At 67.6% G+C, this 55568-nt stretch carries 57 protein-coding genes (1 of these 57 running past the window's edge); 18 read left to right on the forward strand and 39 right to left on the reverse strand.

Annotated elements, in window-relative coordinates:
* Positions 1-173: 173 nt before the first annotated feature.
* Positions 174-839: a histidine phosphatase family protein gene (locus MT490_RS03105; RefSeq protein ID WP_297384165.1), complete on the reverse strand. Its 666-nt coding sequence runs from the start codon at positions 837-839 to the stop codon at positions 174-176.
* A 156-nt stretch (positions 840-995) separates the two neighbouring features.
* Here MT490_RS03105 and MT490_RS03110 point away from each other — a divergent pair, with 156 nt between their 5' ends.
* The 4 genes from MT490_RS03110 to MT490_RS03125 all read left to right on the forward strand — a co-directional run bounded on the left by MT490_RS03110 (position 996) and on the right by MT490_RS03125 (position 3884).
* The gene (locus tag MT490_RS03110; RefSeq protein WP_297384167.1) at positions 996-1574 is read left to right on the forward strand and encodes an outer membrane beta-barrel protein; all 579 of its coding nucleotides are present in this window, start codon (positions 996-998) and stop codon (positions 1572-1574) included.
* A gap of 151 nt (positions 1575-1725) precedes the next feature.
* Positions 1726-2379 (forward strand): outer membrane beta-barrel protein, encoded by a 654-nt coding sequence (locus MT490_RS03115; protein WP_297384169.1) that lies wholly within the window; start codon positions 1726-1728, stop codon positions 2377-2379.
* 131 nt (positions 2380-2510) lie between these two features.
* The gene (gene dnaN, locus MT490_RS03120) at positions 2511-3623 is read left to right on the forward strand and encodes a DNA polymerase III subunit beta (protein ID WP_297384171.1); all 1113 of its coding nucleotides are present in this window, start codon (positions 2511-2513) and stop codon (positions 3621-3623) included.
* A gap of 108 nt (positions 3624-3731) precedes the next feature.
* The gene (locus MT490_RS03125; protein WP_297384173.1) at positions 3732-3884 is read left to right on the forward strand and encodes a hypothetical protein; all 153 of its coding nucleotides are present in this window, start codon (positions 3732-3734) and stop codon (positions 3882-3884) included.
* 21 nt (positions 3885-3905) lie between these two features.
* Here MT490_RS03125 and MT490_RS03130 read toward each other — a convergent pair whose 3' ends face one another.
* Positions 3906-4250 carry a hypothetical protein gene (locus MT490_RS03130; RefSeq protein WP_297384174.1) on the reverse strand — a complete coding sequence of 115 codons (345 nt, stop codon included), beginning with the start codon at positions 4248-4250 and terminating at the stop codon, positions 3906-3908.
* Positions 4251-4347: 97 nt separating this feature from the next.
* Here MT490_RS03130 and MT490_RS03135 point away from each other — a divergent pair, with 97 nt between their 5' ends.
* A complete protein-coding gene (locus MT490_RS03135) occupies positions 4348-5109 on the forward strand; it encodes a Coq4 family protein (protein ID WP_297384176.1) in 762 nt (253 codons plus the stop codon).
* 4 nt (positions 5110-5113) lie between these two features.
* Here MT490_RS03135 and MT490_RS03140 read toward each other — a convergent pair whose 3' ends face one another.
* Both MT490_RS03140 and MT490_RS03145 read right to left on the reverse strand, forming a co-directional pair.
* A complete protein-coding gene (locus MT490_RS03140) occupies positions 5114-5830 on the reverse strand; it encodes a hypothetical protein (RefSeq protein WP_297384178.1) in 717 nt (238 codons plus the stop codon).
* On the reverse strand, positions 5830-6645 hold the full coding sequence (locus MT490_RS03145) for a hypothetical protein (RefSeq protein WP_297384179.1): 816 nt from the start codon (positions 6643-6645) through the stop codon (positions 5830-5832). The genes MT490_RS03140 and MT490_RS03145 overlap by 1 nt, the downstream gene beginning before the upstream one ends.
* Before the next feature lie 70 nt (positions 6646-6715).
* Here MT490_RS03145 and MT490_RS03150 point away from each other — a divergent pair, with 70 nt between their 5' ends.
* Positions 6716-7948, forward strand: coding sequence for a DNA replication/repair protein RecF (locus MT490_RS03150; protein WP_297384180.1), 1233 nt, complete (start codon positions 6716-6718; stop codon positions 7946-7948).
* A 226-nt stretch (positions 7949-8174) separates the two neighbouring features.
* Here the strand turns inward: MT490_RS03150 and MT490_RS03155 are convergent, their stop codons facing one another.
* Positions 8175-8342 (reverse strand): hypothetical protein, encoded by a 168-nt coding sequence (locus tag MT490_RS03155; protein WP_297384182.1) that lies wholly within the window; start codon positions 8340-8342, stop codon positions 8175-8177.
* Positions 8343-8380: 38 nt separating this feature from the next.
* Between MT490_RS03155 and MT490_RS03160 the strand changes: the two genes are divergently transcribed.
* The 3 genes from MT490_RS03160 (at position 8381) to gyrB (ending at position 12027) form a co-directional block, all read left to right on the forward strand.
* On the forward strand, positions 8381-8590 hold the full coding sequence (locus MT490_RS03160) for a hypothetical protein (RefSeq protein ID WP_297384183.1): 210 nt from the start codon (positions 8381-8383) through the stop codon (positions 8588-8590).
* A gap of 477 nt (positions 8591-9067) precedes the next feature.
* The gene (locus MT490_RS03165; protein ID WP_297384184.1) at positions 9068-9397 is read left to right on the forward strand and encodes a metalloregulator ArsR/SmtB family transcription factor; all 330 of its coding nucleotides are present in this window, start codon (positions 9068-9070) and stop codon (positions 9395-9397) included.
* A gap of 86 nt (positions 9398-9483) precedes the next feature.
* Complete coding sequence (gene gyrB, locus MT490_RS03170) at positions 9484-12027, forward strand: DNA topoisomerase (ATP-hydrolyzing) subunit B (protein WP_297384267.1); 2544 nt, start codon at positions 9484-9486, stop codon at positions 12025-12027.
* A 48-nt stretch (positions 12028-12075) separates the two neighbouring features.
* On the opposite strand, the gene MT490_RS03175 is transcribed toward gyrB, so the two are convergent.
* The 3 genes from MT490_RS03175 to MT490_RS03185 all read right to left on the reverse strand — a co-directional run bounded on the left by MT490_RS03175 (position 12076) and on the right by MT490_RS03185 (position 15378).
* Positions 12076-12723 carry an energy transducer TonB gene (locus MT490_RS03175; RefSeq protein WP_297384186.1) on the reverse strand — a complete coding sequence of 216 codons (648 nt, stop codon included), beginning with the start codon at positions 12721-12723 and terminating at the stop codon, positions 12076-12078.
* A gap of 3 nt (positions 12724-12726) precedes the next feature.
* On the reverse strand, positions 12727-14868 hold the full coding sequence (locus MT490_RS03180; RefSeq protein ID WP_297384187.1) for a TonB-dependent receptor: 2142 nt from the start codon (positions 14866-14868) through the stop codon (positions 12727-12729).
* A gap of 108 nt (positions 14869-14976) precedes the next feature.
* A complete protein-coding gene (locus MT490_RS03185) occupies positions 14977-15378 on the reverse strand; it encodes a hypothetical protein (RefSeq protein WP_297384189.1) in 402 nt (133 codons plus the stop codon).
* Positions 15379-15623: 245 nt separating this feature from the next.
* Between MT490_RS03185 and hemN the strand changes: the two genes are divergently transcribed.
* Positions 15624-16973, forward strand: coding sequence for an oxygen-independent coproporphyrinogen III oxidase (gene hemN, locus MT490_RS03190; RefSeq protein ID WP_297384192.1), 1350 nt, complete (start codon positions 15624-15626; stop codon positions 16971-16973).
* Between the two features lie 15 nt (positions 16974-16988).
* Here the strand turns inward: hemN and MT490_RS03195 are convergent, their stop codons facing one another.
* The gene (locus tag MT490_RS03195) at positions 16989-19202 is read right to left on the reverse strand and encodes an adenosylcobalamin-dependent ribonucleoside-diphosphate reductase (RefSeq protein WP_297384194.1); all 2214 of its coding nucleotides are present in this window, start codon (positions 19200-19202) and stop codon (positions 16989-16991) included.
* A 186-nt stretch (positions 19203-19388) separates the two neighbouring features.
* On the opposite strand from MT490_RS03195, the gene MT490_RS03200 reads away from it, so the two are divergent.
* A complete protein-coding gene (locus MT490_RS03200) occupies positions 19389-19847 on the forward strand; it encodes a pseudoazurin (protein ID WP_297384195.1) in 459 nt (152 codons plus the stop codon).
* Positions 19848-19985: 138 nt separating this feature from the next.
* Here MT490_RS03200 and nirK read toward each other — a convergent pair whose 3' ends face one another.
* Together nirK and MT490_RS03210 are read right to left on the reverse strand one after the other, a co-directional pair.
* Positions 19986-21044, reverse strand: a complete 1059-nt coding sequence (gene nirK, locus MT490_RS03205; protein WP_297384197.1) for a copper-containing nitrite reductase — start codon at positions 21042-21044, stop codon at positions 19986-19988.
* Positions 21045-21139: 95 nt separating this feature from the next.
* Entirely contained in the window at positions 21140-21877 is a 738-nt protein-coding gene (locus tag MT490_RS03210) for a helix-turn-helix domain-containing protein (RefSeq protein WP_297384199.1), read from the reverse strand.
* A 91-nt stretch (positions 21878-21968) separates the two neighbouring features.
* Here MT490_RS03210 and MT490_RS03215 point away from each other — a divergent pair, with 91 nt between their 5' ends.
* Entirely contained in the window at positions 21969-22466 is a 498-nt protein-coding gene (locus MT490_RS03215; RefSeq protein ID WP_297384200.1) for a hypothetical protein, read from the forward strand.
* A gap of 11 nt (positions 22467-22477) precedes the next feature.
* On the opposite strand, the gene MT490_RS03220 is transcribed toward MT490_RS03215, so the two are convergent.
* Positions 22478-22855, reverse strand: coding sequence for a response regulator (locus tag MT490_RS03220; RefSeq protein ID WP_297384201.1), 378 nt, complete (start codon positions 22853-22855; stop codon positions 22478-22480).
* 52 nt (positions 22856-22907) lie between these two features.
* Complete coding sequence (locus tag MT490_RS03225; protein ID WP_297384203.1) at positions 22908-23600, reverse strand: alternative oxidase; 693 nt, start codon at positions 23598-23600, stop codon at positions 22908-22910.
* A 196-nt stretch (positions 23601-23796) separates the two neighbouring features.
* On the opposite strand from MT490_RS03225, the gene MT490_RS03230 reads away from it, so the two are divergent.
* Both MT490_RS03230 and fixJ read left to right on the forward strand, forming a co-directional pair.
* Entirely contained in the window at positions 23797-25239 is a 1443-nt protein-coding gene (locus MT490_RS03230; protein WP_297384205.1) for a PAS domain-containing sensor histidine kinase, read from the forward strand.
* The gene (fixJ, locus tag MT490_RS03235) at positions 25229-25840 is read left to right on the forward strand and encodes a response regulator FixJ (RefSeq protein ID WP_297384207.1); all 612 of its coding nucleotides are present in this window, start codon (positions 25229-25231) and stop codon (positions 25838-25840) included. The genes MT490_RS03230 and fixJ overlap by 11 nt, the downstream gene beginning before the upstream one ends.
* Before the next feature lie 96 nt (positions 25841-25936).
* Here the strand turns inward: fixJ and MT490_RS03240 are convergent, their stop codons facing one another.
* From MT490_RS03240 to MT490_RS03310, 15 genes are all read right to left on the reverse strand, one after another.
* The gene (locus MT490_RS03240; protein WP_297384209.1) at positions 25937-27151 is read right to left on the reverse strand and encodes an NnrS family protein; all 1215 of its coding nucleotides are present in this window, start codon (positions 27149-27151) and stop codon (positions 25937-25939) included.
* Positions 27152-27213: 62 nt separating this feature from the next.
* Positions 27214-29493 carry a nitric-oxide reductase large subunit gene (locus tag MT490_RS03245; protein WP_297384210.1) on the reverse strand — a complete coding sequence of 760 codons (2280 nt, stop codon included), beginning with the start codon at positions 29491-29493 and terminating at the stop codon, positions 27214-27216.
* A 306-nt stretch (positions 29494-29799) separates the two neighbouring features.
* A complete protein-coding gene (gene ubiM / locus MT490_RS03250) occupies positions 29800-30969 on the reverse strand; it encodes a 5-demethoxyubiquinol-8 5-hydroxylase UbiM (protein ID WP_297384212.1) in 1170 nt (389 codons plus the stop codon).
* A 71-nt stretch (positions 30970-31040) separates the two neighbouring features.
* Positions 31041-32075 carry an alcohol dehydrogenase AdhP gene (gene adhP / locus MT490_RS03255; RefSeq protein WP_297384214.1) on the reverse strand — a complete coding sequence of 345 codons (1035 nt, stop codon included), beginning with the start codon at positions 32073-32075 and terminating at the stop codon, positions 31041-31043.
* Between the two features lie 53 nt (positions 32076-32128).
* A complete protein-coding gene (adh, locus tag MT490_RS03260) occupies positions 32129-33649 on the reverse strand; it encodes an aldehyde dehydrogenase (RefSeq protein WP_297384216.1) in 1521 nt (506 codons plus the stop codon).
* Between the two features lie 161 nt (positions 33650-33810).
* On the reverse strand, positions 33811-34773 hold the full coding sequence (locus MT490_RS03265) for a GAF domain-containing protein (protein WP_297384218.1): 963 nt from the start codon (positions 34771-34773) through the stop codon (positions 33811-33813).
* A 234-nt stretch (positions 34774-35007) separates the two neighbouring features.
* Entirely contained in the window at positions 35008-37116 is a 2109-nt protein-coding gene (locus MT490_RS03270; protein WP_297384220.1) for a TonB-dependent receptor plug domain-containing protein, read from the reverse strand.
* Positions 37113-37991, reverse strand: a complete 879-nt coding sequence (locus MT490_RS03275; RefSeq protein ID WP_297384222.1) for a hypothetical protein — start codon at positions 37989-37991, stop codon at positions 37113-37115. The genes MT490_RS03270 and MT490_RS03275 overlap by 4 nt, the downstream gene beginning before the upstream one ends.
* Positions 37992-38095: 104 nt before the next feature.
* A complete protein-coding gene (locus tag MT490_RS03280) occupies positions 38096-39799 on the reverse strand; it encodes a M56 family metallopeptidase (RefSeq protein ID WP_297384224.1) in 1704 nt (567 codons plus the stop codon).
* Positions 39800-39801: 2 nt separating this feature from the next.
* Positions 39802-40185 (reverse strand): BlaI/MecI/CopY family transcriptional regulator, encoded by a 384-nt coding sequence (locus tag MT490_RS03285; RefSeq protein WP_297384225.1) that lies wholly within the window; start codon positions 40183-40185, stop codon positions 39802-39804.
* Between the two features lie 113 nt (positions 40186-40298).
* Positions 40299-41030, reverse strand: a complete 732-nt coding sequence (locus MT490_RS03290) for an ABC transporter ATP-binding protein (protein ID WP_297384227.1) — start codon at positions 41028-41030, stop codon at positions 40299-40301.
* Positions 41020-41802 carry an ABC transporter permease gene (locus MT490_RS03295; protein WP_297384229.1) on the reverse strand — a complete coding sequence of 261 codons (783 nt, stop codon included), beginning with the start codon at positions 41800-41802 and terminating at the stop codon, positions 41020-41022. The genes MT490_RS03290 and MT490_RS03295 overlap by 11 nt, the downstream gene beginning before the upstream one ends.
* Before the next feature lie 201 nt (positions 41803-42003).
* Complete coding sequence (locus tag MT490_RS03300) at positions 42004-42405, reverse strand: hypothetical protein (protein WP_297384230.1); 402 nt, start codon at positions 42403-42405, stop codon at positions 42004-42006.
* A 23-nt stretch (positions 42406-42428) separates the two neighbouring features.
* On the reverse strand, positions 42429-43079 hold the full coding sequence (locus MT490_RS03305) for an SCO family protein (protein ID WP_297384232.1): 651 nt from the start codon (positions 43077-43079) through the stop codon (positions 42429-42431).
* Positions 43076-44149: an ABC transporter substrate-binding protein gene (locus MT490_RS03310; protein ID WP_297384234.1), complete on the reverse strand. Its 1074-nt coding sequence runs from the start codon at positions 44147-44149 to the stop codon at positions 43076-43078. The genes MT490_RS03305 and MT490_RS03310 overlap by 4 nt, the downstream gene beginning before the upstream one ends.
* A gap of 106 nt (positions 44150-44255) precedes the next feature.
* Between MT490_RS03310 and MT490_RS03315 the strand changes: the two genes are divergently transcribed.
* A complete protein-coding gene (locus tag MT490_RS03315) occupies positions 44256-44705 on the forward strand; it encodes a copper chaperone PCu(A)C (RefSeq protein ID WP_297384235.1) in 450 nt (149 codons plus the stop codon).
* 32 nt (positions 44706-44737) lie between these two features.
* Here the strand turns inward: MT490_RS03315 and MT490_RS03320 are convergent, their stop codons facing one another.
* The 7 genes from MT490_RS03320 to rpsD all read right to left on the reverse strand — a co-directional run bounded on the left by MT490_RS03320 (position 44738) and on the right by rpsD (position 50699).
* Positions 44738-46060: a transporter gene (locus MT490_RS03320; protein WP_297384237.1), complete on the reverse strand. Its 1323-nt coding sequence runs from the start codon at positions 46058-46060 to the stop codon at positions 44738-44740.
* Position 46061: 1 nt separating this feature from the next.
* Complete coding sequence (locus MT490_RS03325; protein ID WP_297384239.1) at positions 46062-46724, reverse strand: hypothetical protein; 663 nt, start codon at positions 46722-46724, stop codon at positions 46062-46064.
* Positions 46725-46734: 10 nt separating this feature from the next.
* Positions 46735-47415, reverse strand: coding sequence for a C39 family peptidase (locus MT490_RS03330; protein ID WP_297384240.1), 681 nt, complete (start codon positions 47413-47415; stop codon positions 46735-46737).
* Positions 47416-47425: 10 nt separating this feature from the next.
* Complete coding sequence (locus MT490_RS03335; RefSeq protein WP_297384242.1) at positions 47426-47773, reverse strand: hypothetical protein; 348 nt, start codon at positions 47771-47773, stop codon at positions 47426-47428.
* Between the two features lie 73 nt (positions 47774-47846).
* Positions 47847-48596, reverse strand: coding sequence for a hypothetical protein (locus MT490_RS03340; protein ID WP_297384243.1), 750 nt, complete (start codon positions 48594-48596; stop codon positions 47847-47849).
* Between the two features lie 191 nt (positions 48597-48787).
* Positions 48788-49816 carry a hypothetical protein gene (locus tag MT490_RS03345; RefSeq protein WP_297384245.1) on the reverse strand — a complete coding sequence of 343 codons (1029 nt, stop codon included), beginning with the start codon at positions 49814-49816 and terminating at the stop codon, positions 48788-48790.
* A gap of 268 nt (positions 49817-50084) precedes the next feature.
* Positions 50085-50699, reverse strand: coding sequence for a 30S ribosomal protein S4 (rpsD, locus tag MT490_RS03350; RefSeq protein ID WP_297384247.1), 615 nt, complete (start codon positions 50697-50699; stop codon positions 50085-50087).
* 209 nt (positions 50700-50908) lie between these two features.
* On the opposite strand from rpsD, the gene MT490_RS03355 reads away from it, so the two are divergent.
* Positions 50909-51211, forward strand: a complete 303-nt coding sequence (locus tag MT490_RS03355) for a chorismate mutase (protein WP_297384248.1) — start codon at positions 50909-50911, stop codon at positions 51209-51211.
* Between the two features lie 3 nt (positions 51212-51214).
* On the opposite strand, the gene MT490_RS03360 is transcribed toward MT490_RS03355, so the two are convergent.
* Genes MT490_RS03360 through rpiB form a run of 4 tightly spaced genes read right to left on the reverse strand, consistent with a single transcriptional unit; the run spans position 51215 to position 54152 of the window.
* Positions 51215-51934, reverse strand: a complete 720-nt coding sequence (locus tag MT490_RS03360; protein WP_297384250.1) for an RNA methyltransferase — start codon at positions 51932-51934, stop codon at positions 51215-51217.
* Entirely contained in the window at positions 51931-52392 is a 462-nt protein-coding gene (gene nrdR, locus MT490_RS03365; protein ID WP_297384252.1) for a transcriptional regulator NrdR, read from the reverse strand. Before nrdR ends, MT490_RS03360 begins: the two co-directional genes overlap by 4 nt.
* Positions 52393-53703: a serine hydroxymethyltransferase gene (glyA, locus tag MT490_RS03370; RefSeq protein WP_297384254.1), complete on the reverse strand. Its 1311-nt coding sequence runs from the start codon at positions 53701-53703 to the stop codon at positions 52393-52395.
* The gene (rpiB, locus tag MT490_RS03375) at positions 53700-54152 is read right to left on the reverse strand and encodes a ribose 5-phosphate isomerase B (RefSeq protein WP_297384256.1); all 453 of its coding nucleotides are present in this window, start codon (positions 54150-54152) and stop codon (positions 53700-53702) included. The genes glyA and rpiB overlap by 4 nt, the downstream gene beginning before the upstream one ends.
* A gap of 62 nt (positions 54153-54214) precedes the next feature.
* On the opposite strand from rpiB, the gene MT490_RS03380 reads away from it, so the two are divergent.
* Together MT490_RS03380 and MT490_RS03385 are read left to right on the forward strand one after the other, a co-directional pair.
* Positions 54215-54484, forward strand: a complete 270-nt coding sequence (locus tag MT490_RS03380; RefSeq protein ID WP_297384258.1) for a hypothetical protein — start codon at positions 54215-54217, stop codon at positions 54482-54484.
* 300 nt (positions 54485-54784) lie between these two features.
* A protein-coding gene (locus MT490_RS03385; RefSeq protein WP_297384260.1) for a DUF3419 family protein crosses the window boundary here: on the forward strand, positions 54785-55568 show its 5' portion. The gene runs 461 nt beyond the window's last position; 784 of the gene's 1245 nt are visible here — the first part of the coding sequence; it begins with the start codon at positions 54785-54787; the stop codon falls past the right edge of the window.

Genomic DNA, 55568 nt, shown 5'->3' on the forward strand with positions numbered 1-55568 from the left:
CCTTTGCCCCGGCCAGGTGGCGATGCTGGCGAAGGGCTGGGCGCTGCGATAGCGCTCCACCGGCCGCGCGATCGCGAAGCAACGCAGCGGCGAGGGATCGCGGAATGCGCCCCAATCGCCATAGGTCCCCAGCGCATCGCGCGGCAGCGTCGCGAGCAGCAGAGCCAGCGCGATCATGCCGGCGCCGCGCCGCGCCCGGTGCCGAGATGGACGACATGCTCGACTGCCTGCTCGATCAGCACGATCGATCCCTGCGGCAGATCGGGCGCCACCGGCGCGTCGAATTGCGGCATCACGTCGCCGCCGGTCATCACGCCGCGCAGGATGCGGCTCGACATGCCGTGCATGATCACCAGCCGGTCGCCGGGATCCGCGTCGGTATCGCGCAGCCAGCCCGACACCCGCTCGGCGATCGCATCATACCATTCGCCGCCCTCGGGAGGCCGCGTGTAGAGCCCGTGCTCGAGATCGAGAAAGGTGCCGACCTCTTCCTGCAGATCGGCATAATAGCGACCGCTCCACGCCCCCATGCCGATCTCGACCAGGCGATCGTCGGTCCGCGCCTGGTGCCAGTCGAGCTCGAGATGCTCGGCGATGACCGCCAGCGTCTGGAGCGCCCTGCCCGCGCTCGACGACCACAGGGTCAGCTTCGGCTTCGGGCCGAGGATCTGGCGCAGGGCCGCGCCCATCGCGTCGGCCTGGGCGAAGCCGGCGCGGGTGAGCGGGGTATGCGGATGATCGCCCTGCATCCGGCGCGCGATGTTGAACACGGTCTCGCCGTGGCGGGCGATGAAATCGCGGCCCTTCCTGTTGCTGACGGGGCGGTTGCTGGCTGGCATGCGTCTCTCCTCAGCGGCTCCGGGCGCCAAACGCAATGGCGGAATTGCGGCACGCCCCGATATTGCCTCGTTTCGTTCAGGCAACGAACAGGTGTCTTACCCCATCAGCACGCCGGCTCCGCGAAGGAGCCGCGTACCAGCAGATGGAGTATCGTAATGCGTAAGCTCATCCTCGCCGCGCTGTCGGCGTCCGCCCTGGCAACCCCTGCGCTGGCGCAGGATGCGAACTTCTCGGGGCCGCGCGCCGAGGCGATCGTCGGCTGGGACCATGTCAGCGACGATTCGATCAACAACGGATCGCGCGACGGCGTCGTCTATGGCGGCCAGCTCGGCTATGACTATCAGACCGGCAACACCGTGTTCGGCGTCGAAGGCGAAGTCACCGGCGCCAGCACCAAGGACACCGCGAACGGCGTGCTCGTCGCGGGCGACCGGCTGAAGGTCTCGGCGGGCCGCGACTTCTATGTCGGCGGTCGCGTGGGTTTCGTCGCGGGCAGCCGCGCGCTGATCTACGCCAAGGGCGGCTACACCAATGCGCGCTTCAACTCCGAATACACCTCCACCACGGGCACCATCGAGGACCATGACACGCTCGACGGCTGGCGGCTGGGCGCGGGCGCCGAGCTCAAGCTGACCGACAAGGCCTATCTCAAGAGCGAATATCGCTACAGCAACTATGGCGACGTCGGCGGGGCGCGCCACCAGGTGGTGGGCGGCGTCGGCATCCGCTTCTGACGGCCGCAGCCGGGCGTCTCAACAGACGCCCGGCTGTTGCTCAGATATCACGGTTTTTCCTGTTTATCTGGGGTTCATGCAACCTCGGACTCGCCTCCCCAGTTATGGCCCGGCTCGCTCGCAAGGCGGGCCTGTTACCCAAGGAGTAGTTATGCGTAAGCTTGTATTCGTCGCCGCCCTCGCCGCCTCGTCGGCGCTGGCCGCCCCCGCCTTCGCGCAGGACGCGGCCCCCGGCGGGTTCCGCGTCGGCGTGGTCGGCGGCCTCGACATCGTCCGTCCGGGCAGCAGCGAGGATTCGCGGATCCAAGGCGACGACCAGAGCATCGAAGGCGCCCTGTACGGCGTCGAGGCCGGCTACGACCTGCCCGTCGGCGGCGTCGTGCTCGGCGTCGAGGGCGAGCTCAGCGGCTCGACCGCCAAGGTCACGACCGACACCAGCGATCCCAACTTCTTCGGCTATGGCCGCGTCAAGGCTGGTCGCGACATCTATGTCGGCGCGCGCGTCGGCGTCCCCGTAGGCACCGGCACGCTGCTCTATGCCAAGGGCGGCTACACCAACGCCCGGCTGAACGTGACCGCCGACAACGGCACCACCACGACCGACGAGAATTTCCAGCTGGACGGCTGGCGTCTCGGCGCCGGCGTCGAGAAGTCGATCGGTTCCAACACCTATGCCAAGCTCGAATATCGCTACTCGAACTACACCAAGGCGGATTTCCAGTTCGCCAACGGCACGGTGACCGACACGTTCGACGTCGATACCGATCGGCACCAGATCGTCGCGGGCGTCGGCTTCCGCTTTTGAAGCCCGCAACGCCAATTTGGTGTGCATGAGAGGGTCGGGGCGCTTGCCCCGGCCCTTTTTGCCGTTAGACACTAATGTTCGAGCCAATCGTCAGCGCCCGGATTCGAGCGCGGCACCGGGGGTTTTGAGTGATGAAGGCGACGATCGAACGCGCAACTCTGTTGAGGGGCCTCAGCCACGTCCAGTCGGTGGTCGAGCGGCGCAACACGATCCCCATTCTCTCCAACGTGCTGATCGAGGCGCAGGCCGGCGGCGCGATGCGGCTGATGGCGACCGATCTCGACCTGCAGATCGACGAGACGATTCCCGCCGCGGTCGACCAGCCCGGCGCGATCACCGTCTCGGCGCACACCTTGTTCGACATCGTCCGGAAACTGCCCGAGGGCTCGCAGGTCGAGCTCGCCGCCGCCGAGGGCCGGATCACGGTCAATGCCGGCCGCGCCAAGTTCACGCTGGCGACCTTGCCGCGCGACGATTTCCCGATGATCGCCGAGGGCGAGCTGCCGACGACGTTCGAGCTCCCCGCCGAGACGCTCAAGCAGATCATCGACAAGACCCGCTTCGCGATCTCCACCGAAGAGACGCGCTACTATCTCAACGGCATCTTCCTGCACGTGACCGACGAGGCGACGCCGATGCTGCGCGCCGCCGCGACCGACGGCCACCGGCTCGCCCGCGTTACCGTCGCGCGCCCCGACGGTGCCGACGGCATGCCCGACGTGATCGTGCCGCGTAAGTGCGTCGCCGAGCTGCGCAAGCTGCTCGATGAGGTCGACGGATCGGTAGGCGTGTCGCTCTCGGGCTCGAAGATCCGCTTCGACCTGGGCCAGGCGATCCTGACCTCGAAGCTGATCGACGGCACCTTCCCCGATTACAGCCGCGTCATCCCGACCGCGAACGACAAGATCCTCAAGATCGATCCCCGGAGCTTCATGCAGGGCGTCGACCGCGTCTCGACGATCGCGACCGAGAAGACGCGCGCCGTGAAGATGTCACTCGATCGCGACAAGATCACTTTGTCGGTCACCAGCCCCGAGAACGGCGCCGCAGCCGAGGAAGTGCCGGGCGAATATGCCGCCATGCCCTTCGAGATCGGCTTCAACAGCCGCTATCTGATGGACATTCTCGGCCAGATCGAAGGCGACCTGGTCGAGGTCCACCTCGCCGACGCCGCCGCGCCGACATTGATCCGCGAGAACGACAGCTCGCCGGCGCTCTATGTGCTGATGCCGATGCGGGTGTGATTTCCTGCGCTCCGTCCGGGGCGCCGGTTATCCACGTAATTCCGCGAGTCGCATCAATACGTAGGATTTTGTTTCCACCTGCTGTGCTACAGCGTTGTCATGCACGGAATGGAAGCCCTGGTATCGTTCAACGACCGGCGCGCGCGCGAAGAGCGCGAGCGGGCGGAACGGGCGGGCAATGCGCGGGACCGTGCGCTCCACCTGGAAATGGCGTCGATCTTCGAGCGCCGCGCCGCGATCCGCAAGCGCCTGCTCCAATAGCCCGGTCTCGTCCGGTCCGGCTCACTCTGCCTTGATGGCGCTCACATCGGCACGCGCGCGATCGCGGACCGCCCGTACCCGGGCATCGGCCTGACGCTCGACGATCCGCGCCTCCTTGCGCAGCGCATCGGCGCGGGTCCTGAGCCGCTGCGCGTCGAAGTCGTTGGCGATCTCGGCCTGGGAGGCGATCGTGTCGGCCTCGGCGCGGATCGCCGCCGCCTGGTTGCCCGATGCCGAGCGGATCGCATCGGCCTCGGCGCGCGCGGCATCCTGGATATTGTCGATGCGCGCCTGCTCGGGAGTCCGGGGACCGCATCCCGCGAGCGCCAGGCCGAGAAATGCGGCGGGCACGATCCGGCTGCGCATCGGCTTCCTCCCTGTTCGACGATCAGGATGGACCGAATTGAACTTTCGGGCAATGGCTGCTATTAACACTCGTGTCAGTAATTTGAGCAGGCAGATCATGGCGACCCAGGCACCTGAGCCGTTCAATCCCGGCATCCCGATGAAGCGCGAATGGGGCACCGCGCTTTCGGCGCTGCGGCGTCTGCTGTCGAACGGCGACGACACCGAGCAGGTGTTCCGCATCATGCGCGCGCTGAACGGCGACGTCACGCAAAAGAATTACCGCAGGCTGCTCACCGTCCCCGGTGGCGGCAAGCTCGCCTATCGCCGGCTCGAGCTGGCCGAGCGCCTGTCCGACCGCGGCTGGATCGACGGTTTTGCCGAGGGCACCGTCGGCGCCGCCTATCGCAGCTTCCTCGACGCGACCGGCTATTCGGCCAGGGGGCTCGAAGAAGTCAGCATGAACGCCATCGGCGCCGAGGCCTTCACGATCGAGCATCCCTATGCCTGGATGGGCCGCCGCGAGCGCGACATCCACGATCTCTGGCACGTGCTCACCGGCTACAAGGCCGACGAGCATCTCGGCGAGGCGTGCCTCGTCGCCTTCTCTTTTGCGCAGACCGGTGGGCTCGGCTGGGCGTTCATCGCGAGCGGCGCGGCGCTCAAGAGCATCCGCATCACCGGCAAGCTCGATTTCATCCGCGCGGTGATCGAGGGATACCGCCACGGCAAGAAGGCCGGCTGGCTGCACGGCGAGGACTATGAGGCATTGCTCGCCGAGCCGATCGACGAAGCGCGGCGCCGGCTGAACATCGTCCCGCCCAAGGCCTATCGCGTCGCGCAGGCGAGCCTCGCCGAAGCGGGACTCACCGGGATCTGACGCCTTAGGGCTGCGGCGATGGCGGTGGCACGGCGACTCCCGTCTTCGCGTTCGGACCCGAAAGCGCGCGTTCGAAGGCCGCGGCGTCGACCACCGGACCGGGCAGCGCGAACCGCGCCGAATCGATCGGGGCCTTGCTCACCGAATTGAGCCGCAAGTCCACCATCATCGCCAGGCGGAGCGGCGCGCCCTTGGCGAACACTTGGCGGAGCAGCTCGGGGAGGTTCGATTCGGGGATCAGCCCGCCAAAGACCTGCAGCCCTCCGTCGAGCAAGCCGGCGAAGACCGCGGAGACCGGCGCGAGATCGGCGTCGGGGGCGATCACCGCCTCGATCCGGTTCCCGCCCGGCTTGTCGAGCGCGACCGTCCACAAGGTGCCGCGGCGCCCGGCGATCTCCTCCTCGCTCCCCTTGGTCAGCACCAGGTCGCGCCGCGCCTCGGTCGACTTGGCGAGCTCGCCGCGCAGCTTGGTCTCGACGAGGTCGAAGAACGCCTTCCGCTCGACGACGTGCGGCGTCGCCCCCTGGAAAATGACGACATACTCCGCGCCGCTCCGCCGCATCAGCATGAACTTGCCGGCGATCTCGGCGCGATAGTCGCCATTGTCGTCGACTTCGATCGTGAGCGCGTCGCGGTCGAGCTGATAGCGCGCGGTGACGTCGGCGGCCGCCGGCAGCGGCGCCAGCGAAAGCGCCACCGCGGCGAGCATCCGCCAGCGCATCACTTCGCCTGCGGGCGCGGCGACGGGGCTTGGGGCGCCTGAGGCGCCTGGGGAGCCGGGGTCTCCATCATCACTGGCGGCGGGCCGGACGGCGCCGCCTTGGCCGCGGCACGCGCACGATCGCGCTCGGCGACCAGCCGGGCCTTGAGCCCTGCTTTGTCGAGCACGGTCGGCAGCGCGAACACCTTGGCGTCGATCGGCGCCTTCTCGATCTTGTCGAGCTTGAGCGTATTGTCGAAGCGCAGCACCATGCCCTTGCCGAGCATCTCCTCGACGAGCTTGTCGATCTTGCCGCCGCCGCCCTGCAGCTGCTGCATCCCGGCGCCGAGCCGCGTCTGCATCGACAATGCCTTGCCGACATGGGCGAAAGCCGAATCGCTGCTGACCACCGCGTCGACGGTCTGGCCCGGAACGCCCTTTGCCGGATCCTTGGGAGTGATTCTCCAGATATCGCCCTTCATGCCGGCGATCGTGTCGGTGCCCGTCTTGGCGAGCTCGAACTCGCCCTGCTCCGGCGGCGCGGGGCGAGGCTTCATGCCGTCCTCGCGCGCCAGCTCGCCGATCACCGCGAGGAAATCGTCCATCTTCGCCGCGAACGGCCCCTTGGCGTCGGTCGTCACCACATAGTCGACGCCGCCCTTGTGGACGAGCGCCTGCTGGCCGCTGTCGAGCCGCGCGTCGCCATTGGCCGCGGCCTGGACGGTGATCACGCCGGGGCCGCCCGTCAGCGCGTAGCGGGCAGTGACATCCTCGGGCGCCTTCGAGCAGGCGGCAAGGGCGAGCGCCGCGACGGCGGCGATGCAGATACGGATCATGAGGTCTCCTTTGCGCCTACATCGGCGAAGCGCTGTCCGGCGGCAAGTGGCTGCGCTAGGGGTGCCCATAATGGCCGTCACGCGACTTGTCCTGACCGATTTCCGCAACCATCGCGACGCCGTGCTCACGCCCGGCGCGGGCTTCGTCGTGCTCACCGGCGAGAACGGCGCCGGCAAGACCAACATCCTCGAGGCCGTGTCGCTGCTCGCGCCGGGCCGCGGCCTCAGGCGCGCGCCGCTCGCGGAGATGGTGCGGCAGGGCGCCGCGGGCGGGTTCGGCGTCGCGGCGAATATCATAGCCCCTCCCCTTCAGGGGAGGGGTTGGGGTGGGGCCTGGCCGCAAGCGAACGGTCTCGATGAGACATCTCCCGCCCCCAACCCAGCGCTGGGTCGGTCAGGCTCCCAGCCCGACCTGAATAGCGCGGGCCGCTATTCGCCCAGCGCTCCTGAAGGGGAGGGGCTTGTTACTATCGGCACGGGCACCCAGCCCGACGCGCCCGAGCGGCGGCTGGTGCGGATCAACGGCGCCGCGGCGGCCGCGACCGCGCTCGCCGAATGGGTGACGGTGCTGTGGCTCACCCCGGCGATGGACCGGCTGTTCGTCGAGGGCCCCGGCGAGCGCCGCCGCTTCCTCGACCGGCTGACGCTGGCGCTGGCGCCCGGCCATGCGCACCATTCGACGCGCTACGAGGCCGCGATGCGCCAGCGCAACCGGCTGCTCGCCGACGAAGCCCCCGCCGATCCCGAATGGCTGACGGCGCTCGAGGCACGCATGGCCGAGCACGGCGCGGAGATCGACATGGCCCGCCGCGCGATGGTGGACGCGCTGGCCGAGCGGATCGCGCACCAGCCCGAAGGCGTGTTCGCCCGCGCCGGGCTCGCCATCGAAGGGTGGCAAGGCGATGCCCAGACGCTCGCCCGCGACCTGCGCGACGGCCGCCGGCGCGACGCCGCGGCGGGGCGCACTCTGGCCGGGCCGCACCGCGCGGACCTGCTCGTCACGCATCTCGGCAAGCAGCAGCCCGCGCATCTCTGCTCGACCGGCGAGCAGAAGGCGCTGCTGCTCGGCCTCGTGCTCGCGCATGCCGAACTGGTCGCGGATCGCGTCGGCCGCACGCCGATCCTGCTGCTCGACGAAGTCGCCGCGCATCTCGATCCCGGCCGCCGCTCGGCCTTGTTCGAGCGGCTGGCGGGCCGCGGCCAGGTCTGGATGACCGGCACCGAGCCCGCATTGTTCGAAGCGGTCCCCGGCGAGGCGACGCGCTACGCCGTCGCGCACGGGACGATCGAACATCTGGGCTGAGACGCCGGCAGCCAACCGGCCGCGACCCCCGCTTCTCTATTCTTTCGAAGCTATTGTCTTGCGAAGCTATTGAACCGCTCGTCGCCGTTCGATAGCCGGAGCCGCTCGATCGTAACGCGCGAGGAATGAGCATGAGAAGGGTCTGCAGGTCGTCGTCGTCATCGTGGTCGCGCTGCTCGCCATGAGCGTGAGCTATCATTTCATGCGCGGATGAAGCAGCGCCGGCTCAGGCTTCCGCACGCCTGAGCAAGTCGAACGCGTCGACCGGCGCAGCACCGGAAATGATCGGCACCGCAACCGTTCGACTATAAAGAACTACCTCCGATGTCCGCTCGCCCCTCGCCATCTCGTCGACGCGGGGCATCGCGCATTCGAATATGATTTCCTTGCTCATCGGACGAGCAGGGAGAGGGTATTCGCATGAAAAATTTCATGACCATTGCGCTTCTTGCGGCAGGTGCCGCCGTGTCGTCCGTCGCCTTGGCGGCGCCGTACGAAGTCTATGCGACCAAGGCCGAGTGCAAGGCGGCGGCGAAAGCCGCGAGCTGGGCCGGCGAGATCGTCGGCGACTGCCGCTTCGTCGACGGCGGCTGGACCTACGAGCCCGAAGCCTGCGACGACGGCCAATGCCTGCCTGATTGACTTTAAGCCCCTCCGGGAGGGGCTAGGAATTAGGTCGTATCGGCATTCAAATCCTCCCCCGCCAGGGGGAGGTGGCGCCGAAGGCGACGGAGGGGGAGGTAAGCAGCGTACTCTCCAATTGAGCGCAGTGCTTCCGCCCCCTCCGTCACGCTGCGCGTGCCACCTCCCCCTGGCGGGGGAGGATTGAAAGCACCGCTCGCCTGAATGTCGATCCCGTCCTAGGAACTAGACGCCCCGCTCATCCCCTCAAATCCCCTGGCAATGTAGGATTTGTTCTGCTTCCGTTCCCACATGAACGGTCCGCAGACTCCTCCCGCCTCGTCGCGCCCGGTCCGGGCTCCCACGCGCGCGCGTACGTATCCGTCAAGTTCGTCAACCGGCAGACCGCCCGAAATGCCCGAGAACGGCGGAAATCCGTCATTCCCGGATCCAACCAGAAGGTTGGATCCGGCGGCGCTCATTGCGTTCGCCAACCTGATGGTTGGCAAACGGCTCGACTCCACCTTCCACGCCCTCGCCGATCCGACGCGCCGGGCGATGCTCGCGCGGCTCGCTGAGGGCGAGAAATCGGTGAGCGAGCTGGCGCGGGGATTCGCGATGAGCGGCACCGGCGCCGCCAAGCACCTCGCCGTGCTCGAGGCGGCGGGGCTCGTCCGGCGGCGGCGCGAGGCGCGCCGCAGCCTCTGCGCGCTCGATGCCGATCCGCTGGCCGAGGCGGCATTGTGGCTGCGTCGCTGGCACCGGTTCGAGAGCCGCTCGGCCGCGCGTCTCCGTGCGATGCTCGACGCCGCGGAGCGCATCGCATGACGGCCACCCGCGCCGCGATCCCGCACCATGGGCACCCCGCCCCGCCGCGCGCCATTTTGCTTCCGTTTCGCAGGGAGCGACCCTATATGCTGGGCATGGCGACGAACGACGATAGCACCCCCGAAAACCTCCCCAACGCAAATGCCTATGGCGCTGAATCGATCAAGGTCCTCAAGGGCCTGGACGCAGTGCGCAAACGCCCCGGCATGTATATCGGCGACACCGACGACGGCTCGGGCCTCCACCACATGGTGTTCGAGGTCTCGGACAATGCGATCGACGAGGCGCTGGCCGGCCATTGCGACCGGATCATCATCCAGCTGAACGCCGACGGATCGGTCTCGGTCGAGGACAATGGCCGCGGCATCCCCACCGGCATCCATCCCGAGGAAGGCGTCTCGGCGGCCGAGGTCATCATGACCCAGCTCCACGCCGGGGGTAAGTTCGAGAACACGTCGGACGACAATGCCTACAAGGTCTCGGGCGGCCTGCACGGCGTGGGCGTGTCTGTGGTCAACGCGCTCTCCGAGTGGCTCGATCTCAACATCTGGCGCGACGGCGAGGAGCATTACATGCGCTTCGCGTTCGGCGACGCGGTGGCCCCGCTCAAGGTGATCGGCAAGGCCGTCGATGTGGAGGGGAACGCCAAGAAGGGGACGCGCGTCACTTTCCTCGCCAGCCCCGCGACCTTCAAGATCACTGAATATGATTTCGAGAAGCTCGAGCACCGCTATCGCGAGCTCGCCTTCCTCAATTCGGGCGTGCGCCTGTTCCTGCGCGACGCGCGGCACGAAGAGGTCAAGGAAGTCGAACTGTTCTACGAGGGCGGCATCGCGGCCTTCGTGAAGTGGCTCGATCGCAACAAGACTCCGCTGATGCCCGATCCGGTGGCGATCGCCGGCACGCGTGACGACGTGACGATCGACGTCGCGCTCGAGTGGAACGACTCTTACTATGAGAACGTCCTCTGCTTCACCAACAACATCCCCCAGCGTGACGGCGGCACCCACCTCGCGGCGTTCCGCGCGGCGCTCACCCGCACGATCAACAATTATGCCGACAAGTCGGGCGCGCTGAAGAAGGAGAAGGTCACCCTCACCGGCGACGACATGCGCGAGGGGCTCACTGCGATCGTCTCGGTCAAGCTGCCCGATCCCAAGTTCAGCTCGCAGACCAAGGACAAGCTCGTCTCGTCCGAGGTGCGCCAGCCGCTCGAGAGCCTGATGGCCGACAAGCTCGCCGAGTGGCTCGAGGAGAATCCCGCGGTCGCACGCCAGATCATCCAGAAGGTGATCGACGCCGCCGCCGCGCGCGAGGCCGCCAAGAAGGCGCGCGAGCTCACTCGCCGCAAGGGCGTGATGGACATCGCCAGCCTGCCCGGCAAGCTCGCCGACTGCCAGGAGCGCGATCCCGCCAAGTCCGAACTCTTCCTCGTCGAGGGCGATTCGGCCGGCGGATCGGCCAAGCAGGGCCGCGACCGCCACTTCCAGGCGATCCTCCCCTTGCGCGGCAAGATCCTCAACGTCGAGCGCGCGCGCTTCGACCGGATGCTGTCCAGCCGCGAGATCGGCACTTTGATCCAGGCGATGGGCACCGGCATCGGCCGCGACGATTTCAACCTCGAGAAATTGCGCTACCACAAGATCGTCATCATGACCGACGCCGACGTCGACGGCGCGCATATCCGCACGCTGCTGCTGACCTTCTTCTACCGCCAGATGCCCGAGATCATCGAGGCGGGGCACCTCTTCATCGCCCAGCCGCCGCTCTACAAGGCGAGCAAGGGCCGGTCGGAAGTCTATCTCAAGGACGATGCCGCGCTCGACCAGTATCTGGTCGACGCCGGGGTCGGCGGGAACATCCTCGAGACCGCGGGCGGCGCGCGCAACGGCGACGACCTGCGCGAGCTCGTCGAGCATGCGCGCCGCATGCGGACCCTCATGCGCTACGTGCCGCGCCGCTACGATCCGATGATCATCGAGGCGCTGGCGCTGGGCGGGGCGCTCGATCCCAATGCGACGCGCGAGCAGCATGCCGGGAGCCTCACGTCGGTGGTGACGCGGCTCGACGCGGCGGACGCCGATGCGCGCTGGTCGGCGCGCGTGACCGAGGACGGCGGCTATCATTTCGAGCGGGTGTGGCGCGGGGTGACCGATCACCACATCGTCGAGGCGGCCTTCCTCGTCTCGGCCGAGGCCCGGAAGCTCCACGCGCTCGCCTCGGAGCAGGCCGAGAGCTATCTGGTCCCCTCGAAGCTGGTGCCGTCCAAGGCGATCCCCGCGACCGAGGTCGAGGCGGTGCAGGCGCTGGAAGGCGAGGAGGCCGAGGAGCCGGTGACCGTGACCAAGGGCCAGGCCCTGGTCTCGCGCCCCAGCCAGTTGCTCGACGCGATCCTCGCCGCGGGCCGCAAGGGGCTCGCGATCCAGCGCTACAAGGGGCTGGGCGAGATGAACGCCGAGCAGCTCTGGGAGACGACACTCGATCCGCAGAACCGCTCGATGCTGTCGGTCCAGGTCGACCAGGCCGATGTCGCCGACGCGATCTTCACCCAGCTGATGGGCGACGTGGTCGAGCCGCGCCGCGAGTTCATCCAGGAGAATGCGCTGAGCGTCGCGAACCTGGACGTGTGATCGGCGGTCCGTCACTGATCGGCCGGGCGAGCAGGCGCGGATCGCTCATCAGCTGAAGCTGAAGGGGATGGTGAAGCGGCGCCGATCGTCCGCCAGCCCGTCGGGCGGAAGCGGAAGCGGCGCCGCGCGGCGGACCGTGCGTATCGCCAAGCGATCCAGCATCGGGTCGCCGCTGGGCACCGCGATCAAGGCGTCCTCGAGCGCACCGCTCCGGGTCACCGTGAAGGCGATCACGGTCGTCCCCTCCAGGCGGATGCCAGGTGGCCGGCGCGCAGCGATATGCGCCCAGAGTCGGGCGGCATATTCGCGCAGGATCGCATTGTCGGCCGTCGCCGGTGCTTGCTCGCGGAGCGGAGCTGCGGGCACCGCCACCATCGGGGACGAAGCCGCGGGCGACGCCGGGACCTCGGCGACGACTGCCTCCGGCGCACCGCCTTCCGGTGCCGGCAGCGGGCGGTCGCTCGGGCGCGGTTCGAACGCGCGTTTCGCCGGCGGGGCCGCCCGTGGCCGGTGGGGCGGCGCGGACTCCGCTTCGGGTTGCGGGAACGCGACGTCGAACGTCTTGAGCGCATCGGGACGGACCGGCACCCTGCCCGTTCCCGCTCCGAGCACCAGCAGCGCAGGCACCATCGCGCCGTAGACCGTGGTGGTCATCGCCAACCCCCAGAGCCGATCGGAGAGCGTGAGCAGCTTCATCGCTCAGAACCTCACGCTCATGCCGAGATTGACGCTGCGTCCGCGCCCCGGCACCCGCCGCACCTCGCCGCTTGCCCGATAATCTCCGAGCGATACTCCGCCGAGCGGCAGGTCGTAGGCGGCGTCGAGCAGGTTCTCGACATCGAGGCTGAGGCGAAGGTTGCTCCAGCCATAGCTGGTGCCGAGATTCACCAGGGCATAGCCATCGGTCCGCGGCTCGTTGCGCGTCGCGTCGACTCGAGTCTTGTCGGCCACCCAGGCCAGCGCGGCGTGGCTTTCCCAGCCCCCCAGCTTATGGTCGAACCTGAGCTTCGCGTGGAACGGCATCTGGTGATAGAGCGCGCCGCCATCGGCCAGATTGTCGCCCTGCGCCCAGCTCGCGGCGAGCGACAGCCTGGCGCTTCCGACGCGTGCATTCTCCCAGAGCGGCAGCGTCCCGGAGACGTCCAGGCCGTAGAAACGCGCCTCCCCATTGGCGAACTGGAGCTGCACGAAGCCCGTGGGCCTGCCCATGGCGTCGGTCAGGTCCTTGATCCGCACGACGTCGACATAGTCCGCCACATGCGTGAAGTACGGCGCAAGGCGAAGCGTCCAGGACCGCTCCCCGGCGCCGCTGAACGTCGCCGCCGCGCTCAGCGTATCGGCGCGTTCGGGTGCCAGATCGAGCTTCCCGACATAGCCGTTTCCGTCGCCGAACCAGCCGATCATGCGGCTCGACATCGAGCCTCGCCCCCAACTGTAGCGTTCGTAGATATTGGGCGAGCGCACCTTGCGCGCATAGCCGAACTCCAACGCAACACGCTCCGACGGCGCATAGCGGGCGATCGCGCTGCCGCTCCAATTGGAGTCGCGACGGCGACGCTCGGCGGCATTGAAGGCGGTGGCCGCCGCCGCGTCGGCCATGCTCATCATGCCGGTCGAATAGGGCTGCACCGTGCCTGTGTTCATCCAAAGCCGGTCTTGGCGGATGCCGATGACGGTCGAGAGCCGGCCGTCCCACGCCCGCTCCCATTCGAGATAGCTGCCCAGGCGATCGCGCGTGGCGGCGTTGATGTTCACATAGGTGTTCGGGCCCATCATCATGCTGCCCGCGACCGGCGGCCAATGATCGTCGAGCCATTGGTGATGGAATTCGCTGCCGATCCCGAGCGTGTCGCGCACCGACAGAGGAAAGCGCAGCTTCAGCGCATAGCCCGCTATGTGCGTCTCGGTCAGCATGGGCATCCCGCCATTGGCAGTGCCGCCCTTGTCTTCGAGGAAGTTCATCTCGTGATCAGTGTCGCGATAGTGCACCGAGAGGTCGGCATCGCCCCAGTCGAACACGCCCCTATAGCGGCCGCTTACGAACCAGGACCGATTGTCGGTCATGTCCATATACTGGTTGGGAAAGCCCTCGCGGGGCGCGCGCTGGAAGCCGGCCTTGAGCTCGAACTGCCCGATATCCGTCCTTGCGGCGAAGGCGACGGCGTGATCGGTCTTGGCATATTCCGAGGAGCGGACGACGCCATCGTCGCCGCCGCCTTCATAATTGGCCGATTGGGTATAGGAGCCGTTGTAGGTGAGGCTCAGCTTGTCGCTGGCTGCCGTCAGCGAGAGCGCGCCGCCGAAGCCGTCGCCATTGCTGCGATAGAAGGCGCTTGCCCGGCCGGTGAACAGCGTCGCACCCGAGGCAGCGAAGCGCGACGGCAGCGTCTCGACGCTGATCGCGCCGCCGATCGTGTCGCCGCCCAGGCTCACCGGCGTGACACCGGTAAGCGCGCTGATCGTGCGCACGGTCTGCGGGTCGGTGAACGAGAGCGGCGGCGCCATCTTGTTGGGGCAGACGTCGTCGATCCGCACGCCGTCGACGAGGATCGCGATGCGATCGGCCTCGAGCCCGCGGATCACGGGCAACGAGGCGACGCCGCCGGCGTCATAGGCGCTGACACCGGGCAGATCGCGGACGATCGCGGCGGTGTCGCTGGTACGAACGGCGTCGCGCGCGATCCGCTCGCGGTCGCGGCTCTCGCCGGCCTCGCCGCCGGTGTGCTCGGAGGTGACGTCGACGGTCGGGAGCGCCGTCGCTTGCTGCTGCTGCGCGATCGCTGGAACCGGGGAGAGCAGCGCCACCGTGGCGAGCAGGCGTGCGTGGATGTGTTTGTTCATGGCGTGTCTCGAACTGGGCGGCGCGCCGAGCGCCGCGGGGTCAGGACGCGCGCTCTCCCTGGGGCGCGCGAAGCACTCCCGAAGAGCGGCACGGTCGTGGGAAAGGTCTCAGGCGATGGCCCGCGGCGGCCCCTGGCTCGGCGGCGGCGGGGCCGACATGAGGGTCGGTGCGGCCTCGGACCGGACGGCCGCGGCAGCGACGTCCGTGTCCGCGAACGCAATCGGCAGCCACGGCGCCGGCGCTTGCGGCAGATGCGGTACAGCCAGGCCGGCAAAGACGCAGGACGAGGTGTCCGCGCTGCGCGGTGCCTTCTCACCGTGGCGATCCTGATCGCCCGGCAGGTCGGCAAGCAGCGGTCCGGTTCCGGGGCACGCGACGAAGGCAGCCCCCAAGCCCGAGCCGGCGGGTACCGGCATGATGCCGCCCGGGAGCAAGGCGCGCAGCAACAGCGCGAGACTTGCCAGCCAGAAGGCGGCAGCCAGCCTGTCGGTACGTCCAGCGGCCCGCATCGCTCGTCTCCATCGCGGACGGGATTGTCCGCAGCATCGATGTGGCATCGAAACGCCCGCCGGGCAGTGATCCACATCATTTCCGCGCGCGCCTCGCAATCTCGCGAAGAAGCGCGGGCACGCCGCCATTAGCCGCACGCCATCGCCGTCAAAAATCCGGAGCGTGCCCATCCGGTGCGTACCCGAGGCGCGGATGCGTCTCGCTTGGGTTAGGCGGCGAGTACGAGACATGGAGGAACCCGGACGTGACGCCCGAGATTGTCGCGCGTTATGCGGATCGACCGCTGCCGCGATACACCAGCTATCCCACTGCCCCGCATTTCACCCCGGGGATGACGCCCGCGCGCTATGCGCATTGGCTCGGCGAGCTGCCCGAAGACCAGCCGGTCTCGCTCTATCTGCACGTGCCCTTCTGCCGGTCGATGTGCTGGTATTGCGGCTGCCACACCACGATCACCGCGCGCGAAGCCCCCATCATGCGCTATCTCCAATCGCTCCACGCGGAGATCGACTGGGTCCGCCGCGCCGCCGGCAACCGGCTCGGCGCGCGGCACATCCATTTCGGCGGCGGCACGCCTAGCCTGATGGGACCGGAGCCGTTCCTCGCGCTGATGCGCGATCTCTCCGACGCCTTCCGGCTCGACGCGGAGAGCGAAGTCGCGATCGAGCTCGATCCGCGCACGCTCGAGCCGGCAATGATCGCCGCGCTGGCCGAGGGCGGCGTCACGCGCGCGAGCCTCGGCGTCCAGAGCTTCGATCCCGCCGTACAGCGCGCAATCAACCGCATCCAGAGCTTCGAGCAGACCGCGGCGGCGACGATGGGATTGCGCACGGCGGGTGTCGCGCGCGTCAATTTCGACCTGATCTACGGCCTTCCGCAGCAGAGCGTGCAATCCTGCCTCGACACCGTCGCGCAGGCGCTGACGCTGCTGCCGGATCGTTTCGCGGTGTTCGGCTATGCGCATGTGCCGGGATTCAAGATCCACCAGCGCAAGATCGACGAGGCGAGCTTGCCGGACGGCGGTGAACGCCATGCGCAGGCCGAGGCTATCGCAGAGATGCTCGAGGCGGCAGGCTATGTCCGGATCGGCCTCGATCATTATGCCCGCGCCGACGACGAACTCGCCCGCGCCTTCGCCGAAGGCCGGCTGCACCGCAATTTCCAGGGCTATACCACCGATGCGTGCGAGACGCTGATCGGCTTCGGCGCGTCCTCGATCGGGCGGCTGCCGCAGGGCTATGTCCAGAATGCAGTGCTGATCGGCGAATATCAGAAGCGTGTCGCGGCAGAGGGCTCCGCCGCTGCCAAGGCCTGCGCCTATCAGGGCGAGGATCGCCTCCGCGCCGCGATCATCGAGCGGCTCATGTGCGACTATCGCGCCGATCTCGGGCAGCTCTGCGCGCGCTATGGCGAGGATTCGGCGCGGCTGCTCGATGGCACCCGCCTCGGGCAGCTGATGGACGACGGCCTCGCACGCCTGCGTGGCGAAGTGATCGAAGTGCCCGAGGAAGCGCGGCCGCTCGTCCGCGTGGTGGCGGCCGCCTTCGACCAGTATCTGGGACAAGGACCTGCGCGACACTCGCGCGCGATCTGATCGCGGTGCCACGGCTCATCCGCATTTTGAGAAGCCGCAGTCTAGGCAGGTGTTGCACCCTTCGGATCGCGCCAGCGTGGCGGCTCCGCACTGGGGGCAGGTCTGCGGGATCGCCTTGGCGGTGCGCGCGACATCGGCATGGTGCGCGTTCGGCAGCTCGAGCCCGCCGACGTGCCGCTCGATGATCCCGCCGATCGCCGCGAGCAGCGAAGGCACGTAACGCCCCTGCATCCACGCGCCGCCGCGCGGATCGAACACCGCCTTGAGTTCATCTGCCACGAAGGCGACGTCGCTGGTGCGCCGGAACACCGCCGAGATCATCCGGGTGAGCCCGAGCGTCCAGGCATAATGCTCCATGTCCTTGGAGTTGACGAATATCTCGAAGGGGCGCCGGCCGGCGCCGTCGGGCATGTCGTTGATCGTGACGTAGACCGCGTGGGGGCTGTCGGGCCAGCGAAGCTTGTAGGTCGTGCCGTCTAGCGCTTCCGCCCGCGGCTCGAGCGGGGCCTCGACGATCGCCGGCTTCGCCTCGGGCGCGGCCACGCTCAGGATCGATCCGGTGACGGGATTGGGCCGATAGGTGGTGAGCCCCTTGCAGCCCAGATGATAGCCTTCGATGTAGATGTCGGCGAAGGCTTCGAAACCGATGTCCTCGGGGCAGTTGACCGTCTTGGAGATCGAGCTGTCGATCAGCGCCTGGGCGGCGGCCTGCATCGTCAAGTGATCCGAGGGCGTGAGCGTCTGCGCGCTGACGAAGAGCGATTCAGGCGGAGCGGCGTCGGCCATTTCCCGGCGCCAGACCTGCATCGCATAGTCCTCGACCGCCTGTTCGCGCGTCGAGCCGTCCGGCTGCCGGATACGGCGCGTGTAGGAATAGGCGAAGACCGGCTCGATGCCCGACGAGACGTTGCCCGCGAGCAGCGAAGTGGTTCCGGTCGGCGCGATCGACGTGAGGCATCCGTTGCGCAGCCCATGTTCGGCGATCAGCGCGCGAGTCGCTTCGTCGAGCGATGCGAGGTTCGGGCGCTCGAGCATGGTCTCGTCATAGACCGGGAAGGCGCCCTTCTCTTCGGCGAGCAGCGCCGAGGTGCGATAGGCCTCGCGCTTGATCGCCGCGAGCCAGCGACGCGTGAGCGCGACCGCTTCGCTGCTGCCATAGACCGCGCCGCAGAAGAGCAGCGCGTCGGCGAGCCCGGTGACTCCCAGGCCGATCCGCCGCTTCGCCTTGGCCTCGGTCTCCTGGTCGGACAGGGGATAGCGCGAAATGTCGATGACATTGTCGAGAAAGCGGACCGCGGTTCGCGTGAGCTCGCCGAGCGCTTGCTCGTCGAGCGCAGCCCCGTCCGCAAAGGGGCAGTCGACCAGGCGTGCGAGGTTGATCGAGCCGAGCAGGCACGCGCCATAGGGCGGCAGCATCTGCTCGCCGCAGGGATTGCTGGCGGCGATCGTCTCGCAATGCGCGAGATTGTTCGCCTGGTTGACGCGGTCGATGAAGATCACCCCCGGCTCGGCGGTGTCGTAGGTGGCGCGCATCAGCCGATCCCACAGCGCCCTGGCCGAGACGGCTCCATAAGTCGTGCCCGCGAAGACGAGCGGCCATTCGCCGTCTGCGGCGAGCGTCTTCATGAAGGCGTCGGGAACCAGCACCGAGATGTTGAAGTTCCTGAGCCGCGCGGAGTCGCGCTTCGCGTCGATGAAGGCCTCGATGTCGGGGTGGTCGATCCGAAGGCAGCCCATCATCGCGCCGCGGCGCTGGCCCGCCGACTCGACGGTGCGGCACATCGCGTCCCAGCAATCCATGAAGCTCAGCGGCCCCGATGCTTCGGCGCCGACGCCGCGCACTGCGCTGCCCGCCGGCCGGATCGTCGAGAAGTCCATGCCGACGCCGCCGCCCTGCTGCATGGTCACGGCCGCCTCGCGCAGATGCTCGAAGATTCCGTCCAGGCTGTCGGGGACCGTGCCCATGACGAAGCAATTGAAGAGCGTGACCGCGCGATCGGTGCCGGCGCCCGCCAGGATGCGTCCGGCGGGAATGAAGCGGAAGTCGGTCAGCGCTTCCTCGAAGCGTGCGCGCCACAAGGGCCGGACCTCCTCGCGCTCCACCCCGGCCACCGCCGCCGCCACGCGGGCCACGGTCTCGTCGATGCAGGCGTCGCCCTGGTCGGGAGCGGGCCGGAAGCGATATTTCGCGGTCCAGATTTCTTCGGCGAGCGTGTTCGCGAACTCCATTCCCTGCTCCTTCGACAGCGCTGATTGCGGACGGCGAAGGTGCAGCGGCGAGCGGCGCTGGCGGTTGATCTGCCTCAAATCGGCGGCGCGGACGGCTTTTTGATGCACCGCATCCGGCGCCCCGCGACCCCGCGGTACGACAGTCGAGCCACGGGCGAGCTTCCGCCCGATCGAATGGAGGTATGAATGCGTATCCGTCTCGGGGCGCTCGGCGCAGTCGCCGCCCTAGCGCTCGCGTTTCCCGCAACGGCGGGCAACCCGGCCGCCCCCGCGGCCAGGGCCTATACCGTGAAGATGCTCAACCGGGGTGCCGCGGGCATGATGGTGTTCGAGTCGAGCATCCTCCGCATCAAGCCCGGCGAGAGCGTGACCTTCACGCCCAACGACATGGGTCACAATGCCGAGAGCATACCGGGCATGGTCCCCGCCGGCGCCCAGCCGTTCAAGGGCGCGATGAGCAAGCCGCTGACCGTCACCTTCACCAAGCCTGGCGTCTATGGCTTCAAATGCGCCCCGCACCTGGGAATGGGTATGGTGGGCGTGATCGTGGTCGGCAACCCGACCAACCTCGCCCAGGCGAAGGCAGTCAGCCTGCCGGGCAAGGCAAAGCAGGTGATGGCGGGACTGCTGGCAAGCCTCCGGTAGCGCCTCGATCCTTCCAGCCAAGAAAAGGGCGCCGTCTTTCCCGACGGCGCCCTTTCTCTTGTCTCTCTCAAGTCCGGCCTCGAGAAAGGGCGGCAACGGGTTCGCCGCTGCCGCCCTTCCCGACTTCAGCCCTGCCGGTCAGTGCCCGTCATGGGCATTGGGATCGAGCGGCTGGCTCGGCTTGAAAACCTCGGGCCTTGCCTCGCCCTCGACCACCAGCAGGCCCTTCAGCCCCCGCTCCATGCGCGCCAGCGCGTGGTCGACCAGCACGAACCGGCCGGGCACGTCGACCTTGAAATCGGTCATCGCCGCGCCCCCCGGCGGAACGGTGATCGTCTGCACGTCGGTCATCGGCGCGGAGGTGATCGAAGCCAGCGGATAGGCCTTGTCGAAGATCTCGCCGATCACGTGGAAGCTCGACGTCTTGTTGGGGCCGCCCACGCCGAAGAAGATGCGCACCGTCTCGCCCGCCTTCGCATTGAGCGGGCGCTTGGCGAGCGCATCGGCCGCGCCGTTGAAGACATAATATTCCGGTGCCTCGGCGAGCAGCTTGTCGACGCTCTCGCTTAGCTCTCCCTTCGTGCCGAAGGGTTGCTCGGTATAGAGCTCGCCCTGCATCACGTAGAATTCGCGATCGGCCTTGGGCAAGCCCTCGGCGGGTTCGACCAGGATCATCCCGTACATGCCGTTGGCGATGTGCTGCGCCACCATCGGAGTCGCGCAGTGATAGACGTACAGCCCCGGGTTGAGCGCCTTGAAGGTGAAGCCCTTGGTCTCGCCGGGCGCCGCCATGGTTGCCACCGCGCCGCCGCCGGGACCGGTGACTGCATGGAAGTCGACATTGTGCATCATCATGCTGTCGGCGGCGTTCTTCATCGTCACTTCGACAGTGTCGCCGACACGGACGCGGACGAAGGGGCCGGGCACCTTGCCGTTGAAGGTCCAGTAGCGATAGCTCGTGCCGTCGCCCAGCTGGCCGGTGACTTCGACGGTATCGAGATGGACGCGAACCGTCTCGGGGCCGCGACGCGCGAGCGGAGGCGGAAGATCGGTCGCGTCGCGTGCAATATCGACGCCAGGTGCAGTCGCCCGGGCGGGATCTTCGCCGTGCCGCCCATCCGTCGGAGCAGCGAAGACCGGTGCCGCCAATGCGAATGCCAGCGCGCTAGCGGCCCCCGCCAGGAATTTGTTCAACATCGTGATTTCCTTTCTTCCAACCACTAGGATCGGACATATTCGCCTCAGGAAATCGCGACTTGCGGAGGGTCAATTCGCTGCCGATTTGATCCAGCTCATCTGTCGACCGCCGCCAGGGCCTCGAGCCCGGCCGGATCATGGACGATCAGGTCGTGGATGCTCGTCATCCGCACCAGCCGGGCGCGCTTGAGAGCGCTCAGCTCGCGGCTGACCGTCTCGATCCTGAGGCCGAGATAGTCGGCGATGTCCATGCGCGACATCGGCAGCGTCGCGCGGAGCGGATCACCCGGATGCTGGCGCGTGCGCCGCGCCATCTGGAGAATGAAGCTGGCGAGCCGCTCCACCGCCGTCTTGCGCCCGAGCAAAACCAACTGGTCGCGTGCCGCCGAGAGCTCGGTCGCGGCCACCGCGTAGAGCCGCCGCTCCATGTGCGGGTGCGCTTCGACGAAGGCGTCGAAGCGCACCCGGGGGAAGCGGCAAAGCCGCGATTCCGCAACGGCCTCGACCGTGAACGGATGCTCGTCCTCCAGCGTCACACCGAGAAAATCTCCCGGAAAGGCAAAGCCGGTCACTTGGCGCCGCCCGTCGTGGAGCAGCTTGGACATCCGGAGCACGCCGCTGGTGACGGTGAACACGTGCCCGGCCGCATCGCCTTCCCAGCAGAGCGCCTCCCCAGGCGCCAGCAGCTTGTCGGTGCCGCTGCGGCGGAACGCCGCCAGTTCATCCGGGTTCAGTGCGTTGCACACCGCCAGATCCCGCACGGGGCAGCCGGCGCAGGGATGGCTGCAGGCCAGAGGCTGCATGTCCGCAACGGGACGGTCGCTGAGGTACATCGGGGTCTCCGGAAATCAAAAGTGAGGCAGATCAATGCATTGAATCAGGCGAGGGTTAGGCGTGAGGATAGATGTCCAGCGGATCAGTCCCATGTCGTCCTTCTCCGTTGCGCGGTTGAGCCGAGACGAGACCGACCAGGCCTATGCGCTGGTCCGGACCTTCGCGCCGGGCATCTCCCGGGAGCTGTGGAATGCCTATGCCGCGTCGCAGTTCTTTCGTGGCGGCTTCCTTGTGCTCTGGGGGCCGGGACGCACGATCTTCGGCCTGGCGGGCTATCGGATCGAGGCATGCGAGCGCACGGTTCGGGTTCTGCTGATCGAGGACTATGTGACGATCGAGCTGAGCGCGTCGGCGCCGGGGCGAAAGCTCCTGGCCCAAGCGATCGAGGCGCTCGCCGCCGAAGCGGGATGCGGCGCGATCCGGCAGGTGGTTCCCTTCGGCTCGGCCGCGGATCCCGCATGGGGCCGGCTGCGCAACTATATGGCGCTGACGCATGTGCCCCTGGGAGTCACGCTCACCAAGCGCGCCGAATGCCGATGCGCGGAGCTTCGACCGCTGCCGCCTTGCGAGGCGGGCCCGAGCCATTGAGCGCACCAGGCTCATTCCCGGTCTCCTTCGAGGGCGAGGGCCGTCCTGATCGCGAGGGCGAGCACGTTGCCGAGCAGGGGCTTTTCGATGAGGGTCGCACCCGCCTCCTCGACCCGTTGCCGTAGCCGCCGCGAGGGATTGCTCGTGATGACGATCGCCGGTGAAGCGATGGCCCCCGCCCGGAGCTGCGCCAGCAGGCCGAGCCCGTCCACGCCGGGGAGACGATGGTCGAGCAGGAGGCAGGCCATGTCGTCGAGCCGCTCGCACGCGAGCGCGGCTTCGGCGTTCGCGAAGGCATGGACGTCGAACCCTTCGGTTCCCAGCGCGAACGCGATCGAGGATCGGACCGCGGGATCGTCGTCGACGAGGAGGAGGTGGGGCCGGGGCATTTCGACTCCGCGGTGCATGGCGGCGGGATCGCTCCCGCCGCCATGGATCGGTTCAGGCCGCCTTCTTCCAGGCGGGCTCGAGCGCCTGGTGCGGCGGGCAGGGCGCGATCTCGCCCTGCGGCCTGCCGGCGAGCTCGTCGGCATAGCCGTGGTTGACGTCGCGATGATGCGCCTCGTCGGCACGCACGACCAGCACCACGTCGCGCAGCGTGGCACCGTCCGGAAGGCCCCAATAGCGCTTGGCGATCTCCGGCGCCGGCCCGTTCTCCGAACGGGCGGCCTCGTCGATCTCGGCCAGATAGTGGGTGTAGCTGATCACCGCTTCTTCCTCGAAATAGCCGACGACGCGGTGCGCGGTCTTGGCGCTGATCAGGTAGAGCGCGAAAAAGGCGAGGTAGAAGACCCACTGGACGCCGATGATGACGGCGCGCTCGTACCAGGTCGGCTTGCAGATCTCGACGAAGGTCATGAGGTGCATGCGCTCGTTCTCGGCCTCGTCCATCAGCGTCTTGATCCAGCCCCGATCGTCGCACATGCGGCGCAGGCACTTGAGATGGGTGATCGTCGCGCCGACCATGCCGGGCACCGCCGCCACCGTCTCGAGCACCACGGCGCGGTGGCCGTAGCGTTCGGCGAAGAAAGTGTCCGCGACCCAGCGCAGCGCCTTGGTGAAGCCGAAGGCGACGCGATCCGAAACGCCCTTCGGGGCATGATGGACGGAAAGATCGACGAAGGGCGGCGTCATGTTGAATTCTCCTTGTTCCTGCGCCAGTTGATCCGGGCAAATCGTCGACGGCGATCTAGGCGCACCTCTCGGGAGCGGAAATTTGGGTCTTCATCCTAGGGTACGTACCGGAGGCAAAGCGGATGTCGCCGGAGCCTTTCGGCCGGCCCTGAAAGGCCATGCGCCGGCGCCCATCGCCCAATATATCGGCGGCCTCATGGCCACGCTGATCGCGCTCGGCGTCACCGGCTTCTGCTTCGTACTGCGGCTCCTGCTCGATCCACTGCTCGAGAACCGCGCCACGTTCATCTTCTTCGTGCCCGGCGTGGTGGCGGCGGCATTCGGCGGGTTCTGGCCCGCGATGATCGCGACCGTCGCCGGCGCCGCGGCCGGCATCGCCGCGGACAGGATCACCGGCGAGCTGCTGTTCGGCGATTGGGTCGCGGCGTCGCTGTTCCTCGGCGTCGGCAGCGTGGTCGCGTTCGGCGGCGCCTGGCTGACGCGCGCGCGCGATCGCCAGGCGGCCACCACGCGCGAGCTAGCGCAGCGCGAGGCGCATCTCACTTCCATCCTGCAGACCGTTCCCGACGCGATGATCGTCATCGACGAGGACGGGCTGATCCGCGATTTCAGCGATACCGCCGAACGCCAGTTCGGCTGGACCGCGGAGGAAGTGACCGGCCGCAACGTCAGCATGCTGATGCCCTCGCCCTATCGCGAGGCGCATGACGGCTATCTCCAGCGTTATTATCGCACCGGCGAGCGGCGGATCATCGGCGTCGGCCGCGTCGTGGTCGGCGAGCGCAAGGACGGCTCGACCTTTCCGATGGAACTGGCCGTCGGTGAGATGCGGCTCCTGGAGGGGCGCTTCTTCACCGGGTTCGTGCGCGACCTGACTGAACGGCAGCAAACCGAGACGCGGCTGCAGGAGTTGCAGAGCGAGCTCGTCCATGTGTCGCGGCTCACCGCGCTCGGCGAGATGGCCTCGGCGCTGGCGCACGAGCTAAACCAGCCGCTGAGCGCGATCGGCAATTATCTGATGGGCAGCAAGACGCTGCTGGGCCGCGATCCCGTGCCGCAGGAGCGCGTCGCCGATGCCGTCGAGCGCGCCGCCAGCGAAGCGCTTCGGGCCGGCGAGATCATCCGCCGGCTGCGCGACTTCGTGTCGCGCGGCGAGACGGAGCGGCGGCTCGAGAGCCTGCCCAAGCTGCTCGAGGAAGCGAGTGCGCTCGCGCTCGTCGGCGCCAAGGAGCATGGCGTGCGCGTGCGCTTCGACCTGAGCCCCGAGGTCGACCTGGTGCTGGTCGACAAGGTGCAGGTCCAGCAGGTGATCCTCAACCTGATCCGAAACGCAGTCGACGCGATGACCGAGACCGAGCGGCGCGAGTTGACCGTGACCGTCGCGCCGGAAGACAGCGAGATGGCGCGAGTGACCGTTTCGGACACCGGGCCGGGAATCCGCCCCGATGTCGTCGACCAGCTCTTCCAACCCTTCGTCACCACGAAGCGCACGGGGATGGGCGTCGGGCTTTCCATTTGCCGCACGATCGTCGAAGCCCATGGCGGCAAGATCTGGGCGGGTCCGAACGAGAGCGCGGGCGCGGTGTTCCACTTCACTGTCCCGAGCGTCGGCAAGGAGGAACTCTACGATGGCGAATGAGCCGGTGGTGCATGTGATCGACGACGATGCGAGCGTGCGCGATTCGCTCGCCTTCCTGCTCGATTGCTCGGAAATCCGCACGTGCACGTATGAATCGGCGATACAGTTCCTGAAGGCCGTCCCCACGATGGAGCCCGGCTGCATCATCACCGACGTGCGCATGCCCGAGATGAGCGGATTGGACCTGGTCGCCAGGCTCCGCGACATCGGCGTGACCGATCCGGTCATCGTCATCACCGGCCATGCGGACGTGCCGATGGCGATCCAGGCGCTTCACCAGGGCGTCTCCGACTTCATCGAGAAACCCTTCAGCGACGAGGCCATCCTGCTCGCCGTGCGCACTGCGCTCGCCCGGCAGCGGAGCCGCGACGAGATGGCGGTCGAGCGCGACGAGATCCGGAAGCACCTCGCCACGCTTTCGGGGCGCGAGCGCGAAGTGATGGAGGGCCTCATCGAAGGCAAGGCGAACAAGGTGATCGCCTATGACCTCGACATCAGCGCGCGGACCGTCGAAGTGTATCGCGCGAACGTGATGACCAAAATGGGTGCGCGCACGCTCTCCGAGCTCGTGCGCATGGTGATGATCGCCAGGCTGGCCTAGGACCGCCTGGCCCCGCTCCATTTCTCGGCGATCCAGCGGCGGAGGGGCCGGCGGCATCGGGGTTGGGCGTCTGCTCGAACGCGATCGCGACCGAATTCAAGGCCTGCCGTCCGGACGCGGGCCGAGGAGCATCGGACCGTAGACGATCACGAACAGCAGGAAGGCTGCACCCCACAGCGCGCCCGCGGCTCCGATCGCATGGACATAATCGAACGGTAGCATCGGCGCCGCGAAGCGCAGCGCGGCACCGGCCGTGACCAGCGCGTAGATCGCCTGGGTCCCCGGACCCGCACGGAGCGCGCGGCCGGTATGCCCGAGCGTCGCGCGCGTCATCACCGCCAGCGTCATCGATGCCATCGCGCCGGCGCTCAGCGCGTGGAGCGCAGACGAGGCCGGAATGCACCAGACGAACGCGCTCGCGCCCAGCAGCAGCAATCCCAGCGGAAGCCACGCATAGGAGACGTGCAGGATCAGGACGAGCGGTTCGCGAAGCGTGCGATGCCCCGACCAGCGCGCGAGCCGGACGGTCTGGAGGGCGCCCGCGGCAAGCAGAAGCGCGCCGGTCGCCGCCGCGTCGGGCATCGACGCCCAGGCGACGAGCGACGCCGCAGTCGCCGCGAGTACCGCGATGTCGAACCGGTTGGGCTGGCCGGGCAGGCCCTGTTCCCGGCCCTGCTTGGCGAGCCAATTGCGCGTGAACGAGGGAATGATGCGCCCGCCGATCAGGGTGACCAGCATGAGCACCAGCGCGAAGCCCAGGCGCCAGCCGAGCCCAGGCGGGACCGCCAGGCCCAGCGCCTCGGCATGATCGAGCGCTGCGGCGGCCGCGAGCAAGCCGACGGCGATCACCACGGGCACGTTGCGGTTCTTCGCGGCGAGCACCTCGCGCGCCGCCACGAAAGCCAGGGTCGCGAGGAAGCCGATGTCGAGAAGAGCGGCGAGCGCCGCGCCGCTCAGAGCCGAGAAAAGAACCGCCACCCTGGCGGCGAGCCACAAGCCGGCGAGCGCTGCGAGCCGGCCGCCCGCGATCGGCAGGCGGCCGGTCCAGTTGGGGATCGCCGTCAGGAGGAAGCCTGCGATCACGCTGCCGAGATAGCCGAACAGCATCTCGTGCCGATGCCAGGCGAGCGGATCGAAACGGGTCGGCAGTTCGACTGCGCCCGCGAGTACGCCCACCCAGAGCGCGACGACGAGGAGCGCCCAGAGCGCGCCGCCGAGGAAGAAGGGCCGAAAGCCCCCGCGCAGGAAGGGCGGGAGCCGCATCAGCCGCTCGTATCGTTCGCCTTCGGCCTTCATCGAATCATGTCCCATGGTGGAAGGAAACGGGGGCCGGCCCGCGCGCCCTGAACGCGGACCGGCCACCGGCGGCGCCCCTATTCGGCGGGCACCAGCTCCGGCGCCCGGCGCGCCGCTCCGCGCGCGCCGCCGCCGATCAGCAGCCTGACCATGAACAGCGCCAGCACGATCGCGCCGATGCTGAACACGATGTCGCCGGGGACGCGCAGCCACACCAGCGTCTCCATGACGTTGCTGTGGATCACCTCGGGCGAGCGCGCGTACCAGAAGCTGTTGGTGATGCTGTGATACGCCTGGTAGAGCCCGGAAGGCACGAGGCTCAGGAACACCATCGCGCCGAGGCCGAGGTTGAGCGTCCAGAACACCGGCTTCAGAAGCGCGTCCGACCAATTCGCGCCGCGGAACATCGTGCGCAGGCAGAACAGCATCAGGCCGATGCCGAGCATCCCATAGACTCCGAACAGCGCGGCATGGCCATGGCTCGGCGTCATGTTGAGGCCCTGGATGTAATAGAGCGAGATCGGCGGGTTGATCGCAAACCCCAGGATGCCGGCGCCCACCAGGTTCCAGAACGACACTGCGACGAAGAACAGGATCGGCCATTTGTAGGTCTCGACCCACGGCGCCGCCCTGGTCATGCGGTAGTTGTGGAGCGCCTCCACTCCGAGCAGGGCCAGCGGCACCACCTCGAGCGCCGAGAACATCGCGCCCCAGGCAATGATCGGCGTGGTCGTGCCCGCGAAATAGAGGTGATGGAGCGTGCCGAGGATGCCGCCGGTCAGGAACACCGCGGTCGAGAAGACCACCGCCGTGTTCGCCGCCCGCGCGCGGACCAGGCCGAGCCCCGCGAAGATGAGCGCGATCACCGCCGTCGCGAAGACCTCGAAGAAGCCCTCGACCCAGAGATGGACCACCCACCAGCGGAAATATTCGATCATCGACAGCGGGCTGTGCCGTCCCCAGGTGAGCGCCGCGCCGAAGAACAGCCCGATGCAGATGGTGGAGATGAACACCATGCCGATGAGGCCGCGGCTTTCCGACGGCGTCTTGAGCGCGGGCCACAGCGCGCGGCCGACCAGCGTGAGCCAGATCATCAGCCCCGCGAACAGCAGGATCGCCCAGAAACGGCCGAGGTCGACGAATTCGTAGCCCATATGGCCGAACCAGAAATTGGCGTCGCCTGCCGCGAGCTTCTGCTGGATCGCGAGCCACTCGCCCGCGAACGAGCCGAGCACCACGACGAGCAGCGCCACCCACAATATGTTGACGCCGAGCCGCTGGAATTTGGGCTCGTGCCCCGAAAGCATCGGCGCGACGTAGAGCCCGGTCGCGAGCCAGGCGGTCGCGATCCAGAAGATGCCGAGCTGAGTGTGCCAGGTGCGCGTCAGCGCATAGGGGATGATGTCGGAGATGGCGACACCATAGAAGTCCTGGCCCTCGACGGCGTAATGGGCAGTGACCGCGCCGAGTACGACCTGCGCGAGGAACAGCCCGATCGCGGTGTAGAAATATTTGATCGCGGCCTTCATCGAGGGCGTGGGCTTCATCCCGAAGAGCGGATCCGCGGCCGGCGCCTCGGCATGCTCCTCCTCGCCGTGGCGCGCCTGGTACCAGGCGAGCGCGCCTACGCCGGCGATCAGGAACAGCACGCTCGCGATCGACCACATTCCGAGCGACGCCGAAGGCAGGTTGCCGACAAGCGGCTCATGCGGCCAGTTGTTGGTGTAGCTGATCGTATCGCCGGGACGCGCGGTGACGCTGGTCCAGGCGGTCCAGAAGAAGAAGGCGCCGATCCTCGCGCGATCCTGATCGCTCTTCAGCGAACGCTCCGGGATCGCATAATCGACACGCAGTTCCTTGAGCGCGGGGTTGTTGCTGAACAGCTTGGCATAGTGGTCGGCCACCAGGGCCATCGCCTGCGCCCGCTCGCGCGAGACAGTGATCGTGCCGGTCCCGGCATCATAGCTGTTGACGCGAAGTTCGGCCTTTAGCCGCTGCTCGAGCGCGGCCTTCTCCTCGGGGTGCAGCGCGGCGAACGGCTTGCCCTCCTCCTTCTGCGCCCAGATGTCGAGCAGCGCGGTCGCTTCGCGATGCAGCCAGTCGGCGCCCCAATCGGGCGCGACATAGCCGCCATGGCCCCATACCGAGCCGAGCTGCATGCCGCCCAGCGTCTGCCAGACTTCGCGGCCCGACTGGATGTCTGCCTTGGTGTACAGGGTGGCGCCGTCGACGGACACCACCTGTTCCGGCACCGGGGGTGCCTGGACGTAGATCTCCCGGCCGATAAGGCCGAGAATGCCGAAGGAGACGACGAATATCGCCGCCAGCCACAGCCATAGCTTCTTCGAATTGGTCATGGTTCCCCCCAAGGGTCACGCGGATTGCAGCCCGCGGGATAGGGAGGCTTGGGCCGGCCGGAAATTTGGGTGCGCGCCCTAGGGTACGTACCGGAGGGGAAATACCGAATGTGAAATGCGGCCCGCGGCGCGATAGCCAGGTTCGCGGGTTTGATCTGCGTCAAGAATGGAGATCGGCACCGAGGAACCCTGGCCGGGTGTCGTACGACATCCGGCTCTGGCTGGGCCGCGCGCGGCCGCTCCCGATCCCCTCCTGCCAGGGGGAGGATAAAGACGGCGGAATATCGGTACGAGCCGGTCGGCCGGTCAGCGGTGCGCGAGCAATGCGCCCACGCCGCGTCGAACGAGGGGCAGCCGGTGCGCCGAGCGCAGCAAGGCGGCGCGGGCCAGGCGCGATGCGACGCCCTCGCGCGTGTAGAGTCCCACGATGGCATTCGTGGCGTCGTAGATCGGACGGCACGCCAGCCTGTGGAGCAGCTCGTATCGCGCGAGCACGCTCCCGCGCCCCGGATCCACGCCCCGGCCGACAGCGCGGAGCAGTTCCCGCGCGAGGCCATGCTGCCCCAGGAGCCCGAGGTTGAAGCCGTGCGCCGTAACCGGGTGCATCCCGACGGCGGCATCGCCGATCAACGCGGCACGCTCGGCGACGAAGCGCCGGGACCAGGTCACCGTCAGCGGATAGACATGCCTCGTGCTGACGAGCCGCATCCTGCCCAGGCGGAACGCGAATCGCCTGCTCACCTCCGCGTCGAACGCTTGGGCGTCGAGGCCCGCAAGCCGCTCGACCTCCTTCGACGGAAGAGTCACGACTGCCGAGGAGATCCGCCCGTTGAGCGGCAGCAGGGCAAGCGTCTGATGGTGATCGAACCATTCGGTCGCGACGCGCCGATGCTCCTGTTCGTGCTCCATGCGGCAGACGAGCATCGAGCGCCCGGTGCGGTGCATCCGCGCGCCGATGCCGAGCATGTCCCGGACCGACGACAGCCGCGAATCGGCGGCAACGACGAGCCGCGGCCGAAGCGCGCGTCCGTCGCCGAGCGTGATTTCCACGCGTTTGGGCCCCGGCCGCACCGCGACGACCGCGGTGCCGGCGAGAATCCGGACGTCGGGGCATGCCGCGGCCGCCTTGTAGAGCTCGCGCCGGATGCATTGGTTCGGCACCAGCCATCCGAGGAGTCCCTCGATGTGCCCCGGAGGCTCGAATGCGAGAACGAACGGAGAGGGTCCGTTCAGCACCTGCGCCTCCCTGAGCGGCGCGACTTCCTCCGCGGAGAATCCGTTCCAGACCGACAGCTCGTCCAGAATGTGCGCCGATCGGTGCGTCAGCGCGATTTCCCGGCCGTCGAATGGCGGATCCGCCAGTTGATCACTCGAAAGCCGTTCGACGATGGTGATGGCCAGGCCATTTCCCGAGAGCGACGCGGCCAGGCTCAATCCGGCCGGCCCGCCGCCGACGATGACGATGTCGCTGTCCATCTTCGCTCCTTCGTCGCGCTTCTCACCCGATGGCGCGCGAAGCCGAAATGCGATGGATCAAATCCCTTCCCTCAGGCAGTCAGGTCGAGGACGACGCGGCCCTCGATCTGCCCCTTGCGCATCCGATCGAACACTTGGTTGATGTCGCCCAACGCCGCCGTCGAGATTTCCGCGGCGACCTTGCCGTCGCGGGCGAAGTCGAGCGATTCCTGCAAGTCGAGCCGCGTGCCCACGATCGAGCCCCGCACGGTGATGCCGTTCAGCACCATGCCGAAGATGTTGAGCGGAAAGTCGCCGGGCGGCAGGCCGTTGAGCACCACCGTCCCGCCGCGCGCGACCATGCCGATCGCCTGCTCGAATGCCTTTTCGCTCACTGCGGTCACCAGCGCGCCATTGACGCCGCCGCCCGTCGCGCGCTTCACCGCCGCCGCCGGATCGGGATCGGTGCGCGCGTTCACCGTCGCCTTGGCGCCCAGGCGGCGGGCGAAGTCGAGCTTGGCGTCGTCGATGTCGATGGCGACGACGTCGAGGCCCATGGCGACTGCATATTGCACGGCCATATGGCCCAGCCCGCCAATGCCCGAGACGGCAACGGAGTCGCCGGGCTTGGTGTCGGTCATCTTGAGCCCCTTGTAGACCGTCACTCCCGCGCACAGCACGGGCGCGATCTGCGTGAACTCTACATTGCCGGGCAGGTGGCCGACATAATCGGGATCGGCGAGCACATAGTCGGCGAAGCCGCCGTTCACCGAATAGCCGGTGTTGCGCTGGCTCTCGCACAGCGTTTCCCAGCCGCCCAGGCAATGCCGGCAATGGCCGCAGGCCGTGTAGAGCCAGGGAATGCCGACGCGATCGCCTTCCTTTACGTTGGTGACGCCCGCGCCGACGGCCGACACGTATCCCACGCCCTCGTGCCCGGGGATGAAGGGTGGGTTCGGCTTGACCGGCCAATCGCCCTCGGCCGCGTGCAGATCGGTGTGGCAGACGCCCGATGCCTGGATGGCCACCTGGATCATGCCGGGCTGCACTTCGGGAACGGGAACCTCGTCGATGCTGAGCGGTGCGCCGAATGCGCGTACGACCGCTGCTTTCATGGTCTTGGCCATGGTGACCTCCTGATGGATCGATTGCACTGGGGCGGTTCGCCGCGACGTGGTGGTCAGAAGAAGCCGAGCTTCTTCGGGCTGTAGCTCACCAGCATGTTCTTGGTCTGCTGATAGTGGTCCAGCATCATCTTGTGGGTTTCGCGTCCGATGCCGGACTGCTTGTACCCTCCGAAGGCGGCGTGCGCCGGATAGGCGTGGTAGCAGTTGGTCCAGACTCGGCCCGCCTTGATCGCCCGTCCGAAGCGGTAGCAGGTGTTCGCATCGCGGCTCCACACGCCGGCGCCGAGGCCGTAGAGTGTGTCGTTCGCGATCGCGAGCGCCTCGTCGGCATCCTTGAATGTCGTGACCGACACCACGGGGCCGAAGATCTCCTCCTGGAATATCCGCATGCGATTATGCCCGTGGAAGACGGTCGGCTGAACATAGAAGCCGCCGGAGAGTTCGCCGCCGAGATCGGCGGCACCACCGCCCGCGAGCAGGTCGGCGCCTTCCTGACGGCCGATCTCGATATAGCGCAGGATCTTGTCGCGTTGCTCCGAAGAGGCCTGGGCGCCGATCATCGTCGCCGGATCGATCGGATTGCCCTGCCGGATCGCCTTCACGCGCGCGAGCGCCTTCTCCATGAAGCGATCGTAGATCGCCTCGTGAACCAGCGCCCGGCTGGGGCAGGTGCACACTTCGCCCTGGTTCAGCGCGAACATGACGAAGCCCTCGATCGCCTTGTCGAGGAAGTCGTCGTCCTCGCGCGCCACGTCCTCGAAGAAGATATTGGGCGATTTGCCGCCGAGCTCGAGCGTCACCGGGATCAGATTCGCGCTCGCATATTGCATGATGAGCCGGCCCGTGCCGGTCTCTCCGGTGAACGCGATCTTGGCGATCCGATTGGACGAAGCGAGCGGCTTGCCGGCCTCGAGCCCGAACCCGTTGACGATGTTGAGCACGCCGGGGGGCAGCAGGTCGCCGACCAGCTCGGCCCAGACCATGATCGAGGCCGGGGTCTGCTCCGCCGGCTTCAGCACGACGCAATTGCCGGCGGCGAGCGCGGGGGCGAGCTTCCATGCCGCCATCAGCAGCGGAAAGTTCCACGGGATGATCTGGCCGACGACGCCCAGCGGCTCGTGGAAGTGATAGCCGACCGTGTCCCGGTCGATCTCGGAGATGCCGCCTTCCTGCGCCCGGATGCATCCGGCGAAATAGCGGAAATGGTCGATCGCGAGCGGGAGGTCCGCGGCCATGGTCTCGCGGATCGGCTTGCCATTGTCCCAGGTCTCGGCGAGCGCCAGCTTCTCGAGATTCTGCTCCATCCGGTCGGCGATGAGGCTGAGGATGCGCGCGCGCTCGGCCGGCGCGGTGGCGCCCCATCCGTCCTTGGCGGCGTGCGCCGCGTCGAGCGCCGCCTCGACGTCCGAAGCATCGGAGCGGGCGATCCGGCACACGGTCTTGCCCGTGATGGGCGAAATACTCTCGAAATACCTTCCGGCGCGCGGCGCCGCGAACCGGCCCGCGATGAAGTTGTCATAGCGTTCCGCGAAAGGTGCCGTCATGTTGGCGGCAGGGCTGGTCTGCATGTCCATTTTCGTCCTCCTCTCCTTGCACCGAGGCGCAAGCCGGTTTTCCGGCGCGGGAGGAGGCTTTCATGGAGGCCCGATTCTGCCAATAAGTGAAGCTACGAAGCCGCTGCCGACCCGTCTCGGAAGTGAGACACTCGCCGTCGCCGTTTTCAGCGACGGGCGATTCAGGCCGGCGGACGCAGCCGGTGACGTTGCAGCCGCCGATAGAGAGTCGCTCGCCCGATGCCGAGGATCCGGGCCGCCTCGCTGGCATTTCCCCTGGCCTGCGCCAGCGCCTGCCGCAGGGTAGCACGCTCCGCTTCCTCGAACGAAGGCGCCTCGGGCTGGCCCAGCACGTCCGCCGCCGTGCGCGGGCGGGCGAGCGCCTCGTCGGTCAGACCGTATCGGACGCGGGCCGCATGGCTCGCGCCGATCACGATGTCGTCCCGATCGACGGCGAGCAGCGCATTCCCCTGCATGCCATGGTTCGGCGCGACGAGGATGCGCGCGTGGGAATAAGCTGCCTGGAAAAATTCGCGTTCGATACGCCGCGCCGCGTCGCGCACTACCGCTCCGACGAGCGTCGCCATCGCCTCGCCATGGTCGTTGCGGCAGCTGGACATGTCGAGCGCTGCGACCAGCCGCCCCTGCGGGTTGTACACCGGCGCGTCCATGCAGCTGATCCCGATGTTCCGGCAGGCGAAATGCTGATCGCGGTGGATGGTGACGGCGCGTTTCTCCGCCAGGCAGGTGCCGATGCCGTTCGTGCCTTCCGCGGCTTCGCTCCAGATCGCGCCGGGAATGAGGCCGACCTCCTCGAACATGTCCTGATCCGCGGGCCCGGCGCGCGCCGCCAATATGAGCCCGTCGGCGTCGCTGAGCACGACGGCGCAGCCCGAGTCTCCGACGGTCGCGAACAGCTGATCGAGAATGGGGCGGGCAACGACGAGCAGGGGCTCGTTCGCCTCGTGGAGCTGGCGCAGCTCGGCTTCGGAGACCGATGTCCGCGCGCGGACATGCCCCGGGTCGAGGCCGTGCCGAAGCGCCGAGCGACACCAGCTCGCCGCAAGCGGTGAGGTCGCGGCGCTGGTCGGCGATTGCACTATGGAATGCACCAGCCGTTCGTGATCGTGGCTTCTCTCGCGCATCGTATCTCTGTCATCGACAATAGCAGTCGCCGCTGCTCCCCGGAAGCGCATCCTCACTGGCGATGCCCGCGCCGCCGGCGCTGAGGTCTCGCGATCTGGAATCTACGTGAGAGAAATTCTGGAGGAGCTGCTCGAAAATCGTCGCGAATTTCCGTTAAATCCTTGAAAATACTTGGTGACTCCTCCGAGAGTCCATATCAGCCAGTTGCGTGGCAAGACCATCTCAACGCGCGTCTAGAACGTCCCCTGGATCGTCAGGGTGAACAGCGGGCCGACCATCTGGTGCTGGCGCTCGTAGAAGCTCACCGGCGCGCTGTTGCGCCGGCCGGAATGGACCGTGCGGTAATAGCGCACATGGCCGTCGTTGAGATTGAAGACCTGAAAGTTCACCTTGAGACCCTCCACGTCCTTCAGCTCGATGAACGCGCTGGTATAGGGGCCCTCCCAGCTCTGGCTGATCTCGTTGAGATAATAAGCGAGCCCGTAATGCTCGAACGAGAGGCCGCCGCCCCAGGCGAACTGCGTGCCGGGAACGTCATGGCGCAGCGTCAGCGCCGCCCAGCGATCGCGCGTGTTGCTGATCACGCGCTCTGCACCGGTAAGCGGATCGCGCACGCGGCTCCGCTCGAAACCCACATCGGCGTCGAGCTTGGCGCCTTTCCAGCCGATGGGGTCGAACTGGATCGTGCTGATGCTCTGGACGCCGAGCCGCGTGGCGCGCGGCAGGTTGCCGACCGCATCGCCATCGACCCCGACCGGAATACGATCGACGATGTCCTCCACCCAGTGACGGTAGATCTTGAGCCGGGTCTTGCCCCATCGCCCGAAATTGCGCCCGACTTCGCCCGTCAGCTCCCAGCTTTGCGGCGGCACGAGATTGGGATTGGCGTCGTTTTCGCGATCGTTGGTGATGTCCTGGTTGGCGAGGAAATCGTAGAAGCTGATCTGGCCGACCTTGCGCTCGAACTTGAGGCTCGCGTCCCAGCCCGCGGCCGGACGCCAGGCGAGCGAGGCGCTTCCCTTGGGGCGGAAGAAATGGCGCGCCGGATCGACGCTTCCCAGCTTGGCGAGCTCCGAATATTCCGCCCCGCCGGCAAGCTGCAGGTCCAGCCTGGACGATAGCGGGCGGCTCAGCGCCGCAACGCCCTGGTAGCGTTTCTCCGTCACGGTTCCGCTGCCCTGCGGGAACGGAATGTCGACATAGCTGCCGTCCGGCTGCAGGCTGGCCAGACTGCTCCGCTGCACGAGCCGGTTGTCGGCGCGCTCGAACGAGACGGTCCAGTCGTTGCGCCCCCCTTTCCAGCGATATTCGAGCCGGCCGATCGTCTCGCCGATCTTCGAATCCTGCCCGTAGCGGGTGCCGGTCGAAGGCGCGCCGCTGTCATAGTCGGTGCGCTGGTCGTAGGTCGCCGGCGCGTGCTCGAAGTGGCGCAGGCCGATCACCTTCAGCCGGCCGCCGCCCAGAGGCACCGAGATGTCGCCGCTGATGTCGTACTGGAAGCCGAAGGTGCGGCGGCGATTGTCCCAGTCATTATGGTTCCCGTCGACGCGCACGCGCCGCTGGAAATTGTCGCCGCGGTTCCAATAGGGGTAATAAGCGAGGTTGAGATTGGCCTGGAGCGGACCGTTGCCGCCATATTTCAGGATCGCGGAGACCCGCGCCTGATCGAAGCTGTTCCAATAGACCTGGTCGCGCCGCTCTATCAGCGTACCGTCGGGCGCCAGGATGCGATAGTCGTTGCCGCCCATCGCGCCGCGGCCGGGATCGTTCTCCAGCGACACGGTATAGCCCAGCGCGCCGCTCGTGCCGCTGTAGCTGATCGATCCGGCGAGCCAGCGCGGTTTGGCGAAATGCGGCCGCAGCTGCGGGCTCCAGCTGAAATTGCCGCCGGCCTTGCGGTCGGCCTTGAGGATCACGTCGGCAACCTGCCCGGTGAGTCCCGCGATGCCGAGCGAAGCCGCTTCCTTGATCTCGATGCGCTCGACATCGGCCGCGGGCACTTTCTGCAGCTGCGCGGCCGCCCCGCCCGCCTTGTCGGTGGCGCGCTGGCCGTTGATCAGCACGTTCTCCGAGGCCTCCCCCAGTCCGCGCGCGTCGTCGGCGCCGCGAATGGTGAACCCCGGCACCTGATTCAGCATGTCGTAGGCGGTCTGCGGTGCGAAGCGCACGAAGTCGGCCGGCGTGAAGACCTTGGCGCCGGTTGCCGCGGCGGAGGGTTCGGCTGGCGTTTCGCGCTGGGCCCGGGCCGACAGCGGTGCGAGCAACGCCACCGACACCGCCAGCCATTCGCCCGCAAGACGCGACGGCCCGGTCAAACCACGCTTCTGATATGCCCGGCTCATTTGCTGGCACGCAGATCCTGGGCGTCGATACCCGTTATCCGCAGCTTGATCAGCTCGCTCGCTTCGAGATTCCGCGTTCCGCCGCTCGCGAAGGCGCGGACATAATCGGGCGTGACGTCGAAGATGCGCAGCTGGATCAGCGTATCGGGAGACAGGTCGTGCAGACCCACTGCGCGCATCGACCGCACAAAATCGGGCGTGACGCCGTGGATCCGCATGGCGAGCAGGTTCTCGGTGCTGATCCGTGCGTATCCGAGCCTGGCAAATTCCCCGATCGCCTCGGGCGTCACGCCGTGGATCTTGAACGCCACCAACGTCGGGATCGCGCCGCCTTTGTAGCCGGCATTTGCGAAGCGGTGCACCAGCGCCGGGGTGATCTGGAAAATGCCGAGCTGGATCAGCTCGTCGAGCGTGGGCGTCCCCCAGCCCTCGGCGCGCAAAGCGTCGAGCACCTCAAGCGACACGCCGCTCATGATGAGCGCGAAGCTCTGGTCGCGATCCGGCCGGGCGATACCGCGGGCGGCGAGCCGGTCCGCGAAGGCCGGGCTCGGCGCCATCGCGCAATTGCCGTCGGCACGCCGATCGTGGCCGAGCCCTTCGCAGGCGAGCGTGCCGGCCGGCCGCAGGAGCCGGAACTGGACGCGGCCGCCGCGATCGAACACGTCGCGGGTCAGTCCATCGAAATCGGACAGCGGCACCGACTGGGACCAGTTGTTGCGGTGCTTCGGGCCGGCATTGTGCTCGACGCGCAGCTCCACGTCGGACGAACCCTCCAGATGCGCTTCGAAAGCGAGGCGATCCCAGGTGTCGAGCGGCATGGCGGATGCGCAGCAGGTGAGCAGCATCGCCGTCGAAGCAAGCACGGAACGAAGCATGAGCGGTCTCCTCGTTTGACAGGCAAAGGGGTGCCGTTCGCCCGCGACGGAGCGTTTCGGCGGTACGGTTGGGGACGTGGACGGTGGCGCGAACGCGATGCCCGTTACGGGCCGTCGCTATCCTTGTCGGGATCGAAGCCCACCGCCTTCAGCTCGGTCAGCTTGTCGGGCGAGGTGACGCCGATCCCGCGCGCCCGGAGTCTGCGCACATATTGGGGAGTGACGCCCAGGGCGATCATGCCCTGGTAATCGTCGAGCGAGCCGCGGACCCCCAGCCTGCGCATCTCACCGACATAGCCGGGATCGAGCCGCAGGGCGCGCGCGCCCAATATCTGCTCGAAGTTCCCTGCCAATCCGGCGGCACGCATGTCGCGGACATATTCGGGCGTGACGCCCAGCGATCGAGCCTGCGCCAACTGGTCGGTCGTCAGGCCCGGAAAGCCCGCCTGCGCCATGGCGCGCTTATATTCCGGCGTGATTCCGATGGCGCGCATCTCGATGATCTGGTCGACACGGATCTCTTGTGACGGGCTGGCCTGTGCCACCACGACGGGAACGGCAAGCTGGACCGCTTGCATGGAAACCTGCGACGCGGAACTCGCCTCGACCAGGGCTTGGTCATTGGTCGAAGTCGAAGGCAAAGCATCGGTATCCTGCGCTCGAGCCGACACGCCGTGCGTCAACGAAGTCGCCGATGATGCCCGTGATGCCGGGGATGCCGGTGCGGCGCTCGCCGCGCGTACCGGGCCCGCGGCGACCGATGCGGCCTGGCTGGGTGCGAGTGTCAACGCGGCAAGCGGCGCGGCCATGGTGAGCATTCCCGCGGCGAACCCCGCTACCCATGACCTGCCCGAAGGCCGGCGCGCAGGATTGAGGTCGAGCACCCGCGCGATGCGGCGATGCAGCGAGTTCTTCCCCGGCGCCACGCCATGCGCGCCGAGCAGCACGCCGCGGCACTCGTGGCGGGCCACGCCGATCAACAGCTCGGCATAATCGGGCCCGTCGATATCGGCGGCGAGCACGGCGTCGTCCGCTGCTTCCTCGCGCAGCTGATGGGCCTCGCGCGCCAGAACCCAGGCGAGCGGATTGAACCAGAAGGCGGCGGTGGCGACGCGCGCGAGCATCAGCTTCGCCCAATCGAGCTGGACGACATGCGCCAGCTCGTGCGCGATGATCGCCTCGGCCTGTTCGGGGGCGCGCGCGGCCGCGTCGCTGAGCAGGATCGTCGGGCGCATCAGCCCCCAGCTGATCGGCGAGGCGAGCTCCTCGCTCCTGAGCAATGCCGTGCCGCTCTTGAAACCCATGCGCCGCTGGGCGCGGGCGAGCGCGGCCAGCCACTCGGGCTCGACCAGCACTTCGGCGCGCGCCCGCAGGCCGACCAGGCGGAGCAATGCCGCCAGGGTGAGAAGCAGCAATGCCGCGGTCGGCAGCAGATAGGCATGCCGTGCCAGCGCGCCCACGACGTTGCCAAACGCCGACGGCTGATCGGACATGGCCTGAATCCGCGGTTCGGCGGCCGGCAGCGGAAGCGCCGCCGCGTTCGACTGCGCGACGTCCGCCGTCGCTGGTGTCGCCGTGGCGGGCGGCGGCGTCGCGTCCATCCCCACCATGCGCGCGATCGATTCCGGAACCGGCAACGACAGCGACGGCAGCGCCAGGCTCGCAAGCGGCAACGCGACAAGCGCGAACAGCCCGAGATGCGCGATCGTCGAGCGCTCCGCGGCGGAGCGACGGCGGGTCAGGCGGAGCAGCAACAAGGTCGCGGCGGCGACGAGGAGCGACTTGAGCGCGAGGAGCAATATGGCCATCGTTACTCTCCGCTGGCCCGGGCCTGCCGCGCGCGCGCGATCATGGCCTCCAGTTCGTCGAGTTCGCGCGCATCGGGTTGCTGCGCCATTCCCAGCAGCGCGCTGGCCGCGCTGACCGGCGATCCGTTGAAGAAGGTCCGCACCACCTGGCTGAGCGCGGTGCGCCGCGCCTGGCTGTCGGGCAAGGTCGGCGAGAAGAGAAACCCCCGGTCGCTTTCCTCCCGGCGCACGAAGCCCTTATCCTCGAGTCGCTTGAGCATCGCGCGCACCGCCGATCCCGTGAGCCGATCGGGCAGCGCGTCGCAGATATCCGAAACGGTGCGCGATCCCCCCTCATAGAGCAGGTCGACGATCTGACGTTCGCGGGGCGGCAATTGCGAAAGCATGGCGTACCTCTCAGGCTACATTTGTAGCGTGCTACATTTGTAGCGCGGACGCAAGCGGTATCTTTCGGCACTTCTCCGCCTGCCGCCCCGGGGAACCGAGCCAGGCGGTCGCGCTAGAGCCCGAGTTCCTTCAATATGGCCTCGCGCAGGATTTGCGCCTTTGGATCCGAGAGCTTGCGCGGATGCGGCAGGTCCACATGGAAGGTGGTCTGGATCGTCGTCGGGCGCGGCGACAGCACCAGGATGCGATCCGCTAGGAAGATCGCTTCCTCGACGTCGTGGGTGATCAGCAGCACCGTGTGGCGCTCCTCGTCGAGGATGCGCCGCAGCTCGGTCTGCATTCTCAGGCTCATCAGCGCATCGAGCGCCGAGAAGGGCTCGTCCATGTAGAGGATCTCGGGCTTCACCACGAAGGCCCGGGCGAGCTCGGCACGCTTGAGCATGCCGCCCGACAATTCGTGCGGGTACGCCTTCTCGAACCCGCTGAGCCCGACCATCTCGATATAGCGGTGCGCGAGCGCCACCCGCTCTTCCTGGCTGGCGCCGGTCAGGCCGAACATGACGTTGTCCTGCACGGTCAGCCACGGGAACACCGATCCGTGCTGCGAGATCATGATGCCGTTCCGGCTCGGACCGGTCACCCTGGCGCCGTCGATCCTGACCGTGCCCCGGTCCGGACGCTCGAAGCCAGCGATGATGTTCAGCAAGGTCGACTTGCCGCAGCCCGAAGGGCCGACGATCGCGACGAACTCGCCGTCGGCGACCTCGAAGCGCACATCGTCGACGACCGAGAGCTCGCCGAACCCCTTGCTGATGCCGTCGACGACGATCTGACTATCGGACATAGCGCCACTTCACGGTATCGAGCCGCTCGAGCAGGCGGGTGGCGCCGTCGAGCAGCAGCCCGATCACGCCGATGATGATCATGCTCGCGATCACCAGGTCGTAGCGGTTGCCGGCGTTGCGCGAATCCATGATCAGATAGCCGAGGCCGGAGTTGAGCGCGATCATCTCCGCGGCGACGACGACGAGCCAGGCCACGCCGATGCCGATGCGCATGCCGACGATGATCTCCGGCAGCACCGCGGGAATCACCACCCGGCGAAACAGCACCCAGCGCGAAACGCCGAAATTCGCAGCCGCGCGCAGATAGCGCCGGTCGATCGTGCGCACGCCCACCGTGGTCTGCACGATCATCGGGAACACCGAGGAGATGAAGATCAGGAAGATCGGCGAGAAGTCGCCGACTCCGAACCACAGGATCGCGACGGGGATCCAGGCGATCGGCGAGATCGGCCGCAGCATCTGGAAGAGCGGGTTCAACGTGTAGAAGGCGCCGGAGACCCAGCCCATCCACAGGCCCAGCGGCACGCCGACCACAAGCGCCAGCCCGAAGCCGATCTCGACACGGAACAGCGACGCTTCGATGTGCTGCCACAAGGTGCCGTCCTGCGCGAGCGCCCATGCTCCGGTCGCGACCTGTCCCGGAGTCGGAAAGATGGGGCTGTCGCTGCTTGCGACGATCAGCCACCAGACCGCGATCAGGAGCGCGATCACCAGCGCCGGCGCCACGACCCTCATCAGCGCATTGTCGGTTTCCCTCACCCGTTCCCCCATCGTGCCGGTCGGTCAATTGCACGAATTGCCGCCGCAACGCGCGAGTTTTGCGGCATCGGGACCGGATTTCACAACCTCGAAACCGCGGCCGGCAAGGCGGAAAGGCGCACATTTCCGCACAGCGGCTCCATAGTGTTGCGGGAGAGCCACAAGGTAGTAACGTAGCTACAACTCAGCTCGGCGCCCAGCTGTCGCCGGCGATCAGCTCGTCAGCTTGCGCCAACGCCAGCGAAGCCTTTCCCAGCCCGGCGCAGGCGCCGGGTCCACGATCACGTCGAGCTGCCCGTTGGCGTGCGCGGTGCACTGAAAGCTGTAGGTCGATGCCTGCGTGAAGGGCAGGCGGAAGCTCTGCCCCGGCATGATCAATGTGGGCCCGAAGATGTGCGGCGCGCTGTCCGCGTTCCTGAACACGAGCACGTCGTTGAGGCCGAGCGTCAGCCGGATCGTCTGCGGCAGGATCTCGATCTCCTCGCCGGCTAGGCGGCGCGCCGAGGTGCCCTTCGGAATCTCGAACAGCTCCTCATGCGAGACGGCTTCTATCGGCGCCAGCGCGGCCCATCCGAGCCCGCCGAGCAGGACCAAGGACAGCGTGGCCGCGACCAAGCGCTTCCCTGAAAGCGGCGCCGTCATACCAGCAGCGACTGGATGTCGTGCACGAAGTCCGCGGGGTCGTGCCCGAAGGGCATCATCGCCCGCAGCTTGCCGTCGCGGTCGATCAGGAAGATCGACGATGTGTGGTCCATGGCATAGTCGGGGCCGGTGCCCCGCTTGATGGCCGTGACGCCATATTTAGCCCGCACCGCAGCCAAGGCATCCGGAGTGCCCGTGGCGCCGACGATGCCGGGATCGAAAGCCTTGAGATACTCCCGCATGTGCACTGCGTCGTCGCGCGCCGGATCCACCGTCACAAAGATCACCTGCACCGAATCCGCCGCCTTGCCGAGCTTGCTGCGGGCCTGCGCCAGCGTCGCCAGCGTGGTCGGACACACCGCCGCGCAATAAGTGAAGCCGAACGTCAGCAGCACGACCTTGCCGCGGTAGCGCGCCAGCGTCACCTCTGACCCGTCCGAGCCGCGCAGCGAAAAGTCGGGCGCCTGTTGCGGCGGATCGAACGCCCCGGCCTTCAATCCCCCCGATCGCGCAGTGTCAGGCGCGGGTGTCGCCTCCGGCCGCGCCGCGTCGCGTGAGACAATCGTGATGGCCGCGCCTGCCGCGAGCAGCGCGACCAGCAGGATCCCGGCAAGGATCGGGAGCCTCGGGTTCGAACGCGCAGTCAAAGCGCGATCGACGCGGGCCGCGCCGCGCGCGCGAAGCTTTCGTCGACGTACTTGGCGTAGGGAACCGAGTGCTTCAACGCGCCGGCCGCGACGGCCTGCTGCATCAGATCCTCGAACTCCTGCGGGATCATCCGCAGGTCGCCATAGGTCACGCGGTCCTCCGGGTGACTCATCACGAAGCGGAGGATGTTGGGGTCCTGGTTGAAATATTCGCGCTTGGCGGCGATCTGGACCGCGGTCTCGCGGTTCTTCCGCTGTCCGTCGAGCCATCTGCCCGCGGCGAGCACGTAATTGACGAGATTCTGCACCAGCGGCCGGTTCGACGCGATCAGTTCCTCGCGCACGGTCAGCACGCAGCACATGTAACGGGGCCACTCGTCGCGCGTCATGGTCAGTGGCCGCGCATAGCCCGCACTCTGTGCCGCCGCGCCGAACGGCTCGCCGGTGCAATAGGCGTCGACTCCCTTCACATAGAGCGCCGCCGGCATGTCCGCCGGCGCCATCTCGACGATCTCGACGTCCTTGGGCGTCATGCCCTCCTTGGCGAGCATCTTGCGCAGGAACAGGAAATCAACCGCGAAGCGACTGGGGATCGCGATGCGCTTGCGGGTCAGGTCGCGGAAGTTGCGGTAGGACGAATCGGTGCGGACCATGATCACCGCGCCCGAACGGTGGCCGATCGACACGATCTTCACCGGCACCTGCTTGTCGGCCAGGTCCATCACCAGCGGTGCCAGCATATAGGCGGCCTGGACGCCACCGGACATCAGCGATTCCTTCAGCTCGGGCCATCCATTGTACCGGCTGAATCCGAAGGCGAGCTGCGCCGCGTCACGCGTGCCGAAGGGGTTGGCGGCCTGGTTGGCGGCGCAGGCGACCGGCAGCGTCAGGTTGCAGGTCACCGCGAGGCCGCCGACCTTCACGGGTTCGGCCACCGCCTCGGGAACCAGGAACCTGCGGGCGGGAATCGCCACGGCCGCGACCGCACCGGCGCCGAGCGCGCCGCGCAGCAGCAGCCGGCGGTCGACATGCCGGGCGAGGCCGGCGCGAGAAGAGGATCCACTTTCCATAATCGGGCTACGAGCGTAGCAAATCGGCGTCCGGCCGTACAAGGCCGCCCTATCGGATGGGCGGGCATCGGGATGCGGCGACCATGCGGGAATAGGGGAGATCTTGGTGAGACCTTTGGCTTTCGCTCTGTTCCTGTCGCTTCCGATCGCGGCCTGCACGCAACCGGCCCCGATCGAGGTCAAGGACGTGTGGGCGCGCGAAACCGTCGCCAACGCGGCGAATGGCGCGGTGTACATGACGATCACCTCGCCGACCCCCGACCGGCTGATCGCCGCTTCCGCTCCCGTCGCGAACAAGACCGACCTCATGACCATGGAGAGCGGCGCCGGCGCGATGGGCATGAAATATCTCGAGGCAATCGATATTCCGGCCGACAAGCCCGCAAGCCTGAATCCGGGCGGGCTGCACATCTGGCTGGCCGGCCTGAAGCAGCCGCTCGAGGCCGGCCAGACCTTCCCGCTGACGCTCAAGTTCGAGAAAGCAGGCGAACGTCAGGTCGTCGTATCGGTCATAGCAGCCGCCGCGGCACCTCCCATGTCGGGGATGCGAATGTAGCGTGGCTAAGGTCTCGCCCCTCGAGTTCGCATTCACTGGCCGGACTTGGCGCCCGGCGACGAGAGTTCGAAGGGTATCCGCAGCGTCGTGCGGACATCCGCGGCGTCGTCCGTGGCACCGACCTCGACGATCCAGTCGAGCGTCGTCCGCTGGGTGGCGCGGTAGCTGATGCCGAACAGCAACCGGCCGATCTGAAGGTCGCGCGTCTTGCTGGTGATCGGCTCGCCCAATGTCTCGACGCCGTTGAGAATGCTGATCGGCCGGATGCGACTCCGCGTCGCGAACTGCCAGTTGTGCGCATAGGCGAAGCTCACCGAGGTCCGCTGGTTGAGCGAGATGCCGAGGCCGATCGTCGCGCTGGGCGACCCGCCCGGCTCGACTCGGTCGATCTGCGCATCGTTGATCCGCGTGTCGACGTCGCGACCGAAGTTGAAGGTGTAGCCGAAGACGCCGAACAAGGTCGCGGGATCGCTCGGCATCAGAAGCGTCAGGCTGGGATGGACCGCCCAGAAGCCCGATCCGGTCGCCGACCTCTGGGCGTTGCCCAGCGCGCTGCGCGGCAGGCCGAAGGGATCGGATCCGGTCGGCGCGATCATCTGGAGCCCCGCGATCATATAGGGCCAGCCATGGTTCGCGTCGGAGATCTGGTAGCGCGCCTGCACCTCGACGTCGCCGAGCCCCGATCCGTGCGTGGAGGTGTTGATGGTCCCGGCGCCGGATTGGGGCGGGTTCTGGATCAGGGGCACCAGCACGGCCGTGTCCTGGCGATAGACCCAGGGGAGACGCGCCGACAGTTCGAGCCGATCGGTCAACCCCAGGCGGGCCACCGCGGCGGCGGTCAGGATATCCTGCCGGCTCTCGTTGATGTCGAACACGCCGACCAGGACCGACTTCGGGATCTCGATGCCGCGGAAGACGAAGCGGTTGCGGTCCGCCCGGATATATTCGAGCGTCGGCTCGATCACGAAGCGGCCGGGACGCGACAATATGCCGCCCTGGTCCGCCAGCACGGCGACACGCGGCGGCGCCTGGGGAGGCTTGACCCCGACCTGCGGCGTGGACGACTGGTTGTCGCCGGTCTGGCTGACATCGGCATAGGGCAGGAGCGGCGCGGCCATGGGCAGCCCCTCGGCGCGCATCCGCTCGAGCAGCGCATCCTCGAGTATGTCGAGACGCTGCTTCTGCGCATCGAGCGCGCGTTGCTGCGTCTCCATCGCGCGGCGCTCCTCCTCGATCTGGCGCCGCAGCGTGAGCAGGTCGGCGCTCTGCGGGCCGGCGGCTTGCGCATCGGCGCGCATGGGCGCCGCCACCGCCATCAGGCCGAGCGCGCCGAGGCAATGCAGTCCGGGCCGCATCTCAATAGGCTCCCCGCGCCGCGGCGCCGGTGAGCAACGTATCGAGCCGGAGCATCATCGCGCCGAGCGGTATCGCCGAATGACGGATATCGAGGTCGATCGTGACCATGGTGTCGATCACGCGGTCGCTGGCGGTATTGGCGACCAGCGCGCCGGTGACCGCGCCGATCATGTGACGCAGCTGGATCCCCTCGCCCGTCAGGAATACCGTAGATTGGGTGTCCGACTGCGCGAGCTGGACCGCGCCCCACGGCGTCTCGACCGGCGCGCCGTTGGGAACGACCGCGAGCGGTTGCCTTCCGCCCCCGCCCGGGGCGGGCGAGGCGTCCTGCGTGATGCGGACGAGCGACGGCCCATTGGGGCCGGGCACCAGAACCATGGTCGCGCTCGTCTGCCGCTGCACGTCGCCCTCGGTGTAGACGAACAGGTGCGTGGCATCGTCGACGGTCATCACGGTGCTGAGCACGAGACGGCCATCGACGAGCGTGTCGACCGTGATGCCGAGGCCTATGTCCATGCCGTTGGGGAGCAGGAAGCCGCCCCGCACCTCGCCGAGCCTGTCGTCGGCAACCGTTCGGGAGCCTCCGAACGGCCCGGACTGGGCGGCGGCCTGGGCGAAGGAGAAGGTCGCGACGGCGCCGAGCAGGAGAGCGAGGATGCGCATGCCGCCCTCGCTACAATTCGACCGGGAAAGGCGGCGCGCGGACCAATGCGAGCGCCTGGATGCTGACGGGCTCCATCGTCATGGTCGCGCGGCTCCGTGCCACCAGCGCCCATTCCGATTCCCGGCCGAAGCTGCGCTTGCCGTCCTCGACCGCATCGACCAGCGCGAACAGGATGCCGTTCCACATCGATCCGAAGGTCTTCACGTCGATCAGGCGGATGCCCAGCGACGGATCGCCGACGAGCACCTGCCCGCCCTCGACGCCCTTGACGACGACGAAATGCCGGTAGCCGCGCACGTCGATCAGCGCGATGCCGGGAACGCGCGTGCGCGCGACCTCGTCCAGGGTCACGACATAGCCCTCCGCCCGGATGCGGTGTGCATTCAGATAGCGCTTCATGTCGAGCAGCGAGAATCCGAGCCGGCTGATCTGCGCGCGATCGCCATTCTGCCACATGCCCATGAACACCGACTGCTCGCTGGCGTCGTCCCCGTAGTGAAAACGGAGCAGAGTCGCGAGCGCGGCCGAGCCGCAGCTGAAATCATAGCGTTGGCGCACGACCGTCAGGAAGCGTCGCTCGGCCATGCTCTTGACCGGCACGGCGACATCGCCCGCCGTCAGGGGCAGCGTGCGGCCGGGCGTGTCGACAAAAGCGGGGCCGCAGCCGCCGAGCAACATCGCCGCGCCCATCACCGCCATCCTATGGCTGGATCGCGACATTGACCGTCATCGCGCTGTTGATGGCGACATTGTTGCCGGTGTTGATGTTGAACAATGCCAGCCCGTTGAAATTGTCGAGCGCGCCGTTGCTCAGATTGACGGTCCCCGTGGTGAAATCGCCGTTGATCGTGTTGCCTTCGACCGTGCTGGTGCTCGTGACCGTCGTCGTTTGCCCGATCACCCACATGTCCGCCATGCCACGCGTCTCCGCCAGGAGGCTGTCGGCGACCGGCACGGGGCCGGGCGGCGCCGTCTGCGCGCTCGCCGGGGCAGCGGCAAGGCCATAGAGGAAGGCGACGCCAATGGTCGCCGCAATGAGGCGGGTCACGGCCGATCTCCCTTGTCTCCGACGCCAAAAAGAAGCCGGCCGCTCCGGGGGGAGTAAGCGGCCGGCCGATATTTCAGGGCGTCAGCGTCAAGGTGCCGACCGACGCGCTCACGTTCACGCTCGCATTCTGCGATGCGTAGAAGCCGGTGTTGACGTTCATCGCGTTCAGGCCGGCGAAGTTCGAGAAGGCGCCGTTGTCGAACGTGGCGTCCCAAGTCATCACTTGCGATGCCGCGCCCGCGCCGCCTTCGCCGCCCGTGCCGCCTGCACCGCCCGCGCCGCCCGCCCCGCCTGCGCCGGTCGTGTCGCCGGTGCCTCCGGCGCCGCCGGCGCCGCCATCACCACTGGCGCCGCCGTCACCGTCGGAGCCGCCGGAACCGCCGGTCGTGGCGCCGCCGCCGCCGCCCGAACCGCCACCGCCGCCCGAGCCGCCGCCGGCGCCGGAGCCGCCAGCAGCGCCGGAGCCGCCCGAACCGCCGGAACCGCCCGGTCCCCAATTATAGAGATAGACCTCGCCGCCCGTCACCGTCGCGGCGAGGTTGGTCGGGGTCGTCATCGTCGTATAGCTGTAGTTGGCGGTGCCGCCGTTGTTCGCCGAGCCGATCCCGCTCGAATCGCTGTTGTTCGAGCTGTCGGTCCATGTCGAATTGTCGGTGGTCTCGGTGGTGGTCGTGGTGGTCGTGGTGTTGGTCCAGGTCACCGTCGAGCCGTTGTCCGCGGTGATTGCGGCAGCCTTGCCGTTATTGTCGTCCTGGGCGAAGGCCGGTGTTGCCGTCAGCGTGAGGGCGCCGAACGCAACGCCTAGATACAATGTGCGCTTCATGACATCTCCTCCATGGAATTGGCGCGGCCGCCGATACCGCTGTTGCCCCGCGGTATTCCCTGGTCGCGCGGCGAAATCGTGACGGCGGCTGTATAGCTCGCTTCGGCGCGGGGCGATTAGCCCCACACGGGATCGCGGCCCCTCCCCGAATGGTGCAAATCGCTACCCCCAGATGGGGCGGCAGGCCTGGATCAGCCGATGAGTACGATGCCCCGGAGGATCGCGCGGACCAATTCGGCCTGGCGGTGCGTGCCGGTCTTGGCGAAGACCTGTTTCAGATAGGCGCGCGCGGTCTGTATCTGGATGTGCATGCGATTGGCGGCGTTCTCCACGGTCGCGCCCCCGACGAGATGCATGGCGAGCTCGGATTCCGTCGCGGTCAGGCCATGCGCCCGGCAGAGCGCGCTGACCATCGCCCGCGAGTCCCGGTCGGGGTCCAGCAGGTAGAGTGCCGTGGCCGGCTTGCCGCACAGGTCGTGCTCGCAATCCAGGGACGCCACGACGGCGATCAGCGGGCGCATCCGGGTGCGGTGCAGGAGCAGCACGTGAAAGCTGTCGCCGGATACGGAATCGTGCCGGATCGCGGTCTGGAGGCGAATGGTGTCGTCGAAATCGCTGGCGGCGATCGCATGGCCCGCGCGCCGTATCCCATCGCCTGCATCGAACAATTGTCGTGCCCGCGCATTGACGAACCAGGGCGAAGCGTCCGCGTCGAGCAGGACGATTCCGAAATCGAACCGGTCGATGGCGCGCGCCAGCCCCTCGCGCAGGGCATATTCATGCTCGGCACGCCAGATCAGGCCCAGGATCGGCTCGACCCAGCTTTTGAGCTCCGAGGACTGGAGTTCGCCCCATCGGTCCTCGCGCCGGTCGTCCCGGCACGCCGTCAGCCCGATCGCCCGCCAGGGGGTCGCGCGGTACAGAAAGGTTACGCGCGCATGTCCGTCGCCGTCTCGCGAGACCGTCGACGGCCAGGCCATCGCGCCCCACCACTCGGCGCCGTTCGAATCCCCCGGCCTGGAAAGGTCGCGATCGATCGACGCCGCCATCGTCGAGGCGAGGCTCGTGGACATGTTGCGCGACGTGAGGATTCTCGGCCGCTCGCCCTCCGGGCCATGCAGGGTCAGCATGCCCATCGACGCGTCCAGCTGATTGGTGACCAGATCTAACAGAGCCTCCGCCTGCGCGCTGTCCTGATGCGTGGCCAGAAACGGATCCACGATACACCCTCTTTCATTCACCCGACATCGCAGCGCGTGGGAAACTAGGCGCGGGGCGGCCCGAAACGCAGGGTTAATTCGGCTGGTATGCTGACTTTTGCGGTGTAGCCTATTGGGCGCAAACCTTAATGAGGGTGGCGCGACGGACCCGCCGGTCTTCCGATACGGCGAGATATGCTTTCGGCGCCGGATGCCCGACTGGTTCCGATACGAAAAAGGGCGGCCGCGCCTGCGACCGCCCTTGTTTCTCTCGGACCGGGGTCCCGGATCAGCGCGAGTAGAACTCGACGACCAGGTTCGGCTCCATGCGCACCGGATAGGGCACTTCGTCGAGCGTCGGAATGCGCGTGAAGGTGATCTTCGAGGCGCCGTCCGGAACGACGTAATCGGGGATGTCGCGCTCGGAGAGGCTCTGCGCCTCCATCACCAGCGCCATTTCCTGCGCCTTGGACGAGAGCGAGACGGTCTGGCCGGGCTTGATGCGGCGCGAGCCGATGTTGCACTTGTCGCCGTCGACGCGGACATGGCCGTGGTTGACCAGCTGGCGCGCGGCGAAGATCGTCGGCGCGAACTTGGCGCGATAGACGATCATGTCGAGGCGCATCTCGAGCAGGCCGATCAGGTTCTGACCGGTGTCGCCCTTCATGCGCGACGCTTCCTCGTACGACTTCTTGAACTGCTTCTCGGTGATGTCGCCGTAATAGCCCTTGAGCTTCTGCTTGGCGCGCAGCTGGATGCCGAAGTCGGACATCTTGCCCTTGCGGCGCTGGCCGTGCTGGCCGGGGCCGTACTCACGCTTGTTGACCGGGCTCTTCGGGCGACCCCAGATGTTCTCGCCCATCCGGCGGTCGAGCTTGTGCTTGGCGCTGGAGCGCTTCGACATATCTAATCCTTTGCAATCGCTGACGACGTAATCCGCTCTCCCTTTCGGGAACGCGGGGTTGATCCCGGTATCCGCCTGCTGGTTCCTGTGGGGAAGGCAGGGCCACCGCTTCACCGGGGTGCGGGGCCATTGCGAAGGCGCGCGGTTAGCGGCCGAGCACCGATGAGTCAAGCTGGACAGGCACGCCGCGTCCCGCCAAGGGCAACCCCATGCAACACACTCTCGATCCCGAAGCCTGCACGACGATGGCCGAGGTCCGCGCCGGCGTCGACGCGGTCGACCGCGCGCTGGTCGGCCTGCTCGCGCGCCGCTTCGGCTATATGGACGCCGCCGCCCGCATCAAGCCCGAACGCGGCCAGGTCCGCGACGAGGCGCGCAAGGCCCAGGTCATCGCCAATGTCCGCGCCCATGCGCGCGCCGCAGGGATCCCGGAGGAGCCGGTCGGCGCGCTTTGGGAGCAGCTGGTCGAAGCGTCGATCGCCTATGAGTTCGAGGCGTTCGACCGGCGCTGAGGATCAGCCGCCGCGGTGGCGCTTCTTGCCCTCGAGCGCGGAGAGCACGCCGCGCAGCGTACGGAGCTCCTGCGACGACCAACTCGGTTTGGTGAGCAGAGTGCGGAGCGTCCGCCGCGTCGCGGGGACGCGATCGGGCGGGAAATAATAGCCCGAATCCTCGAGCAGCGCGTCGAGTTGGCCGATCATCCCGTCCAGCTCCTCCTGCGGCGCGGGCGGATCGAGATCGGTAGCGGGCGGGCTGGCGAGGCTCGCACCCTTCGACCATTCATAGGCGACGAGGATCACCGCCTGAGCGAGGTTCAGGGAGCCGAATTCGGGATTGATCGGCACGGTGACGATCGTACGCGCCAGCGCGACGTCGTCGGTCTCGAGCCCCGAGCGCTCGGGGCCGAACAGAATCGCCGAGCGCTCGCTCGCGGCGCGGATCTCGCGCGCGGCGGTCTCGGGCGTCACCACCGGCTTGGTGACGCCGCGCTTGCGCACCGTCGTGGCATAGACCTGCCCGCAATCGGCGACCGCCTCGGCAACGCTGCCGAAGACCTGCGCCCTTTCGAGCACGACATCGGCACCGCTCGCCGCCGGCCCGGCCGAGGGATTGGGCCAGCCGTCGCGCGGGGCGACGAGGCGCATCTCGGCCAGCCCGAAATTGAGCATCGCGCGTGCCGCCTTGCCGATATTCTCGCCCAGTTGCGGGCGCACGAGGACGATGACGGGATTCACCCCTTGCCGACCTCGCTCACATTGCCGGCGAATTCCTCGAAATCCTTCGCCTCGCGGAAGTCCTTATAGACCGAGGCGAAGCGGATATAGGCGACCGAATCCAGACCCTTCAGCCCCTGCATCACCAGTTCGCCGATCCGCTGGGACAATATCTCGGTGTCCCCCTGCGTCTCGAGCTGGCGCTGGATGCCCGACACCAGCCGCTCGATCTGCGCGGGCGTGATCGGCCGCTTGCGTGCCGCGGTCGAGACCGAGCGGACGAGCTTGTCGCGCTCGAACGGCTCGCGCCGGTCCCCGCTCTTCACCACGGTCAGGTCGCGCAGCTGGATGCGCTCGAACGTCGTGAAGCGCGCGGCGCACGCCTCGCACTGCCGCCGCCGCCGGATCGCCGCCCCGTCCTCGGTGGGGCGGCTGTCCTTCACCTGGCTGTCTTCATTTCCGCAGAAGGGGCAGCGCAATTACAGCTCCGGATAGATGGGGAAGCGTTCGCACAGCGCGCGGACGCGTTCGCGGACATTGGCCTCGACCTGTGCGTCGCCCTGCTCGCCATTCTTGCGCAGCCCGTCGAGCACGTCGGCGACCATGTTGCCGATCTCGCGGAACTCGGCCGGACCGAAGCCGCGCGTGGTGCCGGCAGGCGAACCGACGCGGATGCCGCTGGTCTTGACCGGCGGCAGCGGATCGTTGGGGATGCCGTTCTTGTTGCAGGTGATCGCGGCGCGCTCGAGCGCCTCGTCGGCGTCCTTGCCGGTGACGCCGAGTGGGGTGAGGTCGACAAGCGCCAGATGCGTGTCGGTGCCGCCCGAGACGAGGTTGGCGCCGCGCTCGTTGAGCGTCGCGGCGAGCACCTTGGCGTTCTCGACGATCGCCGCGGCATAGCTCTTGAAGTCGGGGCGCAGCGCCTCGCCGAACGCGACCGCCTTGGCGGCGATCACGTGCATCAGCGGACCGCCCTGGAGTCCCGGGAACACCGCGCTGTTGATCTTCTTGGCGATTGCTTCGTCATCGGTCATCACCATGCCGCCGCGCGGCCCGCGCAGCGTCTTGTGCGTGGTGGTGGTGACGACATGCGCATGGCCGAACGGCGTGGGATGCACGCCGCCCGCGACCAGGCCGGCGAAATGCGCCATGTCGACCATGAAGAGCGCGCCGACCTCGTCCGCGATCGCGCGGAAACGGGCGAAATCGATGATGCGCGGATAGGCCGAGCCGCCGGTGATGATCAGCTTGGGGCGATGCTCCTTGGCGAGCTTCTCGACCTGGTCGAAGTCGATCAGGTGCGTCTCGGGATCGACGCCATATTGGACCGCGTTGAACCACTTGCCCGACATCGCTGCCTTCGCACCGTGGGTCAGGTGGCCGCCGGCATCGAGGCTGAGGCCCATGATCGTGTCGCCCGGCTTGGTCAGCGCGAGCATCACCGCGCCGTTCGCCTGCGCGCCCGAATGCGGCTGGACGTTGGCAAAGCCGCAGCCGAACAACTGCTTGGCCCGATCGATCGCCAGCTGCTCGACTTCGTCGGAAGGATGGCAGCCCTGGTAATAGCGCTTACCCGGATAGCCCTCGGCGTACTTGTTGGTGAAGACCGAGCCCTGCGCCTCGAGCACTGCCTTGGAGACGATGTTCTCGGATGCGATCAGCTCGATCTGGTGCTGCTCGCGGTCGAGCTCGTGGCGTACGCCGGCGAAGACCGCGGGATCGACTTCGGAAAGCGATTTAGTGAAGAAGCCGTCGGGCTGGAGCCCTGCCATCTGGGGGTTGGTGCTCATGCGGGGCTCCTTTCGGGATGGCTGAGTTTTTCGACGCGACGCACGTGGCGGTCGCCCAGGAAGTCGGTTTCGAGGAAGGCGGTGACGCACGCCTTGGCCATCTCGGTGCCGATCAGGCGCGCGCCGAGGGCGATCACGTTCGCGTCGTTATGCTCGCGGGCGAGGCTCGCCGAGAGCGGCTCGGCGACCAGCGCGCAGCGCGCGGCGGGGTTGCGGTTGACCGCGATCGAGATGCCGATACCCGATCCGCACAGCGCGATCCCCGTCTCCGCCTCGCCCCGTTCGATGGCGCGGCCGAGCGCATAGCCGTAGTCGGGATAGTCGACGCTGTCGGTGTTGGCGGGCCCGAGATCAAGCACTTCGTGGCCGGCGCCACGCAACCATTCGGCGAGTTCCGATTTCATGACGAAGGCGGCATGATCCGAGGCGATGGCGATACGGCGGGACATGCCGCGCTCCCTACGCCCTCGGGCCTGTGCTGGCTAGACCGAGACAACCCTTGGAGACCAAAATGCGCAAATCATTCCACGCCCTGGTGCCCGCGCTCGCGCTCGGCCTCGCGCTTGGCGCCTGTTCGCAAGGCACGCAGGACAATGTGGCGAGCGCGGTCGAGCAGACCGGCGACAGCCTCGAGAACGCCGCCGCCAAGACCGGCGACTTGATCGAGAACGGCGCCGACCGCGCCGGCCAGGCGATCGAGAATACCGCCGACGATGTCGGCGACGCCGTGGCCAACGGCACCCGCGACGTCGGCAACGAGATCGACAAGCGGACTCACTAGACCCTTGGCGCTTCGGCTCCCCTCCCTGGAAGGGAGGGGCTGGGGGTGGGTGCGCGCGTCCGCGCGCCCAAGAGATTCATCGCCAAGCAAATAAGCGTCAGACGAGGCATCGAGCCTCGCCTGACGCTACCCACCCCTTGATCCCCTCCCTGGAAGGGAGGGGAAACCAAATGTCGAGCCGCCGCCGCGCAAGGTCTGCCGGACGCGGACGCGGGCCGGTGACAAGATTCTGTCACACGCGGCGATTAGGGCGGAAGCACTCCGCCCGGACATTGCACGGGCGCCTCCTGGAGTCCGGCCATGGGAACTCTCGCCAAGACGCCGAAGAACGGCGCCGTTCGCGGTGCGGTGCATCGCCACGAGCATCTCAGCAGGGAGGGCCTGCTCGAACGCGCCTTCACCTTTGCGTTTCGCGGGCTGGTCTATGCCCAGATCTGGGAAGACCCGGTCATCGACATGGAGGCGCTGGAGATCACGCCCGACAGCCATGTCGTGACGATCGCCTCGGGAGGGTGCAACGTGTTCTCGTACCTGACCGCCGATCCGAAGCGGATCACCGCGGTGGACCTCAATCCCGCGCATGTCGCGCTCAACAAGCTCAAGCAGGCCGCGGCATTGCATCTGCCCGACTATGCGAGCTTCCGCGCCTTCTTCGCCGATGCCGACCGCGCCGAGAACATCGCGCTGTACGAGCGGCATCTGCGCCCGCATCTCGACGAAGCGACCCGCGCTTATTGGGAGAGCCGCGACCTGCGCGGGCGCCGTCGCATCTCGGGCTTCGCGACGGGCTTCTACCGCCAGGGGCTGCTCGGGAACCTGATCGGCTTCGTCCATTTTCTGGGCCGACTCTACCGCATCGATCCGCGCGAGATCCTGAAGGCCAAGTCGATCGAGGAGCAGCGCGCGATCTTCGAGACGCGCTATGCGCCCTTCTTCGAGAAGAAGTTCCTGCGCTGGCTGGTCGACCAGCCCGCCGCCTTGTTCGGCTTCGGCATCCCGCCGGCGCAATACGACCTGCTCAAGGTCGACGATGCGCAGGGCATCACCGGCGCGCTCAAGAGCCGGCTGCGCAAGCTCGCCTGCG

The sequence above is a fragment of the Sphingomonas sp. genome (assembly GCF_026460985.1).
Lineage (GTDB): Bacteria > Pseudomonadota > Alphaproteobacteria > Sphingomonadales > Sphingomonadaceae > Sphingomonas.

Bases quoted from the DNA above. Each gene is read 5' to 3' on its own strand.
- MT490_RS03105 (WP_297384165.1), bottom strand. From the start codon at position 839: ATGCCAGCCAGCAACCGCCCCGTCAGCAACAGGAAGGGCCGCGATTTC.
- MT490_RS03110 (WP_297384167.1), top strand. From the start codon at position 996: ATGCGTAAGCTCATCCTCGCCGCGCTGTCGGCGTCCGCCCTGGCAACC.
- MT490_RS03115 (WP_297384169.1), top strand. From the start codon at position 1,726: ATGCGTAAGCTTGTATTCGTCGCCGCCCTCGCCGCCTCGTCGGCGCTG.
- dnaN (WP_297384171.1), top strand. From the start codon at position 2,511: ATGAAGGCGACGATCGAACGCGCAACTCTGTTGAGGGGCCTCAGCCAC.
- MT490_RS03125 (WP_297384173.1), top strand. From the start codon at position 3,732: ATGGAAGCCCTGGTATCGTTCAACGACCGGCGCGCGCGCGAAGAGCGC.
- MT490_RS03130 (WP_297384174.1), bottom strand. From the start codon at position 4,250: ATGCGCAGCCGGATCGTGCCCGCCGCATTTCTCGGCCTGGCGCTCGCG.
- MT490_RS03135 (WP_297384176.1), top strand. From the start codon at position 4,348: ATGGCGACCCAGGCACCTGAGCCGTTCAATCCCGGCATCCCGATGAAG.
- MT490_RS03140 (WP_297384178.1), bottom strand. From the start codon at position 5,830: ATGCGCTGGCGGATGCTCGCCGCGGTGGCGCTTTCGCTGGCGCCGCTG.
- MT490_RS03145 (WP_297384179.1), bottom strand. From the start codon at position 6,645: ATGATCCGTATCTGCATCGCCGCCGTCGCGGCGCTCGCCCTTGCCGCC.
- MT490_RS03150 (WP_297384180.1), top strand. From the start codon at position 6,716: ATGGCCGTCACGCGACTTGTCCTGACCGATTTCCGCAACCATCGCGAC.
- MT490_RS03155 (WP_297384182.1), bottom strand. From the start codon at position 8,342: ATGAGCAAGGAAATCATATTCGAATGCGCGATGCCCCGCGTCGACGAG.
- MT490_RS03160 (WP_297384183.1), top strand. From the start codon at position 8,381: ATGACCATTGCGCTTCTTGCGGCAGGTGCCGCCGTGTCGTCCGTCGCC.
- MT490_RS03165 (WP_297384184.1), top strand. From the start codon at position 9,068: ATGGTTGGCAAACGGCTCGACTCCACCTTCCACGCCCTCGCCGATCCG.
- gyrB (WP_297384267.1), top strand. From the start codon at position 9,484: ATGCTGGGCATGGCGACGAACGACGATAGCACCCCCGAAAACCTCCCC.
- MT490_RS03175 (WP_297384186.1), bottom strand. From the start codon at position 12,723: ATGAAGCTGCTCACGCTCTCCGATCGGCTCTGGGGGTTGGCGATGACC.
- MT490_RS03180 (WP_297384187.1), bottom strand. From the start codon at position 14,868: ATGAACAAACACATCCACGCACGCCTGCTCGCCACGGTGGCGCTGCTC.
- MT490_RS03185 (WP_297384189.1), bottom strand. From the start codon at position 15,378: ATGCGGGCCGCTGGACGTACCGACAGGCTGGCTGCCGCCTTCTGGCTG.
- MT490_RS03195 (WP_297384194.1), bottom strand. From the start codon at position 19,202: ATGGAGTTCGCGAACACGCTCGCCGAAGAAATCTGGACCGCGAAATAT.
- MT490_RS03200 (WP_297384195.1), top strand. From the start codon at position 19,389: ATGCGTATCCGTCTCGGGGCGCTCGGCGCAGTCGCCGCCCTAGCGCTC.
- nirK (WP_297384197.1), bottom strand. From the start codon at position 21,044: ATGTTGAACAAATTCCTGGCGGGGGCCGCTAGCGCGCTGGCATTCGCA.
- MT490_RS03210 (WP_297384199.1), bottom strand. From the start codon at position 21,877: ATGTACCTCAGCGACCGTCCCGTTGCGGACATGCAGCCTCTGGCCTGC.
- MT490_RS03215 (WP_297384200.1), top strand. From the start codon at position 21,969: ATGTCGTCCTTCTCCGTTGCGCGGTTGAGCCGAGACGAGACCGACCAG.
- MT490_RS03220 (WP_297384201.1), bottom strand. From the start codon at position 22,855: ATGCCCCGGCCCCACCTCCTCCTCGTCGACGACGATCCCGCGGTCCGA.
- MT490_RS03225 (WP_297384203.1), bottom strand. From the start codon at position 23,600: ATGACGCCGCCCTTCGTCGATCTTTCCGTCCATCATGCCCCGAAGGGC.
- MT490_RS03230 (WP_297384205.1), top strand. From the start codon at position 23,797: ATGGCCACGCTGATCGCGCTCGGCGTCACCGGCTTCTGCTTCGTACTG.
- fixJ (WP_297384207.1), top strand. From the start codon at position 25,229: ATGGCGAATGAGCCGGTGGTGCATGTGATCGACGACGATGCGAGCGTG.
- MT490_RS03240 (WP_297384209.1), bottom strand. From the start codon at position 27,151: ATGGGACATGATTCGATGAAGGCCGAAGGCGAACGATACGAGCGGCTG.
- MT490_RS03245 (WP_297384210.1), bottom strand. From the start codon at position 29,493: ATGACCAATTCGAAGAAGCTATGGCTGTGGCTGGCGGCGATATTCGTC.
- ubiM (WP_297384212.1), bottom strand. From the start codon at position 30,969: ATGGACAGCGACATCGTCATCGTCGGCGGCGGGCCGGCCGGATTGAGC.
- adhP (WP_297384214.1), bottom strand. From the start codon at position 32,075: ATGGCCAAGACCATGAAAGCAGCGGTCGTACGCGCATTCGGCGCACCG.
- adh (WP_297384216.1), bottom strand. From the start codon at position 33,649: ATGGACATGCAGACCAGCCCTGCCGCCAACATGACGGCACCTTTCGCG.
- MT490_RS03265 (WP_297384218.1), bottom strand. From the start codon at position 34,773: ATGCGCGAGAGAAGCCACGATCACGAACGGCTGGTGCATTCCATAGTG.
- MT490_RS03270 (WP_297384220.1), bottom strand. From the start codon at position 37,116: ATGAGCCGGGCATATCAGAAGCGTGGTTTGACCGGGCCGTCGCGTCTT.
- MT490_RS03275 (WP_297384222.1), bottom strand. From the start codon at position 37,991: ATGCTTCGTTCCGTGCTTGCTTCGACGGCGATGCTGCTCACCTGCTGC.
- MT490_RS03280 (WP_297384224.1), bottom strand. From the start codon at position 39,799: ATGGCCATATTGCTCCTCGCGCTCAAGTCGCTCCTCGTCGCCGCCGCG.
- MT490_RS03285 (WP_297384225.1), bottom strand. From the start codon at position 40,185: ATGCTTTCGCAATTGCCGCCCCGCGAACGTCAGATCGTCGACCTGCTC.
- MT490_RS03290 (WP_297384227.1), bottom strand. From the start codon at position 41,030: ATGTCCGATAGTCAGATCGTCGTCGACGGCATCAGCAAGGGGTTCGGC.
- MT490_RS03295 (WP_297384229.1), bottom strand. From the start codon at position 41,802: ATGGGGGAACGGGTGAGGGAAACCGACAATGCGCTGATGAGGGTCGTG.
- MT490_RS03310 (WP_297384234.1), bottom strand. From the start codon at position 44,149: ATGGAAAGTGGATCCTCTTCTCGCGCCGGCCTCGCCCGGCATGTCGAC.
- MT490_RS03320 (WP_297384237.1), bottom strand. From the start codon at position 46,060: ATGCGGCCCGGACTGCATTGCCTCGGCGCGCTCGGCCTGATGGCGGTG.
- MT490_RS03325 (WP_297384239.1), bottom strand. From the start codon at position 46,724: ATGCGCATCCTCGCTCTCCTGCTCGGCGCCGTCGCGACCTTCTCCTTC.
- MT490_RS03330 (WP_297384240.1), bottom strand. From the start codon at position 47,415: ATGGGCGCGGCGATGTTGCTCGGCGGCTGCGGCCCCGCTTTTGTCGAC.
- MT490_RS03340 (WP_297384243.1), bottom strand. From the start codon at position 48,596: ATGAAGCGCACATTGTATCTAGGCGTTGCGTTCGGCGCCCTCACGCTG.
- rpsD (WP_297384247.1), bottom strand. From the start codon at position 50,699: ATGTCGAAGCGCTCCAGCGCCAAGCACAAGCTCGACCGCCGGATGGGC.
- MT490_RS03355 (WP_297384248.1), top strand. From the start codon at position 50,909: ATGCAACACACTCTCGATCCCGAAGCCTGCACGACGATGGCCGAGGTC.
- glyA (WP_297384254.1), bottom strand. From the start codon at position 53,703: ATGAGCACCAACCCCCAGATGGCAGGGCTCCAGCCCGACGGCTTCTTC.
- rpiB (WP_297384256.1), bottom strand. From the start codon at position 54,152: ATGTCCCGCCGTATCGCCATCGCCTCGGATCATGCCGCCTTCGTCATG.
- MT490_RS03380 (WP_297384258.1), top strand. From the start codon at position 54,215: ATGCGCAAATCATTCCACGCCCTGGTGCCCGCGCTCGCGCTCGGCCTC.